A 55,160-nucleotide genomic window follows, 5' to 3' on the forward strand; every position below is an offset into this window, starting at 1 on the left:
GGTGATGGTCAGGCCCCGGAGACCGAGGGCCAAACCTCAGAGTCAACTGAGGCGCAGAATGCTTCTGGCAACGACGCATCAGGCGACGCTGAAGCAGGCGATGACGATGCCAGCAGCGATGACGGCGCTGAAGACACGAAATCGCAGGGCTCGACGACAACCAGCTCCTCGGGGTTGGCCGCTGATGCCGATCTGAGCAAGGAATCACCATCAGTGGCACCCAAGGACGCCATTGCCACGGCGAAGAAGGAAGCGAAGGACGGCACCGTACACGGCGTCGAACTCGACTTCGACGAACGCGACAAGGCGTGGCAGTACGAGGTCAAGGTCATCGATGGCTCCACTGACTTCGACGTCGAGATCGATGCTGAGACCGGTGAAGTCGTCGACACGGAGAAGGACTCCTCGGACGACAAGGAAAAGGCCATCGACCTGACCGACCCGATGACCTTCGACGAGGCGCTCAAACTCGCCCGGGGCAAGGCCTCAGGCCGACTCGACGGATGGAAGCTCGAATCCGACGACAACCGTATCGAATACCAGTTCGATTTCGATGACAAGAGTGAAGAGATCGAGGTATCCGTCGACGTCGAATCGAAGGAGGTCACCGTCGACGACTGACCAATGCCGCATCCGGAGCATCATTGGGACAGATGGGCGCTGTCAGGACGGAACAGCGCGGCGTAGGCTGGTGCTATGCCCTTGAACCCAGTTGCTTCGCCTCGGCCGGCCGGGCGTCTCAACGTCATTGCCGGCCCTATGTTCTCAGGCAAGTCCGAGGAACTCATGCGCCGCGTCCGACGAGCGAAGATCGCCGGGGTCAACGTGCTCGTCCTCAGCCACTCTCTCGACACACGTTCCGACCTGTCGGCGATCACCTCTCACGATGGGATCAATATTCCCGCGATACCCGTCGGTGACGTCGAGTCCCTCGCCGAGCTCGCCCGCGTCGAGGACTATGAACTGGTGGCCATCGATGAGGCCCAATTCTTCGGGCCTGATCTGGTGCCGACCGTATTCGACCTCGTGGAACGTGGTGCTGCCGTCATCGTCGAAGGACTGTGCGTGACGTTCGACGGCGGCCCCTTCGAACCGATGCCGACATTCATGGCCGTGGCCGAGGACGTGCTCAAACTCACGGCAGTGTGCACGATCTGCGGCAGGGATGCCGTCTTCCACCAAAGGGTGGGCACCCCCGGGCTCAGTGTCGAAGCCTCGGAACCGAGCGCCACAGACATCGATGCCAGCCATGTCGGGGGCCTCGAATCCTACGTCGCACGTTGCCGCGAGCATTTCGCTCCACCGCACTAGCAGCAATCGGTCACGACCGCACCAGAGCAGGTGCTCAGTCCTCGATGCTCTCCCACACATCACGCCAGATCCGGGCCAAGTCCGGAACCTGATAATGGGCATTGAGGCCGCTGGGCTGAGGTACGACGTGAAGGTCGATATCCTCGGGCCAGCCATCGATGACAGACGTGTCCTGCTCGCCGAGGTGGGCCTTGGGCAGCGAATATCCGATCCGGAACGACGTGATCCCAGCGACTGCGACTACCTTGGGGCGGATGCCGTCGAGTCGGCGGACAAGCCTGGCCGCACCCTCGCGCAGTTCCTGCTTGTCCAGCTCATCGGCCCGAGCCGTGGCCCGTCCCACGAGGTTGGTGATGCCGATTCCGCGTGCCAGCAGCTGTGCCTCGTCCTCGACGGCCAGGCCCAGGGAAGCGTCGACGAGGTGATCGGTCAGACCTGCCTGATGCAGAGACGGCCAGAAGCGGTTGCCCGGTCGGGCGAAGGGTGCATTGACCGCGGCCGTCCACAGGCCCGGGTTGATTCCGACGATGAGCATCGAGAGTTCACCCGAGCGTCCAGGGAGAACGTCATCGATGGCGTCGGGATTGTCAGTGGCGAACTCAGTGAGGTCCTCCTTCGTCGGCTTTCGTCCAGCTAAGGGCGATGGTCGGCGGGAGCTGATGAAACTTTCCTCAATCACGCTGTCCACACTACCGTCGAGTCAGTACGGACGAATCAGCGCCCGTCGCCTCAGAAACATCGGGAGATCCATGACGCACGAACACGGGCAGCAGGCTCATCAGCACGTGCGACCGCACGCCGGTGAGTCAGCCCCTTTCCACTTCGAGAACATATGGAGGGTCGATGCCAGCCCGATTCAGGTATGGTCCGTGCTCTCCGATGTCGAATCGTGGCCGCAGTGGTGGCCGGGCCTGCCCGTGGCGGTCCCCGTCGATGACAGGATCGTGCCCGGCAGCCGCGCCGACATTCAGGTGGAGAGCCCGATCGGCGTCACCCTGAGCTTCGGAATCGAACTTCAGGACACAGACCCGCCGCGCTTCGTCTCGTTCACCGCCACCGGTGATCTGAGGGGGACCGGTGTGTGGGCGCTGGAGCAGACAGGCCCGATCACCACGATCAGCTCCGTGTGGTGTGTGACGACATCGGGCTTGTCGATCCGCATGCTGCGTCCCGTGGCAACGTGGATGCACTCACGTGTGATGAGCGCCGGGCACCGCGGTCTGGCCAGACGACTGAACAGTCTCATGCCCTGAGGCCGACCACGCATCGATGCCACCTGCCAAGGACCGCAGACGCACGGAATCCGGCGCCGCATCCTGCAGAAGCTGCAGGGCCTGAGCGGAACGGGCGCCTGACTTGCAGTGGATGACGACCTTGCGAGGCGGCTGCGTGATGAGAGTTTCCACCGCCGGCCAGCCCTCGACCTGCAGCACACTCAGCGGCAGGTGGACGGATCCGGGTATCGATGCCAACTGGCGCTCCCAATCGGCCCGCACATCGATGAGGAGTGCGGAGGAAGAATCAGCCAGATACTCATCGACACTGATCTCGTGCTCCCGATCTGCACCGTCACCGTCTGCTTCTGCACGGGCAGCTGCACAGGCCACAGCCACCTCGGCGAGGTCGGTGACAGGTTCGCGATCAGGATCCGGTGAGAACCTCAGCGTGGAGTAGTCGGACTCCAGCGCGTCATAGCGCATCAGGCGACCGATCAGAGGAGCGCCGATGCCGCAGATGAGTTTCACCGCCTCCGTGGCCATTGCCGAACCGATGGTGCCGCACAGCACCCCGAGGACACCGCCTTCGGCGCAGTTGGGCACGGAATCGGCCTCGGGGATGTCGGGAAACAGGTCGCGCAGCATAGGCCCATGCCCGGGAACGAAGGTGCTCACCTGACCGGCGAAGCGAAAGATCGTTCCCCAGATCAGTGGGGTGCCGGTGAGTTCGGCCGCATCATTGGACAGATACCGGGTCGCGAAGTTGTCTGCGCCGTCGAGCACCAGATCATGGGACGCGAAGAGTTCGAGCACATTGTCGGGGCTCAAACGCTTGGCAACTGTGTGAACCTCGAGCAGCGGATCGAGGCGCAGCAGGGCGTCACGGGCGGAATCGACCTTGGCTCGGCCGATATCGGCATCGCGGTGAAGGACCTGACGCTGCAGGTTCGAGGCGTCGACCACATCGTCGTCGATGATCGTGATCGATCCGATCCCGGCCGCAGCCAGGTAGTGCAGAACCGGGGCACCTAAGCCTCCCGCACCGATGACCAGCGCCGAGGCGGCCCGTAACCGGCGTTGTCCTTCGACCCCGATACCCGGCAGGCTCAGATGCCTGGCGTAGCGTTCGAGTTCTCGTGGGGTCAGAGAATCGAGCGGTTCGACCAGCGGGCCCGGATTGTTCGCCGCGCTCATCTCGGGGTCACCATCCCGTCGAAGGTCGATGAGGCCAGGGCCAGCGGTCTCTTTGGGATGCGCCCGGCATGGGCAGCCAGATGACCGGACTCCACGGCGAGGGACATTGCCCGAGCCATGGCGCTGGCATCATGTGCCCGGGTCACCGCAGAGGCCAACAGGACGGCGGTGCAGCCGAGCTCCATCGCCAAAGCCGCATCAGAGGCGGTGCCGATTCCGGCATCGAGGATCACAGGCACCCGGGCGCGGCTGACGATCGTCTCGATGTTGTGAGGATTGAGGATGCCCAGTCCGCTGCCGATCGGAGCACCGGCAGGCATGACCACAGCAACCCCGGCATCCTCGAGCCTCTTGGCCAGGGCCGGATCGTCGTTCGTGTAGGCGAAGACCGTGAAGCCGTCGAGCACGAGCTCCTCCGCCGCCCGGAACAGCTCCACCGGATCGGGCAGCAAGGTCTCCTCATCGGCGATGACCTCGAGCTTCACCCAGTTCGTCTCGAGAGCTTCCCTGGCCAACCGGGCAGTCAGCACAGCATCCCTGGCTGTGTAACATCCGGCCGTGTTGGGCAGGATACGGATACCCAGGCGTTGCAGCAGGGCGAACACCGAGTCCCGGGCAGTGCCGTCATAGCGGCGCAGTGCGACGGTCGTGAGCTCAGTGCCTGATGCTTCCAGCGCCTGTTCGAGGATGCTCAGCGAACTTGCCCCGCCGGTGCCCATGACGAGCCGGGAATTCATCGTCACTTCGTCGACGTTCCAGGTCATTTCAGCCTCCCTGCACTGCTGTGACGATGTCGACGCTGTGGCCTTGGGCCAGAGTGACGCCCGACCACTGCCCGCGCCTGATGACCTCACCGTCGACGGCGAGCGCGATGCCCAGGCGGCTGCCGTCGACGGGGGTGCCGTCGGGGCCGATCTCCTTGTCGACGATGCCGGAGATGAGGTCCGTGGCTGTGGTGGGACCGGCGAGTGCGTGGCGCTCGCCGTTGAGCGTGATGGTGATGGTGTCGGTCACGGATGACTCCCTGCTGGTTGCTGAATCGAAATGGTGTGCTGCTGTGCGTTTTGTGTTTCCGCCGGTGGGTGCTCTGCCTCGAAACGTTCCGGTCCCACTGCTGCCAGTGACCCCGGTGGCGCCCATGCTGTGTCGGCTCTGGTGGCAAGGTCGGCGGTGAGGCCTGCACCCAGCGGGGCGAGGAGGATGCCGTGCCGGAAGAAGCCGGTGGACACCACACAGCCGGGATCGATGCGTCCGATGATCGGCACGTCATCGGGTGAGCCCGGTCTGGCGCGGGTGGTGATGTCTGTGATCTCGCAGTCGAGGATGGCCGGGACGAGGCGCTCTGCGTCACGAAGCAGCTGGTGGACGCCGCCGGCGTTGGTTCCCGACCGGCCGTCCTCACGGCTCGTGGCGCCGAGGACGAGCTCGCCGTCGGTGCGAGGCACGATGTAGACGGGCCGAGCATTGACCAGACCGCGGATCGTGCGTGTCAGCAGCGGGGCCAGTGCCTGTGGTGCCCGGAGTCTGATCACCTCACCCCATACTTGGCGCAGAGGCAGCGTCGGCAGCCCCGCGATGTCATTGCACGAAGCGCCAGCGGCGACGATGACCTGATCAGCGCTCAACCTCGTCCCATTGTCGAGCTCGACGCCCACGGTGCGCCCGGATGTCTTGAGCAGACTCGTGACGCAGGCCCGGACGAGGTCATCACCGAGGACCGATATCAGTGCACCGGTGATCCGGCGGGGATCGATCGAATGATCCCCGGGGATCGTGACGGCTCCGCACACCCCGGGTGCCAGGGACGGCTCCAGGTCACGGGCCCGGGATACCGAGATGAGGGAGACGTCGAAACCGGCTGAGGACTGCAGGATCATGAGTTCACGCAGGGAGGCGAGGTCGGCCCGGTCGCCGGCACACACGAGAGTCTCGGCGCTCGTGTGTCCCAGGTCATGCCCCGAGACGGCAGTCAGCTCGGCGGCGAAGTCCGGATAGAGGTCCGCCGAGGCACGCATGAGCGGATACAGGGGAGACTGCCCCCACACCACCTCGGCGGCAGGGGCCAGCATTCCCGCAGCCGCATGGGAGGCACCCATGGCGGGGGCAGGATCGACGATAGTGACGCCGATGCCGCGACGGCGCAGATTCCAGGCAGTGGACAAGCCGATGATTCCAGCTCCCACAACGATGACGTGCACGTGCTACTCCCTCCGGCGGCATGATCCGCATCAGGTTGAACGGTCGGCACGAAGCCCTCTCAGCCCCTTTATGAGGCTCCCGCGAACTCCTCTACTCTAGGAGCATGGCCGCAGATATGACAATGGACGCCGCAGTCCACGACACGGACAGAGCTGCAGACAGAGACACACGACTTGACCGGCTGCGCGCGGCCAGGCTCTATGTCTGCACCGATTCCCGCAGCGTGCAGGACGATCTCCCCGAGTTCCTCGATGCCGCCTACGCCGGTGGCGTCGACATCATCCAGCTGCGCGACAAGGGCCTCGAAGCCCGGGCCGAGATCGAGGCACTCGAGGTGCTCAGAGATGCAGCCCACCGGCACGGGAAGCTCTTCTCCGTCAATGACCGCGCGGATGTGGCGCTGCTCGTCGGCGCCGATGTCTTCCACGTCGGCCAGGGCGACCTCACCAGCCAACAGGCCCGCGCGGTCCTCGGCCCTGATGTGATACTGGGCCGTTCGACCCATTCGATCGCACAGGCCGATGCCGCCGAGGCGGACCCCGAGATCGACTATTTCTGCTTGGGTCCCGTGTGGGAGACCCCGACCAAACCCGGCAGACCAGCCATCAGCACCGACCCCCTGCGCGCGCTCGCCTCCAGCGCATCCAAGCCCTGGTTCGCGATCGGCGGGATCTCGGCAGGCGAGCGCCTCGCCGAGGTGAGAGCCGCCGGTGCGCAGCGCATCGTCGTCGTCCGTGCAGTGACCGCAGCAGAAGACCCCGCGGCCGCGGCTGCGGAACTCAAACAGGCGTTATGACAGCGCGCGGCGCAACTGCAAAGGAATCAATCTGATATGGGAGAGCACACAGTGAAGATACTCATCGCCGGAGCCGGAGCGACCGGCGGGGCGTTCGGCACCCGCCTGTTCGAAGCCGATCGCGATGTCACGTTCCTCGTCCGCGAGGCACGAGCGCAGACGATGCGTGCCAACGGCCTGCGATTCGTCGCTCCCGGTGAGGACCGGACGAACCACATCCCCGTCCTCACCGCTGCCGAGCTGGCCCAGGCCGATCCGGCAGCTGCCGACTCCGCCGCTGCCGATCGCCAGGATTCGACTCCGTTCGATCTCGTGATCGTCGCGGTCAAGGCCAACGGCTTGGAGTCGAGCATCGACGACATCAGACCCGCCGTGGACGCGCACACCCTCATCATCCCGTTCCTCAACGGCATGGCTCAGATCGAGCGATTGGTCGAGGAATTCCCAGGCCAGGTTCTGGGCGGTCTGGTCAAGATCGTCGGAACGATCACGGACGGAGCCATCCACCAGATGACCGACCTGGCGATCATGACCATCGGCGACCTCGACGGGGGAGCCGTCCCCGATCCCATCGTCGAGGCTCTTGACGTTCCCGGCTACAGGCTGCAGATCCTTCAGAACATCACGGACGCCCTGTGGGAGAAGTGGATCTTCATCGCCGCGGCTGGAGTCGTGACCTGCCTGTTCCGGGCCCCGGTCGGAGCGATCATGGCAGCTGGCGGACAATCGCACATCGTGGGAATCGTCGACGAGCTCGAAGCCGTTGCGAGCGCCGGGGGACACCCGGTCTCGGCTCAGGCCAGGGATATGACTCTGGCCATGCTCACCGCCGAGGGCTCGTCCTTCACCTCTTCGCTCTATCGCGATGTGACCTCGGGTCTGCCCAGCGAAACCGAGCACATCCTCGGTCACCTCGGGCGAACAGCCGCTGACCTCGGTGTGCAGACACCCCTGCTCGACCTCACACTTGTGCAGCTGCGGGCTGGGGAGTCGCTGCGACAGAGTTGAGCGTCGAGACTGAACCGACAGTCGAGACAGAACTGACCTCCTCGACGCCGAGGCGCAGCATCGTCAGATACGGCTCCCCGGGGATGGTGTGGGTGACTGCGTCCGATCCGTGCGGAGCCGTGAACGTCACCATCGGGATCGAATCTGCGCGGTCGAGAACCAGAAGGGTCTCGTACCCGCCTGGCCCCACCGAGTGGGCGGAGCCGACGGGAAGTTCGCAGGCCAGTGTCTCCAGCGGGTTGTCCGATGAAGGCGGCCGGTTCATCTCCTGATCGGCGACATCGGCGAACTGCTGGGCAGTGATGAGATAAGCCTTTGCCGGTGTGGGGCCTGGCACATGATGGTCATAGAAGGCCATTCCTCCACCGCCCCACACGGTGGAGCTGCCGGCGAAGTAGATGGATCCGGGAAGTTCGATGCCCATCTCTGCCAAGGGCGGAGCGGAGTTCCGTGCGCCGGGATAGGTGACGAATGCGCCTGGGGGACGGCCGCCCTGCAGGTAACAGGCGAGCCTGTCACGATGCATGTTCGACCCATAGCTGACATACCACACGAGACCTTGAGACATCCCATTCATGATGCCACGTCAACGGCTGGGACTGTCCAATCTGCGGAGTCTCGGTGTGCCGTCCGATCACCATCTGATCGGGCTTTCCTCCTGGCCAGAAGTGTGCGCGTGAGTTCAGCAACACCGGTGATGACGAGTGCGATGCCGATGCCCAATCCCACCCCGAGCAGCGGCTGATCCTCGAACAGCACACCGCCGAGCAGGCCGATGCCCGTCGAATACAGCGCCCAGGCCAGGCACCCTGCCGCATCGAAGGCGAGAAACCGAGGGACCGGATACTTCAGCATCCCCGAGGTCACGGTGGTGGCCGTGCGCCCGCCGGGAACGAAACGGCCCGCGATGAGCACAGCGCCGCCTCGGCGGGCGAATATCTCCTTGGTGCGTTCGAGGAGCCGACGTGCACGCGGTCGTCGGGTCCACCGAGACGCCAACGAGCCACACCCGCGCCCTACAAAGTGGGCGGCGAAGTCACCGGTGAGGGCACCGACTGCTCCCGCCAGCAGGAGTCCGACGGGGTTCGGCGTTCCGGTCGCCGCATAGGCCGCCGCGGTGATGAGAATCGTTTCGGAGGGCACGATCGGGAACAGGGAGTCGAGGCCGGCGATGACGAAGACGAGGAGGTACAGCCACGGCGATTCGAGTGTTGCGGCGAGGATGTCGAAAGCGAGGTCCATACTCATTCACGCTATTGACCGACGGGTGAGCTCGGAACGCGGCGAAGAGCAGTATCGCCTGCAGGAGCCCGGAGCGAAGATGCGGAAAACCGGAAACGGAGACTGCGGTCGGGCCCATGGGACCAGGCGCCCGGCGTTGCTACGATCGACCTATGCCCTGGCCGACGTCGCTGACCGCGCGGATTCCCCGAGAATCCCGCATGTTCGTCACACGCTGGAGTGCCTCGGTGCTGGGAATCCTGTGGGGCGTGCTGCTGTGCCTTCCGCTGCTGCTCGCTGCGATCCCCGCCTCGACCTCGCGACTGAGCCGGAGGGTCCTGGCTTGGGAGCGCACCCGGCAGGAGCGGGGCTTCGGCGTCATCATGGGTTCGGGCCCGATGACGCGCGGCTTCTTCGTCCTCAACGGTGTGGTTGCGGGCCTCATCGCCATTCCGGTGCTCAATCTGCTCATGGGTTTCCTGCTCGTCACGATCGGATCGCTCATCCAGGGACTGTTCATCGGCGGCAGCATCACCATCGGCTTCGACTTCTGGACCATCAGCCAGCCGACTCTGTTCGTCGGAGTGCTCTATGGAGCCGCGAACCTCATCGGCGTCATCGTCCTCGCCGAGTTCGCGAATTGGCTGCACGGCAGAATCGACTCCAGGTTCACCGAGACCAGCCGTCCCAACGCGCCCCACACCCGCATCACTCAACTTCTCATGACCCGTCACGGTGTGGTCATGGCCATCGACGAGGAGCGGCGCCGGATCGAGCGGGACCTCCACGACGGAGTCCAGCAGAATGTCGTGTCCCTGTCCGTGCTCGTCGCACGTGCCCAGCGAGCGAAGGATCAGGACAAGGTCAGCGCTCTCCTCGATGACGCCCTCGTGCAGTCCCAGGACCTCATCGATGAGATGCGCGAGGTCGCCTGGCGGGTCTATCCCACAGCACTGGACGAACACGGCCTGGGCACCGTCCTCCACCGGGTAGCCGATCACTGTCCGATCCCGGTCACCCTCACCGACGTTCCCGCCCGGCGGGTATCGCAGGCCAGTGAATCTGCTGCGTACTTCGTTGTCCGGGAGGCGGTGACCAATGTGGTCAAGCACGCGAATGCGTCGACTATTCGAATCAGCGTGATCGCCGAGGAACAGAAGCTCATCGCCGAGGTGATCGATGACGGCACAGGGGGAGCCGACCCTGCTGGCAGCGGGCTGAAAGGACTGTCGCGCCGGGTTGGAGCATTGGACGGGACGATGACGATCGAGAGCACAGAGAATGTCGGAACCACAGTGAGAGCGGAGATCCCCTATGTCTGAACCTGGCATGCCTGAATCCAGCGCCGAAACCCCGAACGCCGACCCGATGAGAGTCGCCTTGGCCGATGACTCGGTGCTGCTGCGCGAAGGGGTGCGCAGCCTGCTCGAAGACGAGGGCATCGCGGTTGTGGCCTCTGTCGATGACGGGCAGCAGCTCCTCACTGCGGTCGCAGCTCATCGCCCGAACTTGGCGATCGTCGACGTCAGGATGCCGCCGACCCACACCACAGAAGGACTCGAAGCCGCGCTGGAGATCAAGCGCCGCTTCCCGGACATCGGAGTCCTCGTGCTCAGCCAATACGTTCTGCGCGAATACGCGACCGAGCTGCTGAGCACCGAGACTGTGGGAGTCGGCTACCTGCTGAAGAACCGGGTCACCGACATCGACCGCTTCCTCGAGTCCGTCAATCGGATAGCGGAGGGCGGAACCGTCATCGACCCCGAGGTTGTCCGGCAGCTGCTGAGCTCGTCCGAGAAACAGAACTCCCTGTCGGCGCTCACCTCTCGTGAGAACGAGGTCCTTCAGGCTATGGCTGAGGGACTGTCGAATCGCGGTATCGCCGAACGACTCTACGTGTCCATCAGTTCGGTGGAGAAGGCCATCAGCTCGATCTTCGACAAGTTCAGGCTGCACGCGGGGGAGACCACGAGCCGAAGGGTCGCAGCGGTTCTGCACTACCTCGATCAGTCCTGAGCCGACGGAGAGCAACCAGGTGACTCACGACCTCGAGAGCGCGAGCATCGTGAAGGGGCAGGTTCTCAGAGTTCGGAACGGGCACGGGCACCGATGCGCAGATTGAGGTCTTCGAGCTCGGCCAGCACATCGCCGGCACCCCAGATCTGATTGCGCTTGCGACTGGTCAGACCGCGCAGGACCCCGGCTTCCATCAGTGCGGAGACCGCCCTGCTCGCCGAGGAGCTGGACAGTTTCAATGAGTCCTCAATGTCGTCGATCGTGAACACCGGGTCCGATGCGAGGTAGGTCAGGATCCTGGCTGCGGCGCTGTTCTCACGTGGATGGCCGAGAAGATCGGCCCACTCGTCAGGCAGTCGGGCCAGCCGATGCGCGGTCAGCTGAGCTTCCTCCGCCGCGATCACCGATGACGTCGACCACAGCGATATGACCGGTCCGGCGTCGCCGGAGTGATAGGAATTCAGAGCGGCGAAGTAGCGGTCTCGAACCTCGACCAAGGCAGCAGCCAGGGGAACGGTGATCCCTGTCGTGACGCCGCGTGAGTGGAGGATCCTAGCCGCCAAGGCTCGTCCGATCCGACCGTTGCCGTCGGTGAAGGGGTGGATCGCTTCGAACTGCGAATGGGCGACGGCCGCCTGCGCGATCGTGGGAATGTCAACGCGGCGGGCGAAGGCCAGCAGATCGTCCATGAGCTCAGGGACGAGCTCCGGGGGAGGGGGAACGTAGAGCGCACCTCGGGGCGAATGATCGGAGCCGCCGATCCAGTTCTGCATCGGCCGATGCCGGCCCGCCAGATGAGCCTCTCCGGCATCGTCCTTGAGCAGCAGCCGATGGGCGCGAGAGACCGCATCGGCACTGATCGCTCCCGATGTCAGCAGATCCAACGCACCCGTTGCAGCGGCCATCGCAGTTGCCGAAGAATTGGACTTCGCACCGTGGAGGGCACGGACGAAGTCGTCGATGGGCGCCTCCTCGGCTTCGATCTTCGATGAGGCGATCGATTCGCTGCGCAGCAGCAGATAGGACAGTGGGATCAGAGTGCGACCGTGCTCGGCATCGAGCCGGGAGATCGCGCGGACCGCGGTTTCTGAGCGTGCGGCGAGCTCGGAGGGCAGGCGCAGGTCGACCGAGCCGATGCGGGACGGAATCGAGACGGACACTTCGGCGAATTTCCTGTCGTCGATCGTGCCGCCGCGGAACTCCTGGCGCCACGGTCTGGTCTCTGCCCGGGCTGCGGGCACGGGAACGGCAGAATCGGGCACGGGGTCGGCAGAGTCGGACATGGGAATAGTCTAGACGATACGCCCACATGAAGAAATAAATGGGAATATCTCTTATGGTGATCCCAGTTCCAGGGAGCACGCCCGTCTCGCTACACTCACAGCTCAGGGATGCCGAGGATACTGGGAGCGCCAGAGGTTCACAGTGCTCGCAGGCGACTCGAACCCGACGAGATTCAGTGTCGACGATGAGGAGAACGATGAAACGGCAGCTGCCCGACATGAAGGAACTCGCCCTTCTCCTGCAGTTCAGTCTGCCCAGGCTCGACAGGGTGGGTGCTCGACTCGACTCCGCTGCCGATGTCTGGGACCTGCGTCGCATTGCGAAGCGGGTCACCCCCACGGCACCCTTCGACTACGTCGACGGCGGCGCGCTCGATGAGCACACACTGCGTAAGAACCGTCAGATCTTCGCCGACGTCGAACTCCTCCCACGGATCCTGCACGGAGTCGACGCCCCGAACACATCGACGACGATCGCCGGTCAGCACACAGCACTGCCATTCGGCATCGCCCCGACAGGCTACACACGGATGATGCACTCCGAAGGTGAGATCGGGGGAGTCCGCGCTGCGACAAAGGCAGGCATTCCCTTCTCGCTGTCAACGATGGGCACACGGTCCATCGAAGAGGTCGCCCAGGCGGCACCGGGATCCACTCGTTGGTTCCAGCTCTATCTGTGGAAGGACCGTGAGCGCAGTCTCGACCTGCTTCAGCGAGCCCAAGCCAGCGGGTACGAGACCCTGCTCGTCACAGTCGACACTCCGATCACCGGCCAGCGCCTGCGAGATAACCGCAATGGGCTCTCGATCCCACCGAAGCTGACCCTGAAGACGATTCTCGATGCCTCCTACCGGCCCGGCTGGTGGTTCAACTTCCTCACCACCGAACCGCCGAAATATGCCTCCTTGTCGAACACCTCGCAGTCCTTGGCCGAGATGACGCGGACCATGTTCGATCCGACACTTGACCTCGATGACCTCAGGTGGATCCGTTCGCAGTGGAAGGGCAAGCTCTTCGTCAAGGGAGTCCTCACCGCCGAAGACGCCGACAGGGCCCGGTCCATCGGCGCCGACGGCCTGGTCGTGTCCAACCACGGCGGGCGCCAACTCGATCGTGCACCTGACTCCCTGACCGCGCTGGCGGAGGTGCGAGCGGCCGTCGGCGAGGACATGGAACTCATCCTCGACTCCGGAATCATGTCAGGCACCGACGTCGTGGCCGCTCTGTGTGCCGGGGCGGACTTCGTGCTCGTCGGCCGGGCCTACCTCTACGGACTGATGGCCGGCGGGCAGCGCGGCGTGGAGAAGGCCATCGACCTGATCCGGGCAGAGATACTGACTGCCATGGGCCTGATGGGCGCCCGGAACATCTCCGACCTCGGACCGCAGCTGGCCAGGGGGCTGCCAACCTCTGCCACTGCGAACCGCGACATCTGAATGTGGTAAGAATGGCCGGGGCCCGAACGGGACACCGGTCGCACGACAGTCAAGGGACACGATGAACGAAACAGCCGCCTCGGCGAGGGAGAACCGCGAACTCAAACGGGGGCTGAAGTCACGTCACCTGCAGATGATCGCCATCGGCGGTGCCATCGGCACCGGACTCTTCCTCGGCTCCGGCGGCACGATCTCCCAGGCCGGACCCGGTGGTGCACTCCTGGCCTATGCTGCGATCGGCATCATGGTCCTCTTCGTCATGCAGTCCCTGGGCGAGATGTCGACGCACCTGCCCGTGGCCGGATCGTTCCACACCTACGGCTCGAAGTACGTCAGCCCCTCGTTCGGATTCGCCATGGGGTGGAACTACTGGTTCAACTGGGCGATCACGCTCGCCGCGGAGCTCGTCGCAGCCGGAGTCATCATGTCCTTCTGGCTGCCGGACGTGCCGTCCTGGGTCTGGGCCGCGATCTTCCTCGCCCTGCTCACCGGGCTCAACTTCCTCTCGGCCAAGGCATTCGGGGAAGGTGAATTCTGGTTCGCAGCCATCAAGGTCACCGCTGTTCTCGCGTTCCTCCTTCTCGGGGTGCTCATGATCGCAGGCATCATCGGCGGCGAATCTCCGGGGATGAGCAACTGGACGGCAGGAGAAGCTCCATTCGTGGGTGGCTGGGTCTCGATCATCAGCGTGTTCATGATCGCCGGCTTCTCCTTCCAGGGCACGGAGCTCGTCGGTGTGACCGCAGGCGAGTCAGCCAACCCGCGCCGCGATATGCCCCGGGCCATCCGCACCGTGTTCTGGCGCATCATGCTCTTCTACATCGGCGCAATCATCATCATCGGCTTCCTCCTGCCCTATTCGGACCCCTCGCTGCTGGCCTCCGCCAACAACGAGGACGTCACGGCCTCGCCCTTCACTCTTGTCTTCGAGCGCGCCGGCATCGCCGTGGCCGCATCCGTGATGAACGCCGTCATCCTCACCGCAATCCTCTCAGCCGGCAACTCCGGTCTCTACGCCTCGACCCGCATGCTCTATGCAATGGCCAAAGAGGGGACCGCGCCGAGGCTGTTCGCCCGACTCAACGAACGCGGAGTTCCCGTCATGGCACTCCTGGCCACCGCGGTCATCGGTCTGTTCGGATTCCTCTCCGAGGTGATGGGTGACGGTGGGGCCTACACGTGGCTGATCAACGTCTCCGGGCTCTCCGGGTTCATCGTCTGGGTCGGGATCGCCTGGTGTCACTTCCGGTTCCGCCGTGCCTACGTTCAGCAGGGCCGAGATCTTGCGGACCTGCCGTATCGGGCTCCGCTGTTCCCCATCGGACCGATCATCGCACTGGTCATGCTGGTCATCGTCATCATCGGCCAGAACGTCCAAGCAATCGTCGAGGGACGGGTCCTCGAAGTTGCCTCCGCCTACATCGGACTGCCCGCTTTCCTGCTGCTGTGGCTCATCCACCGACTGGTCACTGGACGTCGCTCACGCACGGTGGGTCTGGGGGAGATGGACGTCGACGGACTGTCGATCACACCGCAAACTGGGCCAGCATGACCCTGCGCGGATCGAAATGATCCCGTAGGGAACGCAACCGTGTCAGATCGTCGGGCTCGAACGCTGACGTGATCTCTTCGGCGGTCAAGGACCGGAAGGTGAAATTGAGCGAGCGGCCCAGGGGCGCGTCGCCTGTCCCGGGTGCACCCAGCTCGCTGGCAATGGTGAGGTGATGGGCTAGTGGAGTCTCCTCGAACTCGTTCAAGGGCGACAATAGCGAAAACAGCCAAGTGGCATCGCGATGTCCGAGGGCGTTTGCAATCTCGGGTGCTTCGGCCATGGCGCCACCGAGCAGGCGCAGACCGATGACGGTGAAGCAGGGAACCCGGTCCGGGGAACTCGCTGCAATGAGGTTCGCTGTCGTCTGCTCGCCGAGCTCGGGCAGGAAGAATGCGTCACTGCCGTATGAATGGGGCTCATCAGGTTCGGCAAATATCTCGCCGGTCCTCGCGAAGGGCACGACATCAATGCTCGAGGCGAATTCTGCCCCGGCAGCCACCAGTGCCCTCTCCAGGAGTGCCACCTGCGCTCGACCGAGTTCAGTCTCGCCCGACCATGCGATCTGAATCCGCAATTGATGGATTCCGCGCAGGAAGGCAGGCAGGTCAGCGGCAGTGGTCGGAGCCGAGTAGATGGCAGCGGCAGTCATCATGTCCCGACCTTGCCTCAGCGCCCATTCCCGCCACACCTGGCCGGCCTGGGGAGATGCTCGCAGGTCGATCTCGATGGAGCCACCGAGCACCTCTGCAATGGGGAAGACCCTCATCGTCAAAGAGGTCACGATGCCGAAATTCGAACCTGCCCCGCGCAGTGCCCAGAACAACTCCGGGTTCTCCTGCGCGGATGCCATCCTGATCTCGCCATCCGGGGTGACGATTTCGGCGCTGAGAACATTGTCGGCAGCGAACCCGTACTTTCGTGACAGAAGGCCAACGCCGCCGCTCAGGCTGTACCCGGCAATGCCGACGCCGGGGAAGCTTCCCGACAACGGGGCCAGCCCATGGGGCGCGGCGGCTGCCATCACTTCCGAGAATCGGGCTCCGGCTCCGGCGGTCACTGTGCGTGCCGAGGGGTCGATGGCGACATCATTCATTCTCGAGGTGTCGATGAGTGTCCCCGAACGCATCCCCGAAGTTCGGCCGTGTCCGGTCGACTGCACGGCGATCCGCGGTGAACGAGAGCTCAGCTCGGAGCGTACGGCAGCAGCCACTTCGGTAGCGGTCAGGGGGCTGACGATGTGGTTGGGGGAGTGCGGATGGTCGAGTTGGAATCCTGTGATCGAGGTCATGCCTTCACAGTAGAATCCATTGTGGCCCGAACGTGACCACAATAGAATTGATCTGTGACCAGTCGAACTCCGAGCAGCGAAATGCCAGGCAGGCTGCTGCGCCTCCTCTCGCTCCTCCAGTCGCGAGGTTGGTGGCAGGCCGGGGAGCTGAGCGAACGCTTGGGTGTGCAGCCTCGTACTCTGCGCAGAGACATCGAGAGGTTGAAGTCTCTCGACTATCCGGTTCGCAGTCGGACCGGCCGTGATGGGGGATACAACCTGGGGGAGTCGTCGAATCTGCCACCCCTGCAATTCGATGACGAGGAAGCCGTGGCGATTGCAGTGAGTCTGTCGACCGCCAGTCGTCAGGTGCGCGGACAATCCGTTTCGGACGGTGTGCGGGTGGCGACCGACAGTGCGAGGATCAAGCTCGAACGAATGCTGCCCGCGCGCCTCCGCCGTCGATATCACCGACTGGTCCAATCGATTGAGGCCGGACCTGACCCCGACGTCGATGGCGCGGCCATGCTTCCGGATACCGATGTGCTGCTCGAACTCTCCGATGCGTGCGCTGATCATCAGGCGTTGTCATTCATTCACGTCAAGCGCGACGGTGCCCGCACCCTGCGGCGCGTGAGACCGCACAAACTCGTTACGATGTCAGGGTATTGGTATCTGGTCGCCTTCGACTCCGATCGCCGCGATTGGCGGTCGTTCCGAGTCGAACGCATCAGTTCGGTCAAGTACAGACACGAACGTTTTGAGCCTCAAGTGCTCGACGCCTTCTCCTTTGTGGCCCGGTCCTTCGCCGAGGCGCACTATCGATTCAACGCCACCGTGACTTTCGAGATCTCCGCCCAGCGGCTGAGGTCGAAATACCACGGCACCATCTTCGGGGTCGTGAAGGAACTGGCATGCCAGCGCTGCGAGGTGAGTCTCAGCGCCGATTCGCTCGATCTCATCGTCGAGTACCTGTGTGCATTGCTGAGCGTTGATGCCGATTTCGACATTGCCGCCGACCACGAAGTGCTCAATCGGCTCCAAACCATTCGTGCGCGACTGGGAACTGTGGGTTAAGCTAGGCTCGCCTAACTACCTAAGAAGGAACTCATGCGCCGAATTCTCGCTCCACTGATTGCCTCTGTCCTTGTGCTCGCCGGCTGCGGCGGTGGGGGAGACACTGGTGACACGACCTCCGGCATCAGCGTCGACACCAAATTCGGCTCCGTCGAGGTCCCGAAGGACCCTCAGAAGGTCGTGGCGCTGGGATGGGGCGATGCGGAAACCGCGCTGGCGCTCGACGTGCAGCCGGTCGGCGCCTCCGACTGGGTGGAGTTCGGCGGCAAAGGCGTCGGCCCCTGGGCCGAGGACCTCTATGACCAGGCCCCGGAGATCATCGCGACGATGGAGCCAGACTACGAGAAGATCGCGGCGCTCGAGCCCGACCTCATCCTCGACACGAAGAGCTCCGGTGAACAGGAACGCTATGACCGTCTCTCGGAGATCGCTCCGACTGTGGGTGCGCCCGAAGGCGGCGACAACTACCTGACCACGATGGACCAGCAGGTCGACCTGGTGTCCCAGTCCCTGGGCAAAGAGGACGAGGGGCAGGAGCTCCTCGCGGACCTCGACAAGGAGTTCGGGGCCGCTCGTGAGGCCCATCCGGAGTTCGACGGGAAGTCCGTGAGCGTGGCCGCGAAGACCTCCGAGGGCTGGGGAGCCTACGTCGAAGGGTCGGAGCGGGTCCAGTTCATGGAAAATCTCGGGTTCAAGCAGTCGGAGAAGGTCGCGGCCCTCAAACCCTCGGGCTTCACCGCCACGGTGTCGGAGGAGAAGCTCGACGATCTCGACGCGGACCTGCTCGTTGCCTTCCCGATCTACATCCCCGATTCCGAAGTCACCGACGACCCCGGCTTCAAGCGCATCCCGGCAGTCGAGGACGGGCACAGTCTGGTGCTGACTGAGGATCTCAACGACGTCCGGCAGGCATTTGCGTTGAACTCGGTCCTCTCCGCGTCATATGCGGCAGAGAAGATGCCCGAGCTCGTCGCGGATGCTCTGAAGTAGCAGCCACACTCAAGCAGCTATCGCACACACAAAGCCGTCACGCTTCCTCACACTGCGGCACGCCACGCGTCAAGACCGATGTCGATGATGCGGGCGTGCCGCACGTCTGCCAGAGAGTCGATGGCCAGCCATTCGGCGCGGTCCGTGGTGCCGTCGACCTCGAGAGTCCCCAGCATGCCTCCGGTGATGTCGGCCTCATAGACGACGCGGACTCCCTTGAACGGACGCGAGACCGATCTGCGGCGTGCGGAATTGCTGCGATTCTCAGTGAAGGTGTGTGTCGTCAGCGGACGGATCAGTTCGGCGTCGAAGCCCGTCTCCTCCTTGATCTCCCGGATCGTGCCTGCCTCGATGCTCTCGTGGAACTCGATTCCACCGCCGGGCAGAGTCCACAGCGCATGGGCTGGTTCGCTGCCGCCGTTGAACCAGCTGAGAAGGATTTCCCGGTCCTGGTTGACGATCACCGCGTACCCGGCCAGTCGTGTGTCGTAATCGGAGAAGTGCATGGACTCAGCCTACCTGTGAGTATCTCTTCCCATGCCGCAGCCCGGTGAATAGGCTGATCAGATGACTGAAGGACCGAAAGACCCGAACGAGCACATCGTCGCCACCCGCACGATCGACGCCCCTGCCCATACGATCTTCACCGTGCTTGCAGATCCGGCTCGGCACCGGGACACCGAACCCACGGACTGGGTGCGAGACGCCATCGATCCGACCCCGATCACGGCCACCGGCCAGATCTTTTCCATGAATATGCACTTCGATGGAGCCAACGGTGACTACCGGATGGACAACACCGTGACAACGTTCGAACCTGATCACGCGATCGCTTGGGATCCCGGTCAAGCCGATGAGAGCGGTCACGTGGCCCCCGGTGGCTGGCGCTGGCGCTACGACCTCGAAGAGAAGGACACCGGCACCGAGGTGAAACTGACCTACGACTGGTCACGCACAACACAAGAGATCCGAGATGCATTCGGCGGCTTCCCCGTCGTCAGCCCCGACTATCTCGACCGGTCGCTGCAGGCCTTGGAGCAGGCGGCTTTTGAGCACAGATGACCTGGTGAGACCTGCCGGGTAGGCTGGAAGCGTGACTGATATCGCCAGCAGACTCATCGGCAGCACCGGTGAGCGCATCGTGTTCCTCCACGGACTCTTCGGCCGCGGCAAGAACTTCACCTCCATCGCCAAAGGCCTCGAGTCCGACTACTCGAGCCTCCTCGTCGACCTGCCCAACCACGGTGATTCGAATTGGACCGAGGACTTCAGCTACGTGGGCATGGCCGACTCCGTGGCCGCGATGATCACCGAGGTGACCGATCCCGATGATCTGCCGGTGCACCTGGTCGGTCATTCCCTGGGCGGCAAGGTCGCCATGATCCTGGCCCTGCGCCACCCGGAACTCATCGACCACCTCGTCGTCGTCGACATCGCTCCCACGGCAGGCGGGTCCCTCGGCGTCTTCGAACATCTGCTCTCGAGCCTCGCCGAACTCGATCTCAACGAGATCGAGTCGCGCACCGCTGCGGATGAAGCCCTGCAGGAGAAGATCCCAGAGGACACGATCAGGGGATTCCTCCTGCAGAACCTGCGCCCCACCTCGGCGGGGTACGCCTGGCAACCCAACCTCACCCTGCTCAATGAGAGCCTGCCCGCGATCGGAGACTTCCCCGAGATGGGGGAGGCGACCTTCGACGGTCCGATGCTCTGGATTGCCGGTGAGACATCGGACTACGTCTCCCGCGAGGATCTGCCCCTCATGCGCTCCCTCTTCCCCCGCACGACCCTGCTCACCGTCAAGGGATCAGGCCACTGGGTCCACTCAGAGAAGCCGCAGACGTTCATCTCGTCCCTGCAGGCATTCCTCGCACGCAGGTGACGCCGCAAGCTCACCTGGTGTGCCCCGATCTCATCTGCAACACCCCGGGATCGGAGCACCCTTGCTAAGGAATATGCTGGTGGGCAGTGGCGTTGAGCCACACAGAGGTCCAAAGAGCCACACCATCACAATCTTCACGAGGAGGAACGAGTGAGCACAGCGAGCCCGGCCGATACCACGGCCAAATTCGCCGAGTACGCAGACGGATCACGACTGGTCAGCACCGAATGGGTGGCCGAGCATGCCGGTGAACCCGGACTGGTTATCGTCGAAAGCGACGAGGACGTCCTGCTCTACGAGACCGGGCACATCCCCGGCGCGGTGAAGGTCGACTGGCACACCGAACTCAACGACACCGTGACACGTGACTACGTCGACGGTGAAGGCTTTGCCGCCCTCATGTCCGCGAAGGGCATCTCACGCGAGGACACGATCGTCTTCTACGGCGACAAATCCAACTGGTGGGCCGCCTACGCTCTGTGGGTCTTCTCGCTGTTCGGACACGTTGACGTCCGACTCATGGATGGCGGCCGTTCCAAGTGGCAGGCCGAGGAACGCGAACTGTCCACCGAGAAGCCGCGCCGGGAACCGACCGAATACCCGGTCATCGACCGTGACGACTCAACTCTGCGTGCCTTCCTGCCCGAGGTCAGAGACAGCCTGGGCACGCGTCCCCTCATCGATGTGCGCAGCCCCGAGGAATACAGCGGAGAGCGCACCCATATGCCCGCTTACCCCGAAGAGGGCGCACTGCGCGGAGGACACATCCCCACTGCAGCGTCGGTGCCATGGGCGAAGGCCGCAAACGAAGACGGCACCTTCAAATCAGCCGAGGAGCTCAAGGCCATCTACGCCGACGAAGCCGGGCTCGGCACCGCCGATGAAGTCATCGCCTACTGCCGCATCGGCGAGCGTTCCAGCCACACCTGGTTCGTGCTTCAGCATCTGCTGGGCTACAGCAACGTCCGCAACTACGACGGTTCCTGGACCGAATGGGGCAATGTCGTCGGCGTTCCCATCGTCACCGGGTCAGAGGCCGGCGAGGTGCCCAGCCGCTGATGACTGCCGACACAGACGTCGCGATGGCCGACAATTCCGATCTGCCGGAGAGCTTGGTCGAGATCGTCGAGGACTTCGCCGAGACCGAATCCGGTGATCGGCTGCAGCTGCTGCTCGAATTCGCCTCGGAGCTGCCTGAGCTGCCGCAGCGCTACACCGATCATCCCGAACTGCTCGAGCCGGTGCCCGAATGCCAGTCTCCGATCTTCCTCGTCACCGAGGTCGAGAACCCCGAACAGGGCGATGACGCTATCGTGAAGCTTCATTTCTCTGCGCCCCCTGAGGCGCCGACGACCCGTGGCTTCGCCGGGATCCTCCACGAAGGTCTCAATGGCCAGACCGCCGAGGTGGTCCTGTCCATTCCGTCCGACCTGCCTCTGCGGCTGTCGATGACGGAGATCGTGAGCCCGTTGCGACTGCGGGGGATGAGCGGGATGCTGTCTCGGATTCAACGTCAGACGTCCGAGAGGATCGGCAAGATCACAGGTCAGTGATCGGAAAATTGTTTGGACGAGCCGAAGTTATCGACTAGATTGTGGTTAGCCTGCCCTTAATTAGTCGATGCTAAGGAACCCTCCGATGACCGGTCTCGCCACCACCGCCTCGGCGAATCCGTCTGAGGCGAACGGTCAGAAGGCGAACCGGGCGCTGAAGGTCAAAAGGACCGTCGGCCTCGTCGTCGCGATTCTGGCGTTGATCGTCGTGGTGCTGGCATCGCTGGCCATCGGTACCCGGGACATGCCGATCTCGGAGGTTCTCGGAGCGTTCTTCAACCCCAGCGGCAGCGATGACCAGCTGGTCGTCCTCGAACTGCGCTACCCGCGGACCGTGCTCGGCATCCTCGTCGGCATGGGGCTGGGATTGGCCGGCGGGCTCATCCAGGCGCTGACCCGCAACCCTCTTGCCGATCCGGGCATCCTCGGCGTCAACGCCGGGGCCTCCTTCGCAGTGGCCGTCGGCATCGGGTTCTTCGGAATCACGTCGATCAACGGCTACATCTGGTTCGCCTTCCTCGGTGCCCTCTTGGCCACGACCGGCGTGTACATCATCGGTTCCTCGGGCAGGAACCACAGCGTCGATCCGATCCGCCTGACCTTGGCCGGAGTCGCGGTCGCCGCAGTGCTGACCGGGCTGACCAAGGGAATCCTGCTCACGAACGAACGAGCCTTCGACGCCTTCCGCGCCTGGGACGTCGGAGCCATCGCCGGCCGCGGGTTCGACACGGTCTCCGCAGTCGCCCCATTCATCATCGTCGGCATCGTACTCGCCTTGTTCTTGGCCCACTCGCTCAACGCGGTGGCACTCGGCGACGATCTGGCCGCCAGCCTCGGCACCTCGGTCAACCGCACCCGCATCATCACCATTCTCGCCGTCACCCTCCTCGCAGGCGGTGCCACCGCTGCCGCCGGGCCCATCGGCTTCATCGGACTCATGATTCCCCACATTGCCCGCTGGATCGTCGGCCCCGACCAGCGATGGATCTTAAGCTACTCCGTCATCCTCTCGCCCATCCTGCTCCTCGTCTCCGATGTGCTCGGACGCGTGGTGATGAAACCGGGCGAACTCCAGGTCGGTGTCGTCACCGCCTTCGTCGGCGCACCGGTGCTCATCGCTCTCGTTCGCAGAAAGAAGGCGAGCGGACTGTGAAGACATCGAACTCATCGATCGGTGACGCCCCCGTACTCGTTCCAGGACACCGCGTTCTGCCGGGGGAGCGGATCAACTTCGGTCGCCCCATGCTGCGAGCCTTCGGCTTCCGCATCGATCTGCGCGTCGTCGTCACAGCCGGCAGCGTCATTCTCCTGGCCCTGGGCTGTGGATTCCTGGGGCTGCTGCTCGGCGAGTTCTCATTGACACCCGGCGAAGTCTTCCAGGGGCTGTTCGGCCAGGCCGACAGGCGCATCGTCAACACCGTCGTCGCCGAATGGCGGGCACCGCGCATCATCGCCGGAATCGTCCTCGGCGCCGGTCTGGGCATCTCTGGCGCGGTGTTCCAATCACTGACCCGCAATCCGCTGGGCAGCCCCGACATCATCGGCTTCTCCACCGGTGCATACACCGGCGGCATCGTCACCATCATCGTCTTCGGCTCCAGCTTCATCTCCACAGCCTTCGGCGCGATCATCGGTGGGCTGCTCACCGCCATCGTGGTCTACCTTCTGACCTGGAAGGGCGGCGTCCAAGGCTTCCGACTCATCATCGTCGGCATCGCCCTGACCGCTATGCTCAACGCCTTCAACACCTGGCTGATCATGCGCGCTGACCTCGACCTCGCCATGGCCGCAGCCACGTGGGGTGCTGGAACACTCAACGGCATGGGCTGGTCGACCCTGCTTCCGGCCGCCATCGGCACGGTGCTGTTGGGGCTGGGCTGCGGGCTCTTCTCACGTGGTCTGGGAACCTTGGAGCTCGGTGATGACACCGCCAAGGCGCTCGGCGTGCGCAATGAACCGGTCCGCGCTGGTCTCATTCTGGTGGCCGTGGCCCTCGTCGCCGTCGTCACCGCCGCCGCGGGACCGATAGCCTTCGTCGCACTGGCCGCCCCGCAGATCGGGCGCAGAATCGCGAAGTCCCAGGGCACCAGCCTGCTCTCAGCTGCGGCAGTCGGAGCGCTTCTGCTCGTCGCTGCGGACCTCATCGCCCAACACGCCCTGGGTGAGACCCAACTTCCCGTCGGAGTCGTCACCGTGTGCATCGGCGGCATCTACCTGATCTGGCTCCTCATCCAAGAAGCTCGGAAGGCACAATGAGCATCACACCTGATACGACTGATACGACGCCGGACACGACCGACACGACGTCGACGGACACAGCAGCTTCGGCCCCGGCTCCGCTGGCAGCCCGCGATCTCGATCTCGCCTACGACCAGCGGCACGTCATCGCCGACCTCGACGTGGAGATCGCACCGGGCAAGTTCACCGTCATCGTCGGCCCCAACGCCTGCGGCAAGTCGACCCTGCTGCGGGCACTGGCCAGGCTGATGGCTCCGACGAAGGGCACGGTGCTTCTCGACGGCGGAAACATCGCCAAGCTGAAGACGAAGCAGATCGCCAAGCGCTTGGGGCTCCTCCCACAGACCTCGATCGCACCCGACGGCATCACTGTGGCAGAGCTCGTGGCTCGCGGACGTCACCCGCATCAGTCGTTCCTCAAGCAGTGGACCGAACAGGATGAGGTCGCCGTGCTGACAGCACTGCGTGCAACGAATACAGAAGAACTCTCCTCCCGCCAGGTCGACGAGCTCTCCGGGGGCCAGCGGCAACGGGTCTGGGTCGCGATGGTCCTGGCCCAGGAGACGCCGCTGATGCTCCTCGACGAGCCCACGACGTTCCTTGATCTGGCCTTCCAGATCGACCTTCTCGACCTGTTCGCTCAACTGAATCACGAACACGGCCACACCTTTGTCGCCGTCCTCCATGACCTCAACCAGGCCTGCCGCTACGCCGATGAGATCATCGCGATGAAGAACGGCACGATCGTGGCCCAGGGCGCACCAGCAGAGATCATCACGACAGAGCTCGTTCACCAGGTCTTCGGCATCGACTGCACCGTCGTCGATGATCCTGTCACCGGTGCACCCATGATCGTTCCCGGCAAACCGAAGAAGACCTTCGCAGACCGCTGAGCCGCAACACCTGTCGAAGCCGCTGTCCGACACACGCTCGGTCCGACCGAAAGTTCGTCGAGGTTGACCTCACGGCCTCTGCCTATGGGGCAAGTTCAGCCTCTCGCGACTGGCTCATCAACGACAGCGGCTTTCAGGACGTGCTGAGGAAAGACGTGCTGAGGAAATAGGACTCAGCTTTCGAACGGACCTTTGCTCTGTCCCGGTGCGTAGTTCGGCTTAGGGCCTGCTCCGTGATCGGGCGTTGAGGACGTGTCCGCGATCGAGGATGGGTCTGCTGAGTCATCTGCAGGAGCCTTCTCAACAGGCATCTCGTCGTCCTTCTGGACAGTGTCGGTGTCCTTGCCGTTCTTGTTCCCCGACTTGAGCAAAGCGGTGAAGCCGATGGCGATACCGGCCACGATTCCTCCCCAGACGGCGCCGAGGATGAGTGAGAAGAACGTGTTGACCAACCACCCGAGAATTCCGCCGACTCCGGCGATCGCGGCCACTGGCTCCTCGAGGTGGTGGACGAAATCGTAGAGGGCATGGAATCCGAGCTCGTCTGTGCCGACGAGGATGATATGTCCGCCGACCCACAGCATGGCGAAGGTGCCGATGACTGACAGGCCACCGAGGAGCTTGGGCATCGCCTTGACGAGGAACCGGCCGAACTTCTGCGTGCTCGCCTTCTCCTTCTGTGCCATGTGCAGGCCGATGTCGTCCATCTTGACGATGAGGGCCACAGAACCGTAGACACCGACGGTGATCGCCAGGGCCACGACGACGAGGATGATGGCTCGAGGGAGCAGGTCCTCGCTGGCCACCTCGTTGAGGGCGATGACCATGATTTCGCAGCTGAGCACGAAGTCAGTGGTGATGGCCGAACGCACGATCTTCTTCTCGGCGTCGCCGTCACCCTTCTTACCGTGCTTGGATTCCTTCTTCGGCTCTTCATGGTGCTCGACCCACCCGAACTTCTCGAAGATCTTCTCCGCACCCTCGAAGCACAGGTAGGTACCGCCCACCATCAGTAGGGGAGTCAGCAGCCAGGGGAGGAATTCGCTGAGCAGCAGGATGATCGGCAGGATGATGAGCATCTTGTTGATCAGCGAACCGAAGGCGATGCGCTTGATGATCGGCAGTTCCCGTTTAGGATTGACCCCTTCAACGAATTTCGGAGTCACCGCAGCATCGTCGACGACTACGCCGGCGGCCTTCATTCCCGCCCGGGATGCACCTGCTGCGACATCGTCGAGGCTCGCTGCCGAGAGTTTGACGAGTGCCGCTACGTCATCGAGGAGTGCGAACAGACCGCCGGCCATTTAACGTCCTTCGTCGGGTTCGTCTGAAGCGGCGACTCGAGTCATCGCGCCGAGGTGGTTGCCTTTTTGGTCGAAGACATTGAGTTGGTCGCCGTCGGCTTCGACCCGTCGGGCGCGAGCCACCCATGTCTCCATTCCCTGCATCGCGCGTTGGGTCGTGAGGAACGATTCGACCTTCGCGCCGGAACCATCGCTGGTCCACGTCGTTGAAATACGATTGGCGCCATCGCTGCCGCTCAGGGAGCCGTCAGCTGCAATATCCAGAAACGCTGACGACCCTGGCTTCGAGCTGATCCACTTACCATTGACTGAATTGGTCATTTGTCCTCTTTCTCCAGTCCTCCGACGACCTTCCCGCTGGCGTCGGCGATCTTCATGACGTTGCCTTCGACAGTTGCCGACGATGCTTTGGACAACCACGTGTCCACGCCGGCACATGCTTTCTGGGTCGTGGTGAATGAGGAGATGAGGATTTTGTCCCCATCGACTTCCCACGTTGTCTTGATTGCATTGCAGCCATCGGTTCCCTCTACCTGTCCGTCGTCGGAGAACTCGAGATACGGATCTCCGGCTTCAGGAGAGGTCCATTTTCCGGAGGGATCAAGGGCCCCAGAGTCGGCCGAATCCGAGGGTGTGTTGGATTCTGTGGGTGCGGAGCTGGTCGGTTCGCTGGGATCGGAGCCTGTCCCGCACGCGGCAAGGGGCAGGATGAGGCCGAGAACAGCAACTCCGATCACACGTCTGAACGCAGCTGAAGGTCTGTTGTCAGTGAGGTTGAGCATGCACCGATCATAACGGCCAGCTTTGAGCGCATCATGGAGAATATGGCGAGTTGGGTGTCAATTCAGGTTTTGTAAGTTGTGTTCACCATCAACACGCATGGTGCTTGCGTCTCATCGTTGCCAAACCGTAATCTTTCATGTGGTTGAAAGACTGTTCTCAGAAACGTCCGCGCGATTGTTGAGCTGCGGGTCGAAGAGGGCACAGGCAAACGCAACAGTGAATCCGATCAAGGGAACCAAAGAGTATGCAGAAGAAACTCGTGCAGAGTTCGCTGGCACTGACCGCCGCAGCGGCGCTCGGTCTCGGCAGTGCGTTCGTCGCATCCCCTGCCATGGCCGACAACGCCCCGCAGAAGCTGGATGTGCAGAACGACGCGCAGGTGCAGAAGGCACTGTCCGGCCTTTCGGGCGTCAACGCCTACGGTGAGGCCGACGGCCAGCTCAACCTCGGCGTTGAGAAGAAGACCGACGAAATCAAGGACCTTGAGAAGAAGTTCAACAACATCAACGTTGTGGACGGCATCAAGGAACTGAAGCCTTACGCAAAGAAGGACCTCGTCGGCGGCGCCGGCTACCTGGCCAACTCGCCTGCAGGCAACGGCGTTTGCTCCACCGGATTCTCCGGCTGGGACGGCGAGGGCAACCCCGTCGTGCTGACCGCAGGACACTGCTCGAAGGTCATCGAAAGCACCGGCGAGATCAACGGCGACACCAAGGTCGGCGACACTGAGAAGCCTTCAATCGCAGAAGCCAATGGCGGCGAAGGATTCCAGCCTTCCGGAATCGGCACCGTGGGCGAGTGGGGCTACCACAGCTACGGCAGCGGCGACCTGCTTGAGGGGCCCAGCGATGACTGGACCGAGCCGAAGCCCACCGACATTGACTTCGCCGTCATCAACGTTGACGAGGAAAAGTACAACGTTAAGAACGGCGTCACCGACTGGACGAGCGCAGACTCCGACGATCTGTCGACGAGCCTCGCCACAGACATCACCGGCGTTGGTGCACACGAAGAGACCACCGTTGAGAAGTCGGGCCGTACGACCGGTCTGACCGAAGGCGACGTCATTCCGTTCGAAGAGTACCCATTTGAGTACTCGAACGTGGGCGGACGTTGGGTTCACGGCTTCGGTGTGACTTCACCAGAGTCCGATCCGTTCTCGCAGCCGGGTGACTCCGGTGGCGCCGTCTTCCAGGGCGACACTGCAGTCGGCGTCATCTCCGGTGGCGGACCTGCAGCTGATGGTTCCCAGTTCGGTTGGGTGGCCGACCTCGACTACTCGCTCGAGCAGTCCGGTGTCGACTTCCAGGTCGAGAAGCCAGGCGAAGAGACACCTGAGGCTCCAGCAGCCCCAGAGGTCAAGGACCAGACGATCGAGCCCAACGGCGACGTTAAGGGCAAGGCCGCGGCCGGTGCCGAGGTCAAGCTCGACTGGGCGCCCGCCAAGGGCACCCAGGCCGCCAAAGAAGGTTCCGAAACAGTGAAGGCCGACGAAGACGGCAACTTCACAGTTGAAGGTCCTGAGGCTGCAGGCGACTACGACTACACCGCTGTTGCTACGGTTGACGGACAGGAATCCAAGCCTGCCGAATTCCAGGTCACAGTTGAAGAGGAAGAGACCGAGACTCCTGCTCCAGTCGAGCGCGAGATCAACGTTGACCCCAAGGAAATCGTCGCTTCTGACTTCGTGAAGGAAGACAAAGGCGTGACAGTCACGGTCAAGGGCTTCGACGAGGGCGAGAAGGTGACACTGAAAGTCGCTTCCGGTCCTGAGAACGTCGAAGGCATCACTCTCGATGAGACCGCGAATGAGAACGGTGCAGCTGCCTTCTCGATCTACGGCACAAGCGAAGCCGACCCTTCGGTCTACCTCGGCAAGTACGACGTGAACGTTACCGGAGCCAACGACACCGATGAAGAGAAGGCTCTTGCCGGTTCCTTCAACGTTGTCGAAGATGAAGAAGGCAACGGCGGCGGAAACGACGGCGGCGATGACGGCAACAAGGATGACGACGGCAATGGTGACGGTGGATCTGATCTGCCTCGCACCGGCGCTGAACTGACCGGCCTTGCTGCCGGTGCCGGACTCCTCGTTGTTGGTGGAGCTGCAGTTGTTCTGACGATGCGTCGGAACAAGAAGAACTGATTATGACTCACACGGTCAGCACATGATCGTCTGAGAGTTCACTCGAGCGCCCCCGGTCTGCGGACCGGGGGCGCTCTTGTGTCTGTGACCAAACCGAGGAATTTCTGGGAAGAACGAGCCGCTCAGTGGCTCAGCAAGTCATTTCAGCAACATCTGTTGTTTCGTTCATTTAGTTCACAGTTTGTGGTCTACTTTCTTGGTAGTCGCTGTATGCAGGTCGTAACCTTATCGTGACCAAGGTCATCAAGCTGTGATATTGCAAGCTCCTGATAAGAGAAACGGAAACGTATGCAGAAGAAATTCGTGCAGAGTTCGCTGGCACTGACCGCCGCGGCGGCGCTCGGTCTCGGCAGTGCGTTCGTCGCGTCCCCTGCGCTGGCCGACAGCCCGCAGAAACTGGATGTGCAGAACGAGAAGCAGGTTCAGAGGGCTCTGAACAGCGTCGGAGGCGTCAACGCCTATGGCGTGCGAGGTACTGAGCTGAACATCGGAGTCGCCGAACCTGAGTCGGACGGAGCCCAAGCGTTCGCCGACAAGTACGAGAATGTCAATATTCTCGAGGCTGCTGGAGACATCAAACCCCATGCGAACAACGACGTTGTCGGTGGAACCGGATACCTCTCGGACATTCCAAGTCAACCCGGTTATTCTGGTTCCTGCTCCACCGGAATTGCCGGCTGGGACGCCTCGGGTAATCAGATTATTCTGACAGCAGGTCACTGCGCTGAGGATATCGACAAGGACAGCAATGAAACCACCGGCAAGGTGGTGCTCAAGGACACTGAAAAGCCCTCAAGCGCTCCCGCCAATGGTGGAGAACGGGGTTACGAGCCCAAGGGAATTGGACCGCTCGGCGACTGGGGTTACACCAAGTTCGGCAGCGACGTTCTGGAAGCGCCAACTCCCGGCGAAGAACCCAATTGGCCCGAGCCAAAGTCAGATGACATTGACTTTGCTGTGATCAATGTCGACGAATCTAAGTACAATGTTAAGAATGGCGTCGCCGATTGGTCAAAGGAGGCGGCTGACGCTGACGACCTTTCGACTAGCGTTTCAGCCATCAAGGGCGTAGGCGCTCACACTGAAGGCACCGTCTCGAAGTCCGGACGTACGACTGGGCTGACTGAGGGTGACGTTTTTGGTGAATACAACGAACAGTTTGATTTCCAGAGCGTCGGTGGCCGGTGGGTTCACGGTTTCGCTGTGCTTTCAGAGCAGTCTGATCCGTTCTCGCAGCCAGGTGACTCCGGTGGAGGCGTGTTCCAGGGGGACACTGCAGTTGGTGTGATCTCCGGTGGCGGTCCTTACGAGGGCCAGCAGCTCGGCTGGGTTGCCGACCTCGACTACTCGCTTGAGACCTCTGGCGTCGACTTCCAGCTGACTGATCCGAACGAAGAGCCTCCAGGCGACGACGATGCGAACGCAGACGCTGGTGCTGACGCGAAGGATGCTGACGCTGACGCAGGTGCCGATGCGAAGGATGCTGACGCTGACGCAGGTGCCGACGCGAAGGATGCCGACGCTGACGCAGGTGCCGAAGGTGACGACGCAAACGCCGACGCCGATGGCTCGGACACTCCTGAAGCCCCGAAGGTTGGAGATCAGACCGTCGAAGAAGGCGGACAGATCACGGGTAAGACTGAGGCCAATGCCAAGGTCAAGCTGGACTGGAAGCCAGCTTCTGCCACCGGTGAACAGTCCGCTGTCAAGGCTCAGGCCGAAGCACAGGATTCGGTTACCGTCACAGCTGATGCCGAGGGCAATTTCACGGCAGAAGCTCCTTCAGAGGCCGGTACGTACACCTACACCGCTACCGCCACCACTGACGCAGGAACTTCGGATCCAACCGAGTTCACCGTCACCGTGGAAGAAGCTGCAGACGAAGCAGATGCCGCTGCTGCTGCCGATGGCGACAACGCAGACGCTGACTCTGCCTCTGAAGGCGACGACGCTAACGCTGACTCCGCCGCCGATGGCGCGGAAGCAGACGCTGGTGCAGCTGCAGACGCTAAGAATGCAGAATCCAACGCTGATTCCGACGGATCGAAGGACGGCGAGGCTCCGGCCGAGCGCAAGATCTCCATCGAGCCTAAGGAAGTTGCTGCCTCTGACTTCGTGAAGAAGGACAAGGGCGTGCAGATCACGGTCGAGGGCTTCGAAGAGGGCGAAAACGTCTCTCTCGAGGTCGTTGCCGGTCCAGAGAACGTTGAGGGCATCACTCTCGACGAGACCGCGAACGAGGACGGCGTCGCCGCCTTCTCGATCTACGGAACCAACGCATCCGATCCTTCGGCCTACCTGGGCAAGTACGACGTGCAGGTGACCGGAGCAAATGACACGGATGATGAGAAGGCACTTGCCGGCTCGTTCAGCGTTGTTGCCGACGAAGACGGCAACGGCGGCGGAAGCGACGACGGTGACGGTGGAGACGGTGGATCCGATCTGCCTCGCACCGGTGCTGAACTGACCGGCCTCGCTGCCGGTGCCGGACTCCTCGTTGTTGGTGGAGCTGCAGTCGTTCTGACTATGCGTCGGAACAAGAAGAACTGAACATAGCTCACTCGATCAGCCAATGATCGTCTGAGAGTTCATAAGAGTGCCCCTGGTCTTCCGATCAGGGGCACTCTTTCCATGCTCAGAACTACGGTGTAAAGGTTACGCATAGCGATATTGTCATCGCGAGTATTGTCGTCGAGCCGCACTATGCCGAGGTTGCCCAACTGTTCATGGTGGAGCCAGAAAGTGTCGTAGTCATCACTGCGAAGAGTACTCGAATCAATGCGCTCTTCGACCCCGGCAGCAGTCCATGGCAGCGGGCGAACGTGGGAGGGAAAATCATTGTTGGTGAAGCAATCGATGAGTCCGGAACGATCGGCACCGTTGGGATCGAGGCGTGACAAGGTTATGCTCATGGTTACCAGGCTGACCGGATGCACGATGACGGGGGAGTGGGAGCGTTGAGCCTCGATGATGACCCATTCGACTACCGGATCACGAAATCGGGCATGCTCATCATTGCGCGCAACGGTCGAACCGTGATGGAGCTTGGCGGCAAGAAGGCGTCTGCATTGATACCCAAGCTTGGTGCCAGCGACGAGTCCGACCAGCAGCTGCTTGCGCGTGTCACCGGGAACTACCGCCGCGGCAATGAACGACAGGTCAACAAACGGCACTGACCGGACGATTGTTCAGTCCTTGGTAATGTGTGTCACATGAGTCAAAAGAATCCGGGTGAATCTCCCCTGGGCGAGTTCGCCTCCGCCATTGCAGTCAAACGCGAGTCGGACACCAGCTTCAGCGCTGAGCTCGACGGAGAGTGGAGTGTCGCCGGCGCGGTCAACGGAGGATATCTCCTCAGCATCGTCGCGCAGGCACTGCGGAACAACAGCCCGAAGGCTCCTGACTCATTGGTGCTCTCGACCTATTACCTGGGCCCGAGCCAGGGTGGCCGAGCCGACATCGCGACGCGACTCATCCGCGAGGGCCGATCCAGTGCCACCTTCGCCGTCGATCTGTCCCAGAATGACGCACCGACGATCACCGCCCTGGCGACGATGGGCAACCTCGCTGCTCTGCCCGACGACGTCGCGACCACAGCTAGCCCGCCAGAGCTGCCGGACCCGGATCAGTGCATCAGAGTCGCCGAGGCGCCCGGAGACTTCATCAAGTCAGCTCCTTTAGTCAAACGCTACGATATGAGACTCGATCCAGAGACCGCCGGCTTCGCAGCTGGTCGACCCAGTGGCCGCGGTCTGCTCCAGGGTTGGATCCGCTTGGCTGACGGAGCCGAACCAGACTCACTGGCGCTATTGGCATTCCTTGATGCGTTCCCACCGGTGATGTTCGATCTGGGCCGCTTCAACTGGGCTCCGACCATGGAGCTCACGGCCCATCTGCGTGCCGTTCCAGCACCAGGCTGGATCAGAGCGAAGCTGTACACGCGCAATATCGCCGGCGGCATGTTCGAAGAGGATTGTGAGCTCTGGGACTCCGCTGGCCGATTGGTCGCACAGTCCCGGCAACTGGCACGACAGCCGCGAGGTTGAGAGCTGAAGTATGTCGGGAGTCCCGCGCCGAGTCAGAGCCTGCGTCTAGAGTGTGAGGTCAAATAGACATCATTATGAAAGGACCACCAGCCATGGCGTCACTGTCCTCGCTGAGCATCACCTTCGACTGCAAAGACGTCGAGGCCCAGTCGGTGTTCTGGGCCGAACTTCTCAACGCCGAACTCGATGACGGCGCGAACGAATTCGTCGCCAGCATCGGCGGCGTCCACAGTGGCGAATCGACGACTCCCGGCATGCTCTTTCTCAAGGTCAAGGAACGCGGCGAGGGAAAGAACCCCCTGCACATCGATCTCGATGACCCGAACTATCCCGCCGATGTCGACCGTGCGGTGGCATTGGGGGCCGAGAAGGTTGCCTCATTTGCCGAGTTCGGCATCGAATGGACCACGCTGAAAGACCCCGAAGGAAATGTCTTCGACATCGGGCGGAAGGCACCGAATGAAGAAGGTGAAATATGACCATGAGCCCGTCACCAACAGACCCGACCGCAGCGCCGAACGAGCGTCAGGGGTTGGAAGAGTTCCTCGACTACTATCGTGCGGTGCTGCGTAGAAAGGTCGAAGGACTGGCCTCGGCTGACCTCAACCGTCATGTCGGTGCATCGCCGCTGACCCTGGGCGGCATCATCAAGCACCTCAGCTTGGTCGAAGAACAATGGTTCGTCGAGGATATCCTGGACCAGGAACTGTCTGAACCGTGGGCGAGCATTGACTGGAAAGCCGATCCTGACTGGGACTTCGAGAGCGCAGCCGAGGACACGCCCGACTACCTGCTGAGGCTGCATGCCAAGGCCTGTGAACAGTCGCGGGAGATCCTCGCCGGCATCGATGACTTGGATACCTTCGTGGCACACGAGCGGTCCTCTGGAGATCGATTCAACGTGCGGTGGGTGCTCATCCATATGATCGAGGAATACGCTCGACACGTAGGCCACGCCGATCTCATCCGCGAAAGCATCGATGGAGCCACCGGCGACTAGGACGCCACGACGGTGACATAGAGCCTATTGTTGGCACCGGAGAGTGTGAGTCTCGTAGGCTGAAGGAACTATGACTAACTCCAGCTCCGAGGCGGCCGCTTCCGTGAAGACCACCCGTTCCAAAGCTCTGATTCCCCTCGATCTGCTCCGCGGTTTCCTGATCGGCTCTGCCGAGCTCGTCCCTGGGGTCTCCGGCGGAACGATTGCACTCGTGACCGGAGTCTACGACCAGCTCATCGACTCGGCTGCCCATGTGGTCAGGGCGGCGAAGACTGTGATCACCGGCCCTGACCGTTGGAGCGGCGCCGTCGCAGAACTGCGCCGCACAGACTGGTTCCTCGTGATCCCGGTCCTCCTAGGCATGGCGACAGCAGTCCTCAGCATCGCTGGAGTGATGGAAGGCTTTGTCACAGCCAACCCAGAACTTGCCAGGGGCCTGTTCTTCGGACTCGTCGCGGCCAGCATCTCCGTCCCATTGCGGATGCTGCCGGCGCGCAGCGGGCAACCTCTGCTGTTGGGTATCCTCGTCTTTCTCGCCGCTGCAGCTCTCGCCTTCTGGATGACCGGACTGGCCGGTGGATCCGACGTCGAGAACCCTCCACTCATTGCGGTCTTCTTTGTCGCCTCAATCGCCATCTGCGCTCTGGTCGTCCCCGGCGTATCCGGATCGTTCTTCCTCCTCGCAGTCGGCCTCTACGCCACCACGCTGCGCGCAGTCAACGATCGCGACCTCGCCTACATCGCTGTATTCGGACTCGGCGCGATCCTCGGCCTGGCACTGTTCGTCAACATCCTGCGCTATTTGCTGCACAATCACCGCTGGTGGACTCTGGTCGCGATGGCTGGCCTGATGCTCGGCTCTTTGAGAGCCTTGTGGCCGTGGCAATCCGATGCAGAAGCCGGAGGTCTGCTCGCGCCCTTCGACCCGATCGGTGCCCCGATCATTCTCGCCGTCATCGGTGCGGCAATCGTGGTTGTCCTCATCGTCATCGAGTCGATGTTCGAGTCAAGGACTGCCAAGGACAACTTCGTCGAACAGTAGAGACAACATAGTTTGTGCAGATTTCGCTCAGGATTTGCTCAGGGTCGCCGGGATTCGGATTAGAGTGGGAGATCTGAACCACAACTACATCTGGAGACTTATGCGCTTGCGAAGCTTGGCCTCGTCCACTTTGGCACTGACACTCATCGTTGCAGGCCCAGCAGCGGCCTCGGCGACAGGGCTGGGCAGCGGGCCTCCGGATGAGGAACAGGCAGCGGCCACGGGCGAACTCACCCTACTGGCGACGACCGATGTCCACGGTCACGTCCTCAACTGGGACTACTTCGCCAATGCTCCCTACCCCGACGGGGAAGAACTCGGCATGTCGCGTGCCTCCACCCTGATCAAGGGTGTCAAAGTGGCCAAGGGCGAGGACTCGGTGCTCCTCGTCGACAACGGTGACACGATCCAGGGCACCCCGTTGACGTATTACTACGCGCAGCAGGAACGCATCACCGAAACCGGTGAGACGCACCCGATGGCCAAAACCTACAACCATGTCGGCTATGACGCACAGGTCGCGGGCAACCACGAGTTCAACTATGGACTTGACCTGCTCGCCAAATACAAGGAGCAGGTCAACTTCCCCGTCCTGGGCGCGAACGTCATCAATGACGACGACGACAAGCCCCACCTCGATCCCTACACGCTCGTGGAGAAGAACGTCGCCGGTCAGGAGATCACCATCGGTGTGCTGGGTGTGACGACCCCAGGCAGTCGGATCTGGGATAAGAACAAACTCTCCGGCAAGGTCCACTTCGATGACCCCGTCGAGACTGCGAAGAAGTACGTCCCGGAGATGAAGGACGCAGGGGCAGACATCGTCGTCGTACTCTCACACTCCGGCAAGGACCCAGAAGGCCAGACTTGGGACCCCTCGAAGCTGCAGGAGAACGTCAGCATCTCTGTCGCGAAGGTCCCCGGAGTCGATGTGCTCGTCGCCGGACACACTCACCAGGATGAGCCGAGCCAGGTCGTGTCACGCGAGGACGGGACGAAGGCGCTCATCACTCAGCCCAACTACTGGGCACGGTCCGTCTCCGAGGTGGACCTGCCCATCAATCTCGAAGACATGGGGATCGACTGGGGGAGTACCGAACCCGAAGCCACACCACTTGCCACGCAGGGTGATGTCGCTGAGGATCCGGAGATCAACGATCTCATCGATTCCCAGCATAAGAAGACCGTCGCCTACGTCAACACGAAGATCGGCTCAGTGACCGAGACCATGAGCGCAGAGACCTCTTACTATGAGGACACTGCGATCCTCGACTTCATCTCAAAGGTGCAGTCCGAGACGGTGGAGACCGCGTTGGCAGACACCGAATACAAAGACGTGCCCGTCATCTCGCAGGCTTCACCATTCAGCCGCACAGCCGAATTCCCTGCCGGAGACATCACCATCCGCGACGTCGCCGGACTCTACGTCTTCGACAACACCCTCGGCGGAGTCGAAATCAACGGTTCACAGCTGCGCGAATACCTCGAGTACTCCGCCCGTTACTTCAAACAGACAGAAGAAGGCGCCGACTTCGACCCGATCAATGGAACCAACGCCATCGACGAAGGCCTCGATCGCCCGATTCCTGACTATAACTACGACGCGCTCTCGGGCATCGACTACGACATCAACGTGTCCAAACCGGTCGGCGAACGCATCGAGAACCTCACCGACAAAGAGGGAAATACGGTCGACGATGATGACACCTTCATCCTCGCGATCAACAACTACCGCCAGTCAGGAGGGGGCGACTACCCGGTCGGTGACCTGAAAGAGGTCTACAACGAACAGGTCGAGGTCCGTCAGAGCCTCATCGACTGGGTCAAAGACAACGAGGTTGTCGATCCCACGGACTTCTACGATGAGAACTGGCAGGTTGTCACGACCTCGCAGGACCCAGGCGACGATGACGAGGCGTCATCCGAGGCCGCGGCAGAAACCGAAGCCGATTCACAGGCAGAAGCGGACGGGACCTCCGACGGCGGCAACGCCGATGGAGCAGACGGCACGGACAGTGCCAACGGCGACGAAGACGCTGCCGCCAACGACGGTGCGAATTCCACAGTCGACGCTGACGCCACGGTCGATGCCGACGATGGGACCACCTCGGCGAACGGAACGGATTCTGACAATGGCATGGACAATGCCAAGGGATCCGATTCATCCGACAGCAGCGGGAATGCGAATGCCGGCGGCGATCTGCCACGCACGGGCGCGGAACTGGGGGCGTCGATCGGGATTGCGGCAGCCATCATTGGACTCGGAGCGGGATTGGTCTGGTTCGCCCGCCGTCGTCGGATCTGAAAGGGCGATTCTCGTGTCGGTGAACTCACGTAGGGTGGGAACCGACAGCAGTGATCACGATAGAAAGCGAGCGAGAAACATGGCGAAAACAGCATTCCAAGGCACACCGGTCAAGACTGTAGGCGAGCTCCCGGAGAAGGGCACACAGGCACCGGCATTCAGCCTCGTGGGCAACGACCTCGGCGAATTCAACTCTGCCGACACTACGGGCAAGCGCGTTGTACTCAACATCTTCCCGAGCGTGGACACCGGTGTCTGTGCGGCCTCGGTGCGCAAGTTCAACGAACTCGCCGCGAGCCTGGAGAACACCACAGTGCTGTGTGTGTCCAATGACCTGCCCTTCGCACAGGCGCGCTTCTGCGGGAGCGAAGGCATTGAGAACGTCGTCGCCGCATCCGGATTCCGCAGCGCCTTCGGCAAGGAATTCGGCGTGACCATGGTCGACGGCCCCCTGGCCGGACTGCTGGCCCGCTCAGTCGTCGTCCTCGACGAAAAGGGAACCGTCATCCACAAGCAGCTGGTCGACGAGATCGGCACCGAACCGGATTACGACTCGGCGGTCGCCGCACTCAGCGCCTGAATGTGTCGGATCCGGTCACCGCTTCGGTGTGCCGGGTGCTACATGTCGAATACCTGCACGGGCAGCGCGTATTTCACGCCTGCCCGTGTTCCGGCTTCCGAGGTGATTTCGGGGATCATGTCTGAGGGCATTGGATGGTCGGGCAAGGCCTCGAGATAGACGGCATGAGCCTCCAAAGAGCGTACGGCCCGGTCGACGTGTTCCTCGTCGAGGACCACAGCATGGGTGGGATCAGCCCCGTTGACCAACAGCTTGTCGGCCTTCCACACTTCGAGTCCATCGTCCTTGAGGTCGGTGAAGACCCACGGATTGTCGGCATCACGGATGGCATCGATCGTGGCGATGCCGGCCGCGCGATGGTCGACATGGTTCAGGCCCCACGGCATCTTGAGTTCCCAGTTGGTCACCATCACGGCATCAGGTTTGAATTGGCGGATCTTCTTCGCGATCGCATGCCGGAGCTCGATGCTGGGCTCGAGAAGACCGTCTGGGAAGTCGAGGATCTCAAGATCCACAACTCCGACGATCGTGCACGCCTGTCGCTGCTCACCTTCTCGTAGGGTAATAACCTTCTCAGGGGACATTTCACGGATTCCGGCTTCACCGCGAGTCAGAAGCAGATAGGACACGGACTTTCCCTGGTCGGTCCACTTGGCCACAGCCGCGGACGCACCATATTCCATGTCATCGGGGTGGGCAACTATGCACAGGAGGCGATTGACATCATCGTCATCGAAGATCGGAAGCTCGGTCATAGTCCAAGGCTAAGCCCCGCGCGACACTTGTGCCAGAGCAGCCGGGGGTTGCGATGGGTACGATATGAGTGGCGCTGTGGAAACAGCGACGCTCCACCATTCGAAAGCGGGCCCATGTATCGGAGTCTCCTCCTGGCAAGTGTGATGGTGCTGGGCCTGGCCCTCTCCGGGTGCTCAGCCCTTCGTGTGAGCACCGACGAGGGCGCTTCGCGACCGGTCAGCGTCGGCATCGATGATGGATCCGAAGAAGAGACGCCCCCGGAATCCGCTAGCCCTGTAATTCCTGCGGGAATGGATCAGGTGACGGTCGGTTTGGGGCCCGAATGCCCGGTCAAGGTGCAGATGGCCATGGACAGCGAATGGAACGGCGACCTTGCCTACGACAGTTATCAGCTCTACAGCCGCGACAACGGCGCCATCATCACCGTCAACTGCTATGAAGCCGACGACGAAACGGCACAGAGCATCATCGATACAGCACAGGAACAGACCTTCGGGGAATCGCGATCAAGCATTATGGAAGAGAACTCCGGGACTGTGGCCGGTGGCGCGTACTGGACCGTCCACGGGCTGCTCGGCCGCCAGGAGATCCGGGCCATCGACGAAACCGAGTCCGTGCTCTATGGAGCCATTGCCGGGATCTCGGACAACGGTCGACTGTACAAGGTCACCGTCGAGATGGTCACGGTGTCAAGTGACCAAGCCACTGCCGCGCTCTTCGCGCAGATGTTGCCGACCGTCAGCTTCGCCGATCAGGTCCTGGAATCGCCAGCACTCTCATAAGAGCGTGTGCGCAGTGCTCCTTGGCGGCGTTTGAGCAGCTCTCTGGCCGCGATCCGTCCCGCACGGGTGGCACCGACCGTTGAACTGGCCGAGCCGTATCCGACGAGGAAGATTCGTCGGTCGTTCTTGACCGAGACTTCGGTTTCCATGGAGATTCCTCCATCTGGTGTGCGCAGGCGCAGCGGCGCCAAATGGTTGAGAGCGGCCCGAAAACCGGTGTTCCAGAAGATGACATCGATGTTTTCGGCACGTTCGTGTTCGAAGGGCTGCCATGACTCAGGCATCGCCAAGTGATCGCTTGCAGAAGGCCCGAGGCCTTCCGAGGTCGTCTCTACCTCGGTTGCTCGCCCGGGGAAGTGGACACCGTGAGGCAGGACCGCATCAAACATTCCGCGTGAGACGAGGACCCCAGATTCGACGCCGTATTGGAAATCCTTTCGTATCGGCAGGCCCGTGGTGCGCACGACACTGGCCGGGGCTAGACCGGCCAAGGTCCGGGAGCGCACGGCGCGTTCGACTTCGAGGCCCCAGTTGCCGTCGAATTCGCGTGAGGTGAAGTTCGGGGGCCGACGCGTGGCCCACAGCGTATCGGTGACTTTCGCGAGTTCGAGCAGGAACTGTGTTGCCGAGATGCCACCGCCGACGACCAAAGTCCTCAAGCCCCGGAAGTCTTCGACGTCGCGGAAGTTTGCGGTGTGAAGTTGGCGACCTTCGAACTCGGCGATGCCGGGGACGAACGGAACATAGGGATGCGTCCACGTGCCGGTCGCATTGATCAGATACCGGCTCGTGAGCTGAACACGTTCACCGTCGATCTTCGATGTGATCTCCAGAGGCCCGGAACCGGGGGTGGGTGACTTTACGGTGACCACTTCAGCGGGTCGGACGACGCAGAGTTCAAGCTCGCGTTCGAAACGCGAGTAATAGTCGGAGACCACCGCCGAGGCGGGTATTGAGGGATCCGGTGTGCCCAGTGGGAACCCCGGGAGGTCCGCCACATGGTTCGTCGCCCCCAGTGTCAGGGAATCCCACCGTTCACGCCACGCGCCGCCAGGGCCGGCTCCGGCGTCGAGGACGATGAAGTCCTTGCCGGGCACCAGTCCGTCGCGCCAGAGATAGTGGGCAGCCGAAAGGCCAGCCTGACCTGCGCCGATGATGACGATCGGCCAATGGGAGTCGACCAGCAACTCCGAAATACGGCACACCATGTGGCCATTGTTTCAGGTTCCTGCCGTTCTTGCCTTCGGGCCAGTGCCGCGGATGATGATTCCGAGTCGTAAAGAATTCGATGCCACTGTGAGCGGAGGGTCAATTGCAGTCAGGTCCCCGCGGGTTCATGTAGCAGTCCTCATCAACGAGGTAGCGGTGGAAGCGATAGACATCAATGGAGATGTCGTTGCTTGCCACGTGTGCGAAACCGTCGATGGGCAGCCATGGGCCACCGTCGACAGAGAATTCGCCACTGAACGTCGCGGTCATGCCGACAGTCTTCGTTCCGGTCTTCTGATAGTCGTGACCAATCTGCGGTTCGTCGCCTGGCCGTGGCTTCGACCCTGTCTTCGATGTGGTGCCACCGGTGTCATCGCCGAAGTCCCAGTAGTACTTTTCAGGGGTGACCTTCACCGTGACTGCGTACGTCAGCAGGGTCATGTCGATGTAGCTGGTATCTGCATCCGTCCAGAAGGCAGCTGGCTTGCCGATGACGGCCCAATCCTTGGGCCAGGCATGAATCGTCGGGGCCGGAATGTCGAAGGTCTGGAACTGAGACTCAGGAATACGGGTGGGTGGCTCGGGCCTCACAGGAGCACCGCCTCCACCGCCGCCGGGGCCAGGGCCGGGACCTGGAAGATTCGCACAAATATGACCGACTTCCTCGAGGACGCAGTCGGGCAGCCCGCCGCCACCGTCGTTCCCGCCTCCGCCGCCGGAGCCGCCGCCCCCACCGCCGGAACCGTTGCCGCCGCCAGCGCCCCCGCCGGGGCCAGGTGGGCTTGCCGGAGGCGGAGCAGGATTACCGCCGCCCCCTCCCGGAGTATCAGCCGAGCAATTGTTTATATCCCTCATATCGCAATTCGGTCCGGCGAGCGCAGGCGATGGGACCAAAATCGCAGCAACTAAGGCTACGAAAATTATGATTGCGATATTGCTCTGTAGCCTCAGCATCGCTTCTCTATTAGGGATTGTTCCGCGACTCGCCAACCATCTGAAGTCTTCTTAATGGTGTGTTCCATCGTGACGAGGTCCGATTCCAGAGGTGTGTCTGCATTGCTTTTTGGGTGAAGAGACCACTTCGTCAAGTCGAAGCAAAAATTCACAGAGACCATGTTTACGTCTTCGGAGTCATCTGTATTTTTGACATCATCGATTGCGACTTTGCTTGGGGAGATCTTTCCGGTGAATTGATATGAGCCGTTCTCGACGACTTGGACGTCGCCTCTGATGGACTCCAAAGCGTCCCCACTTGCGAATTTCGGAAAATCGACGGCAGACTCAAAGTCGCCCGAATAGGCAGAATTCACCGATCGAAAATACCCTTCGAACGCAATCAACGCCCCTTCAACGGCTTCCGTTTCTTCGGGGCTCAAGTCGAGTTCGGTCTCATAGGCGGGGATTGTCGGCTGCGGATCAGTTGCAGGGGTTGCCGCGGAAGAATCCTTGGCGGGCAGTGTCGATGTCGGCGCGGCGACAGGGGAATGGTCTTCGCACCCTGAGAGCACGAGGGGCAGGGCAAGTGCCGCTGCCAACGTCAGTGCTGTCGTCGTTCGATAGCGGATACGTCCGCCAGGTCCAGTCTTCATTCCACGCCTCTGTGGTCGAGAACTCCGGCGCAGATATACGAATCTCGCCTGGAATCTCTACATTATGCGAGAACTGCGACTTTGAGAACAGGCGAAGTTGAATCTGTGGATAACTTGCCCGTGAGTGAGTGGACCTACTTCTTCGCTGCTTTCGCAGCGGCCTTCTGCTGCTTTTTGAAGGCGCGGACTTCCAGCAAGGTGTCCTCATTGACCACATCGGCGATTGAACGACGGCTGTCTTCATCACCGTAGTCACCAGCTGCCTCACGCCATCCGTCGGCGTTGAATTCGAACTGCTTGCCGAGTAGCGCCAGGAAGATCTTCGCTTTCTGATCGCCGAAGCCAGGCAGCTTCTTCAATCGTTTGAGAACCTCGGGACCAGTCGGGTCTCCGGACGTCCAGATGGCTGAAGTGTCGCCATCGTATCCGTCGACGATCTCCGCTGCGAGCTTCTGAACCCTTGTCGCCATTGACTTCGGGAAACGATGCACCGCAGGTTTGATCGAGAACTTCTCCAGGAACTCATCCGGGTTCATCTCAGCAATCTCGACCACATCGAGCTTGCCCAGACGCTCAGCAAGCTTCGCAGGCCCAGCGAACGCCACTTCCATCGGCACCTGCTGATCCAACAGCATTCCCATCAGCAGGGCGAATGGGTCATCGGCAAGTAGGGCATCGGCCTCGGAGTTGCCGGAGAGGAAAACTGAACTCATGCGTCCATAGTGGCATGTAACCAGGCCGCAAGCACCTCAGAGATACCATCGAGTCATGATCTGCCCTTGTTCTGGAATGCCGCCCGGCGCCGACTACGACGATTGCTGCCGTCCCGCCTTGGACGGACAGGCATGGCCAACGACTGCTGAGACGCTCATGCGCTCCCGCTACACCGCATTCGCCCGCGAAAACGAGGACCACCTGTTCCGCACCTGGCATGCCAAGACCAGGCCAGCCGACATCGGTCTCGACACCGACACCACCTGGCTGGGTCTGGAGATTCTAGGCACGACAGGTGGATCGGAAGCCGACGAAACGGGAACGGTGCACTTTCGTGCCACCTGCAGGGACCACCTCGGCGAACACACACTTGAGGAGAACTCCTCATTCGTTCGCAGGGCCGGTCGCTGGGTCTACCTCGACGCCATCGACTGATCGGCATCACTGACGAACTGTGTCTATACTGTTGGCAGCGGCGCATCCATCGCCCAACCTCGGTCGTGATCCCAGCTCACTGACCATTCGGTGAAGGGGAGAGAATCCTCGGACGAACCTGTCACGGTGATCTCTTGACCAGGTTTCGTGCTGGGGGAGACTTGGTTGTTGAGGATCAGGCGCCATGACCAAGCACAAAGACTTCAAACATCTCGTTCGCCAGCGCATGAGTTCAACTGGGGAGAACTTCACCTCCGCCCGCGCTGCAGTGCTACAAGGCCGAGTTCACGAGCATCAGAGCCACAACGCATCACGGCCGATGGATCCCAAAGCAGATGCCTTCAGGGCCAAAACGTTGAGAACGTTCATGAGCGATGGCCGTCTGGTGTCCATCCCTTCGAAGCGTAGGGCCCTCGTCGTCATCCTGTTGGAGATCCTCCGAGTATTCGAAACCGACCGGATCTACCGCGAGAAGGACGTCAACACGATCCTCGAAGCCTTCCACCCGGATTTCGCACGACTGCGTCGGGAACTCATCGATTACAGATACCTGAACCGCGATGCGCACACCGGTCAGTACTGGGTGAACAATCCGCTGCCTGAGCGCAGTGGACACCTCGGCCAGGAAACGGCGGCCTTCGAGACGTTTCTGCGCTGAGTCGGCGACCACGTATCCTTGAAGCTCGGGTAAACAACGGGCATTCACTAGGAGTCTTCATGGGCCAGGCATACCACGCCGATTCGACCGATCTCAACGACAAAGAGATCCTGACATGGGACACATTCGGTACGTCGGCCAGGGAGATGGCGCAGACCATCGCCGACTCCGAATACGACCCTGAGATCGTCATCGCAATCGCCCGTGGCGGCCTGCTGCCGGCTGGTGCACTGGCCTACGCACTCGGCCTCAAGCTCTCTGACGCCATCAACGTCGAGTTCTACACCGACGTCTATGAGACTCTGCCCGATCCGATTCTCCTGGCACCGATGCTCGACATCGAGGCCATCAAAGGAAAGAAGCTGCTCGTCGTCGACGACGTCGCAGACTCAGGGCGCACCCTCGCCCTGGTCCTCGAACTGCTGAAGAAGCACGGCGCCGAAGCCCAGTCCGCAGTGATCTACGCAAAGTCAGCATCCATCATCGACCCGGACTTCGTCTGGAAGCGCACGGATCAGTGGATCGTCTTCCCCTGGTCGGCCGAGCCCCCGGTCGTCGCCTCCAAGTAAGCTGCCGGCCATGATGGATGCCTGGCGGGACGTCGAGGCCCCGTGCGGTCGGGTCCGAGCCTACGTCGACGGCAACGTGATCCGCGCTCGGGGCATCCGCTATGCCCGCGCGCTGCGTTTCGCCCGTCCCGTCGATGAGCCGCCTGCAGACGTCGTCGATGGCAGAGAGCCCGGTCCCGGAAGTCCGCAGTACCGACGCGACCCGAACGCGGGAATGACCTTCGACCAGCTCGGCGGCCTGCCCACCAGTGAAGACTGTCTGCGGGTGAGCGTGACAACTCCCGTGGACGCAGGCGAAGACCACTCGACGCTGCCTGTGCTCGTGTGGATCCACGGCGGTGCCTATGTCGCTGGCGCCGGGGATGCGGAGATCTACGATCCGCATACCCTCGTCGAGGAACAGAACATCATTGTCGTCTCGGTCACCTACCGCCTCGGCGTCCTGGGGTTCTTGGGAACGGGCAAACCTGAGCATTCCAATCTCGGCCTCCTCGACCAGATCTCGGCTCTGCGCTGGGTCCAGCGCAACATCGCGGCATTCGGGGGAGACCCGCACAATGTCACGATCGCGGGGCAGAGCGCCGGTGCTGACGCATGCGCGCACCTGATGATCGCCGAGGGAGCCGATGACCTCTTCCACCGAGCGATCCTGGCCTCGGCGCCGCTGGGACTCGCCGGTGGCACCGAACCGATGAACTGGGCCATGGCGAAGGTCGCTGAGAAGATCGACCCCGACGCCAGTGTCGACGACATCCTCGCCGCACAAGACGAAGTGCACAGGGCGGCATTGGTCGGTGGACTGCACGCCGGCATGTGCTTCGGCGTCCATTACGGCGACCACCCGCTGCCGGCGAAAGCCGACGCCGACGCAGCATGGGCTGAGGCCGCACGCAAATACGACGTGCTCATGACCCGCACCGAACGCGAGATCGCCTTCTTCGCCGGTTTCGTACCGGCTTTCCGTCGGCTCCACAATCGGCACCTGACCTCACCGATGCTCGAATCGCTGATCTCAGGCATCACCTCGGCGGTCTACACTCGTGCAGCCAAAGAATTCTACGATCGACACCGCATGGCGGGCGGCCAAGGCACACGCCTCCTCATCGTCTCTCGCGGTGATGGCAGCTTCTTCGACGCAGCACACTCCGGTGACCTCCCACTGCTGTTCCCCGGCGACGTCTGGCATGACAGTTTCCTCGACTACGGAGTATCGGCACAGATCGCCGGTCCGGAACTGCGCAGAATCTGGGGACGGTTCACGGCCTCCGGCGCACTGCCGCGGGTGCCTGTGCCCGGACTCATCGACATCCTCGGCTGATCCAGCGACGCGGAAGCTCAAGGTTGCGTCAGTGCCGTGGACTATCGTGGGCACATGGACTCACAGCAGGTCTCAGCCGCCCGTCTGATCTCCCAGGGACTCATCGGTTCTGCGCAATCGGGAACCGTCACAGCGCTCTCGGCTGTCCGACATCTCGGGTGTGTCCAGGCTCAGGCGCTGGGTGGTGCCTTGGTCTCGGTCGCTCTTCGCACAGGGTCCTCGGTGGCTGCCATTCGCGAGGCGATGGATTCTGGGGACATCATCCGGACGTGGACGCAGCGAGGCACGATCCACCTGGCTGCGGCTGAGGACCTTGGCTGGATCCTCGGGCTGACCGGACAACGAACCTTGAAAGCTGTGGCGAAGCGGCGTGAGGTCTTCGGCATCGACGATGCCATGGTCGACGACGCCGCACAGCTGGCCGAAGAAACGATCCGTGCCCACGGACCCCTGACCCGCCAGGAACTGCTCGACGCCTTCGAACCGCTGCAGGCGGGCGAGGAATACGGGCACGAACGCTACCTCATCACCACCCTGGCATTGCGCAACATCATCGCCCAGGGGCCGATGGTCGACGGCAGAGACGATATGAGATACGTCCTCACCGCGGACTGGATCCCGAACCCCGTGGAACTCGATGCAGAAGCCGCTCTCCACGAATGGATGCGACGTTACGTCCTCAGCCACGGGCCCGTGACGATCGACGACGCCGCACGGTGGACGGGACTGCCCAAGACACCGGTGCGCACAGCCATCGCCGCAGCCGTCTCCGACGGAGAGATCGTCGAAATCAGCATCGACGGCCGTGAGCACTACCAAGCACCCGAGCTCGAAGACCGCCTGCAAGAGAGCCAGTCACAGGCGAACGAACTGCTGCTGCTTCCGGGATTCGATGAGATCATCCTCGGGTACAAGGACCGCAGCGCCACCTTGGATCCGACACACGAGAAGCTGGTCGTCCCCGGCAGCAACGGCATGTTCAAGAACACCCTCATCGAAGGCACCAAGGCACGGGCAACATGGAAGCGCTCACCGCGCAAGACCGGACCACGCCTGATCATCGAACCCTTCGACAACAATGCTGTCGACCATGACCGCGCCGAGGCTGTCGCCGCCTCTCACCCCGCCTTCGCTTGAGGCTGCGATGAAGGTCGGAATCCTCGCGAACCCGAAGCACGCACGGACCATGCGCGCCTATGCCCGACTCGTCGAGATCCTCAACCGGGACCGGATCACGTATCGCAGCGCAACAACGACACAGCACTGGCCAGGGACCGAGCAGACCTCGCGACTGCTTGACTGGGGTGCAGAGCTCATCGTTGTCCTTGGAGGCGATGGAACGCTGCGCGTCTGCGCTCCGGTGCTAGCGGCAGCGCAGATGCCTGTGCTCATCATTCCGACCGGAACTGCGAATGTCCTGGCCCGGCACCTTGGAATCCGCTCGACTGCGTCTGCGCTGGGATTGGCCGAAGCGCATCTGGGATCTCAGCCGGTGCTGAGCTGCGATGTCCCCGTGAACGAAGCAGACTGCTTCACCGCGACTGGTCCACGCCGTGAGCACTTCGTGTCATTGGCAGGAGTCGGGGGAGATGCGAGAGCAATATCCGGGCGCACACAATTGCCGGCAGCGTTGAGACTGGGAATCCTCGGCTACGCCTACGGCGCCAGCCAGGCTCTCTTCGCGCCACTGCTCAAGGCCCGACTCGACGACCCACACGTGGCCAGCCCACAGTTCGACGGCACGACCGGCACTGAAGTGTGGTCGGTGATGGCATCGAAGACCGCACGACCTGCCGGACCTATTCCGGTGTTCGCCCACGCCGAGGTCGGTGCAGGAGAGTTCGAATTCCTCGCTGTGGAGCTGAGAACGACACAAGCTGGTGGCCGCCTCTGCGAATGGGCACAGATCGGCTGGGACTGTGCGAACCGACGTCCAACAGCTCACTCCTCGATGCACTACTGGCGAGGAACCGAACTCAGCATCAGCGTTGAGGCTCCCGCGCCGGTCCAGCTCGACGGTGACCTCATCGGTGACTGCCGCCGGCTGGACCTGCGGGCCGGAACGACCGCGCTGACGGTCTTAACGCCGAACTAGCGCAGAAGCAGCGCCGGATTGGCGCAGAAGTAGCGCTGGACTAATGGCGAATCAACGCCGACGACGGGAGGTGCCGAAGATTCCGCGTGTGATCTCCCGGACCGCAGTGCGAGTGAACTGCTTGAACGCCGAGGACTGCACGACCTTGGAGAACATGCTGTCGTCCTCCTTCTGCTTCGCCCCCGTAGACGACCGCGAGCCTGATCCCGACCGGGAGTCCTGTGCCGAGTCCTCCGGGAACGCAATTTTGTCCTTGGCTGCCTGCTCCTCGTCGTGGGCCTCGGAACCTGCTTCCAGGCGTTTCGTGAGGATCTCTCGAGCAGACTCGTTGTCGATGGCAGTGCCGTATTTCTCCTGCTGCGGAGATGCCGCAACGGCGGCCTTGATGTCGTCCTCGGACATCGGTCCCATCTGCGATTCGGGCGCACGCATCCTCGTCGGAGCCACGGGCGTGGGAGCCCCCTCTGGGTCCATCACCGTCACGATCGCCTCGCCGATACCCAGCGAAGTGAGCAGTTCCTCGAGATCGTAGTCGGACTTCGGGAACGTCTGCACTGTCGACTTCAGCGCTTTGGCATCGTTGGGAGTATGCGCGCGCAGCTGATGCTGAATGCGCGAACCCAGCTGGGCCAGCACATCATCGGGCACGTCCTTCGGAGTCTGTGTGACGAAGAAGACGCCGACGCCCTTCGAACGGATGAGACGCACGGTCTGCGTCACCGACTGCAGAAACGCCTTCGAAGCATCGGCGAAGAGCAGGTGCGCCTCGTCGAAGAAGAACACAAGTGAGGGCTTGTCGGCATCGCCGACCTCCGGCAGATCCTGGAACAGGTCGGCCAACAGCCACATCAGGAACGTGGAGAAGAGCGCAGGGGACTGATTGAGCTTCTGGAGCTCGAGCACAGAGACGATTCCGGCCCCGTTGTCGTCAAGGCGCAGCAGATCGGCGGTGTCGAATTCCGGTTCGCCGAAGAACACATCGCCGCCCTGCGCAGAGAGCTCGGAGATCTTTCGCAGGATGACACCCACGGTGGCCTTCGAGGCTCCACCGATGTCTACCAAGTCGGCCTTGCCCTCATCGGAGGTGAGGAAGTTCAGCACCGCGCGCAGGTCGGAGAGATCGAGGAGCGCGAGGCCGGCAGTGTCGGCATAGTGGAAGACCAGTGAGAGCACCGATTCCTGGGTGTCATTGAGCTCGAGGACCTTGGAGAGCAGGATCGGTCCGAACGAGGTGACGGTGGCCCGCAGCGGGGTTCCCAGTCCCGAATCTCCCAAAGTGTAGAACTCGGTGGGGTTGGCCGATGACTTCCACTCCTGACCCGAAGCCTCGAGTCGTGTGCTCAGCTTGTCAGACGCCTTGCCCGCCGCGCCGATTCCCGACAGGTCGCCCTTGATGTCGGACGCGAAGACGGGAACACCAGCGCGAGAGAGTTGCTCGGCCAGGACCTGGAGGGTCACTGTCTTGCCGGTGCCGGTGGCGCCAGCAACAAGTCCGTGCCGGTTGAGCATCGACAGAGGGATCGAGATGGGCGTGTCCTTGTCGGGTACGTCCTCGTTCAGCGCCACCCCCAAATGCAAGGTCTGCGCATCGAAGGTGTATCCGGACTTGAGTTTCTGCAGCGTCTCATTCGTCATGGTTCAATCTTTACACGGTCGCGCCGAGGCTGTGCAGGAATTCTTCGTGGATCCTCATATCCGACCCGAGCTCCGGATGGAAACTGCCGCCCCAAATATTGCCCTGCCGCACCAACACGGGTACTGCGGCGTATTTGCTGAGCACCTCAACACCGGTACCCAGATCCAGAATCTGCGGGGCCCGGATGAATGTTGCGTCGAATGCGCCGTCGAGGCCGGTGACCTGTACTGGTGCACAGAAAGATTCCCGCTGCCTGCCGTAGGCGTTGCGGGCCACGGTCACATCAAGTCCGCCGAGGCGGTCGAAACCGTCCAACGAAGCATCCGTGAGTCGATCCGCAAGAAGAATGAGCCCGGCGCACGTGCCGAAGACCGGCAGTCCAGCGCTGATCTTCTCCCCGAGTACGGGGAAGAGCTCAGTCGTGGCGGCGATGCGAACCATGGCCGATGACTCACCGCCGGGCAGGATGATGGAATCGATGTTCTCGAGGTGCTCCGGCCTGGTGACCTTGCGGGTGGCGACCCCCAGGGAGTCGAGGACAGCGAGGTGTTCTCGGAAGGCTCCCTGGAGGCTGAGGACGCCGACTCTCACCAGCCGCGCTCCGCCAGACGGTGGGGTGCTGGAACGTCTGCGACATTGATGCCGACCATCGCATCGCCGAGCCCACGTGAGGCCTTGGCCACGGCGATCGGATCGTCGAAGTGGGTGGTCGCCTCGACGATGGCTTTGGCACGGGCCTCGGGGTTGCCGGACTTGAAGATGCCGGATCCGACGAAGACGCCGTCGGCGCCCAGCTGCATCATCATCGCAGCGTCCGCCGGAGTGGCGATGCCGCCGGCGACGAAGGTCACGACGGGCAATCGGCCCAGGCCGGCGACCTGCTTGATCAGGTGGTACGGGGCCGCGTGCTCCTTGGCCGCGACATAGAGCTCGTCCTCGCTCTTGGCACCCAGGGCTCTGATTTCGGAGTTGATGGTCCGCAGATGGCGCATCGCCTCGGAGACGTCACCGGTGCCTGCCTCACCCTTGGAACGGATCATCGACGCGCCCTCTGTGATGCGCCGCAGAGCCTCGCCGAGGTTGGTCGCACCACAGACGAAGGGAACCTTGAACACGGACTTGTCGATGTGATTGACGAAGTCTGCGGGGGACAGGACCTCGGATTCGTCGATGTAGTCCACACCGAGAGTCTCGAGGATCTGCGCCTCCACGAAATGCCCGATACGGGCCTTGGCCATGACCGGGATCGACACGGCAGCGGTGATTCCGTCGATGAGGTCGGGGTCGCTCATCCGGGCCACTCCGCCCTGAGCGCGGATGTCGGCGGGCACACGTTCGAGTGCCATGACCGCCGAGGCTCCGGCCGCCTCCGCGATGCGGGCCTGCTCTTCGTTGACGACGTCCATGATGACGCCGCCCTTGAGCATCTGGGCCAGGCCGGTGTTGAGCAGGGTCTGTGTCTGTGTCATTGTCGTGCCTTCAGTTTGTGGTGCGCCCGACGGAATGGGCGAGCTGGTCGGTGAGAACGGCCGTTCACCACAACACTAGATCTCGAAGTGGCTCACCAGGAGTGCCAGAAAACATGAAAAGTTTTAGGCCAGTATGATCGATACATGCCTCCAGCTCAGCCGACGCACACCGATGCTGCCCAATCAGACATAGTTCTGCCCCGGGCCGACGGGATCGCACTGCCCATCGACATCGACCGGAATTTGCCGACGCCGCTGCCCGATCAGCTGGTGGCGGAGATCAGGCGGCTCATCGCCGCCGGAGCGGTTCGCCCCGGAGAGCCGGTGCCTGCCAGCAGGCGCCTGGCCGCCCACCTCGACGTCTCGCGTGGGACGGTCGAAACCGCGTATGCCCAACTCGTCGTCGAAGGGTTTCTCACCACGGCTGAACGCTCATCCACACGGGTGAACCCGGAGCTGCCGAACACCGCACGCACACGCAATCCGCGCATGCGCCAACCACAGGTTCCACGACGCAGACTGCGCAGCTTCGTCGACCTGCGTCCCGGCTTCGGCGGAGACAACCCGCTGCAGGAACCCGCGTTTCGCAGAGCCTGGCGTGATTCGCTCGACATCGATCCTGGTCCGATCGATCCGTTGGGACAGCCGCAGACCAGATGGGCGATCGCCGACCACCTGCGCCTGACGCGGGGGATGAGCGTCGACCCCGATGACATCATCCTCACCAGCGGATCCCGTGATGGGCTCCGCCTGCTCCTCACGACGGGAGTCGAGGGTGCGATCGGCGTCGAGAACCCCGGATTTCCGGGACTGCGTCAAGCCATGTCGGATCGTGATCTCAAGCCGATCGACACCACGCGTCTGCCCGCTGTCTCCGCTGACCACCTCGGCGCGGTCGTCGTGACTCCCAACCACCAGTTCCCGCATGGGACCACCATGCCCATCGACCGGCGGGTCAGACTCCTGGAATGGGCACAGGCGACCGGCGTCATCGTCATCGAAGACGACTACGACAGCGAAGCCCGCTACGCCCGGACAGTGGTGCCCACCCTCTACGATCTCGCGGTGTCCACCGATGCCCCGGCACAGGTGGTCCACATCGGCACGTTCTCAACGTTGCTGACCTCTGCCGTGTCCACCGGGTACATCATCGCCCACGGGGAGCTCGGCCGCCGATTGAGCGGCATGCGCACCGCTTTGGGCCCGGCGTTCTCACCGGTCATGCAGACAGCGATCGCATCCTATCTGAGCTCGGGAGGGCTGCGTCGCAGAATCTCGCGTGGCCGGCGCAGGCTCAGAGCCGCCGAGGCGGTCCTTGCTCAGGTCGGTGCGATTCCCGGTCTCGTCCACGACGGTCGAACCCTCGTCATCGAGACACGAGAGGCCACCGCAGCACAGCTGCGCACCGACCTGGCAGAGCGAGGGATCCTTGTGGCCTCGCTGGCGGCCGGATGGAGTGCGGACAGCGACGTCAGACACGGTATCGTCATCGCCCACTCGAACGTCGAAGCCGCCGTGCTGCATCAGGCGTTGGAGACGGTGCAGGAGCGGTTGAGTAGGATCGGGGAATGATGAAATTCGGGTTCGTCGCCGATGGCGTCTTCAAACTGCTCGTCGCGGTCGCACTCTGCGCGTTTCTTCCCGCGGTCGAGGCATTCCTGCTTGCGCCCAGGTGGCTGGCGATCACGGCGATCGTCCTGCTCTTCCTCAGCGCCGCCACGGAGATCTCCTACGGCGCCCGCAAGAGTGAGAAGAGCTATGTGAAGTACCTGGCGATATTCGATTCGCTCTGGGTGGTCTCGACGATCATCGCCGTGATCCTCGCCCTCGCCGGAAGCTCGGCGGCAGGCTTCGTCTGGCTCGGCTACACGGCACTCGGCTCGTTGGCCATTGCAGTCGTGTTCACCACCGGGGCCAATGGCCCCGATTTCGCCGAGGACGAAGCTTCCGGCGGGGCCACAACACGCAGCGACTGACCGAGACCGTCTGGGACTGAGGACCCGAGTGACCGAGAGCGACCGTCAGCGGTTGAACGCGATGGCGGCGTGGTAGCCCGCTGGCAGTCCTGACTCCAGGTCGAAGATCTCGACGTCGGGGTGCGGAGAGCTGGGTGACGCGGCTGCGCCGATGTAGTCCATCCCAGGGTCACGTGCCAGGCCAGTGCTCAGAGCCTTGAGGAAGGCTTCCTTCCGGGCCCACACGCGCACGAAATCTGTTGCCAGATCGGAAGCAGGGACCTGGTCGAGTTCGGCTTGCTCCTTCGGGTGAAGCAACGCCATCGCCTCGGCGGCAACCGCATGCTCGGGTACAGCTTCGAGGTCAACACCGATGGGATCGTCGGCGACGGCGACGAGAACCAAACGCCTGGCTCGAGTCACGGAGAATTCGCACTCCTCTACTCGCGGTTTGCCGGCCGAATCGAGGCGAATCTCGATGTCTGCAGGGTCGCGGTCCAGGTGTGCGCCGAGGACGTGACGGAGGATGACTCGACCCGCAGCCCACGTAGCCGCGGCATCGGGTTCGAATTCCGTCGCATAGTTCATCTCCTGCTTCGTCAGCGAAGAGAGATCGATGCGGGCCCATTCGGCTTCGGCGTCAGTGTCGGCGAGGACGATGGTCGAATCGAGTTGGGTGGGCAGGAGTGTGAAACCAGGGTGGGACTCCATGTATCAGCTGCCCAGAGCCTTCGAGATCTTCTTCAGCTTGCGGTTGAGCACGAAGATGCGCACGGATCCGATGATGCCGGCGATGAAGATTCCGCCGATCGCGGCGAAGAGCATGGCAACGCCGAGGGGCAGCTGGAACTGCCAGCCGAAGTACTGGAACTCGGCGGGGACGTTGTTCTGCAGGATGAAGATGAGCAGGAGCACGACGATGACGGCGCCGAGGATGAGGGATGCCCACATTCCCGCCGACATGCCGGAGCCGCCCTTGAGCCGTGCCAGTTCGGCATCCTTGCCTGCAGGAGTCGGTTCCTGGCGCTGTGTCGGTTCGGTCTGCTGCTCGGATTCGATGCGCTGCGTCGGATCAACCTGCTGAGTCGGTGCGACCTCGCGGGTGCTGCCGGTCGCCGGGTCCTCGTCGCCGAGCACGGACTGCGTCTCGGCCAGCAGCTCGTCGGGCGTCTGTGATTCGCCACGTGGGTCTTGAGTACTCATGCGCCCATCATAGTCGCTGATGGGCGCATGAGTGAGGTGTTGCGGTGTCTGAACTGAAGAAGTCAGATCAGACCTTCGCACTCAGGGTGGAGATGATCTCATTGAGCGTAGCCGAAGGCCGCATGACCGAGTCGAGCTTGGTCTCCTCCGGGTAGTAGTAGCCACCCAGGTCGGCAGGGCTTCCCTGGATTTCGAGAAGTTCGGCCGAGATCTTATCGGCGTTGGACTCGAGAGCTTCGGCAACAGGCTTGATGGCCTCGGCCAGCGGCTCGTCCGTGGTCTGCTGGGCCAGGTTCTGCGCCCAGTAGAGGGTGAGGTAGAAGTGGCTGCCGCGGTTGTCGATCTCGCCGACCTTGCGTGAAGGCGACTTGTTCTCTTCGAGGAACTTGCCGGTTGCAGCATCGAGCGTGTCGGCGAGAACTCCGGCACGGGC

61 protein-coding genes and 1 riboswitch (2 of these 62 only partly in view) are annotated in these 55,160 nt (G+C 62.4%); of the genes, 36 read left to right on the forward strand and 25 right to left on the reverse strand.

All coding sequences use genetic code 11. The features are described from left to right. On the forward strand, positions 1–621 hold the 3' portion of the coding sequence (locus tag FO013_RS04270) for a PepSY domain-containing protein (protein ID WP_143921312.1). Its footprint begins 87 nt before the window's first position; 621 of the gene's 708 nt are visible here — the last part of the coding sequence; the start codon falls outside the window, past its left edge; it ends in the stop codon at positions 619–621. 75 nt (positions 622–696) lie between these two features. Beyond that, entirely contained in the window at positions 697–1,311 is a 615-nt protein-coding gene (locus FO013_RS04275; protein WP_186292980.1) for a thymidine kinase, read from the forward strand. Positions 1,312–1,345: 34 nt separating this feature from the next. Here the strand turns inward: FO013_RS04275 and FO013_RS04280 are convergent, their stop codons facing one another. Continuing rightward, positions 1,346–1,990 (reverse strand): mismatch-specific DNA-glycosylase, encoded by a 645-nt coding sequence (locus FO013_RS04280; RefSeq protein ID WP_222103576.1) that lies wholly within the window; start codon positions 1,988–1,990, stop codon positions 1,346–1,348. Between the two features lie 70 nt (positions 1,991–2,060). Between FO013_RS04280 and FO013_RS04285 the strand changes: the two genes are divergently transcribed. Next, positions 2,061–2,564: an SRPBCC family protein gene (locus FO013_RS04285; protein WP_143921313.1), complete on the forward strand. Its 504-nt coding sequence runs from the start codon at positions 2,061–2,063 to the stop codon at positions 2,562–2,564. On the opposite strand, the gene moeB is transcribed toward FO013_RS04285, so the two are convergent. The 4 genes from moeB to thiO all read right to left on the reverse strand — a co-directional run bounded on the left by moeB (position 2,502) and on the right by thiO (position 5,920). Further along, positions 2,502–3,722 (reverse strand): molybdopterin-synthase adenylyltransferase MoeB, encoded by a 1,221-nt coding sequence (gene moeB, locus FO013_RS04290; RefSeq protein WP_143921314.1) that lies wholly within the window; start codon positions 3,720–3,722, stop codon positions 2,502–2,504. The two genes, FO013_RS04285 and moeB, sit on opposite strands and share 63 nt — an antisense overlap. Then, entirely contained in the window at positions 3,719–4,486 is a 768-nt protein-coding gene (locus FO013_RS04295; protein WP_143921315.1) for a thiazole synthase, read from the reverse strand. The genes moeB and FO013_RS04295 overlap by 4 nt, the downstream gene beginning before the upstream one ends. Before the next feature lies 1 nt (position 4,487). Then, a complete protein-coding gene (thiS, locus tag FO013_RS04300) occupies positions 4,488–4,736 on the reverse strand; it encodes a sulfur carrier protein ThiS (RefSeq protein WP_143921316.1) in 249 nt (82 codons plus the stop codon). Further along, positions 4,733–5,920 (reverse strand): glycine oxidase ThiO, encoded by a 1,188-nt coding sequence (gene thiO, locus FO013_RS04305; protein ID WP_143921317.1) that lies wholly within the window; start codon positions 5,918–5,920, stop codon positions 4,733–4,735. Before thiO ends, thiS begins: the two co-directional genes overlap by 4 nt. Continuing rightward, positions 5,910–6,013: riboswitch (TPP riboswitch) on the reverse strand. (Overlaps the previous gene by 11 nt.) 11 nt (positions 6,014–6,024) lie before the next feature. Between thiO and thiE the strand changes: the two genes are divergently transcribed. Further along, the gene (thiE, locus tag FO013_RS04310; protein ID WP_395949349.1) at positions 6,025–6,717 is read left to right on the forward strand and encodes a thiamine phosphate synthase; all 693 of its coding nucleotides are present in this window, start codon (positions 6,025–6,027) and stop codon (positions 6,715–6,717) included. 36 nt (positions 6,718–6,753) lie between these two features. Continuing rightward, positions 6,754–7,725 carry a 2-dehydropantoate 2-reductase gene (locus FO013_RS04315; RefSeq protein WP_143921318.1) on the forward strand — a complete coding sequence of 324 codons (972 nt, stop codon included), beginning with the start codon at positions 6,754–6,756 and terminating at the stop codon, positions 7,723–7,725. On the opposite strand, the gene FO013_RS04320 is transcribed toward FO013_RS04315, so the two are convergent. Next, positions 7,679–8,293 carry a histone deacetylase gene (locus FO013_RS04320; protein WP_143921319.1) on the reverse strand — a complete coding sequence of 205 codons (615 nt, stop codon included), beginning with the start codon at positions 8,291–8,293 and terminating at the stop codon, positions 7,679–7,681. The two genes, FO013_RS04315 and FO013_RS04320, sit on opposite strands and share 47 nt — an antisense overlap. A gap of 5 nt (positions 8,294–8,298) precedes the next feature. Then, positions 8,299–8,967, reverse strand: coding sequence for a DedA family protein (locus tag FO013_RS04325; protein ID WP_143921320.1), 669 nt, complete (start codon positions 8,965–8,967; stop codon positions 8,299–8,301). Between the two features lie 152 nt (positions 8,968–9,119). On the opposite strand from FO013_RS04325, the gene FO013_RS04330 reads away from it, so the two are divergent. Continuing rightward, the gene (locus FO013_RS04330) at positions 9,120–10,268 is read left to right on the forward strand and encodes a sensor histidine kinase (RefSeq protein WP_186292981.1); all 1,149 of its coding nucleotides are present in this window, start codon (positions 9,120–9,122) and stop codon (positions 10,266–10,268) included. Between the two features lie 7 nt (positions 10,269–10,275). Then, positions 10,276–10,962, forward strand: coding sequence for a response regulator transcription factor (locus FO013_RS04335; protein ID WP_260847989.1), 687 nt, complete (start codon positions 10,276–10,278; stop codon positions 10,960–10,962). Positions 10,963–11,027: 65 nt separating this feature from the next. On the opposite strand, the gene FO013_RS04340 is transcribed toward FO013_RS04335, so the two are convergent. Beyond that, positions 11,028–12,245: a Fic family protein gene (locus tag FO013_RS04340; protein ID WP_143921322.1), complete on the reverse strand. Its 1,218-nt coding sequence runs from the start codon at positions 12,243–12,245 to the stop codon at positions 11,028–11,030. Between the two features lie 197 nt (positions 12,246–12,442). Between FO013_RS04340 and FO013_RS04345 the strand changes: the two genes are divergently transcribed. After that, complete coding sequence (locus tag FO013_RS04345; protein WP_143921323.1) at positions 12,443–13,681, forward strand: alpha-hydroxy acid oxidase; 1,239 nt, start codon at positions 12,443–12,445, stop codon at positions 13,679–13,681. Positions 13,682–13,742: 61 nt separating this feature from the next. Next, positions 13,743–15,233: an amino acid permease gene (locus FO013_RS04350; protein ID WP_143921324.1), complete on the forward strand. Its 1,491-nt coding sequence runs from the start codon at positions 13,743–13,745 to the stop codon at positions 15,231–15,233. Here the strand turns inward: FO013_RS04350 and FO013_RS04355 are convergent. Continuing rightward, entirely contained in the window at positions 15,208–16,521 is a 1,314-nt protein-coding gene (locus tag FO013_RS04355; RefSeq protein ID WP_143921325.1) for an FAD-binding oxidoreductase, read from the reverse strand. The genes FO013_RS04350 and FO013_RS04355 overlap by 26 nt on opposite strands. 54 nt (positions 16,522–16,575) lie before the next feature. Here FO013_RS04355 and FO013_RS04360 point away from each other — a divergent pair, with 54 nt between their 5' ends. Both FO013_RS04360 and FO013_RS04365 read left to right on the forward strand, forming a co-directional pair. Beyond that, positions 16,576–17,577, forward strand: a complete 1,002-nt coding sequence (locus tag FO013_RS04360) for a helix-turn-helix transcriptional regulator (RefSeq protein WP_143921326.1) — start codon at positions 16,576–16,578, stop codon at positions 17,575–17,577. Positions 17,578–17,610: 33 nt separating this feature from the next. After that, a complete protein-coding gene (locus tag FO013_RS04365; protein ID WP_143921327.1) occupies positions 17,611–18,567 on the forward strand; it encodes an iron-siderophore ABC transporter substrate-binding protein in 957 nt (318 codons plus the stop codon). Between the two features lie 47 nt (positions 18,568–18,614). Here FO013_RS04365 and FO013_RS04370 read toward each other — a convergent pair whose 3' ends face one another. Beyond that, the gene (locus FO013_RS04370) at positions 18,615–19,073 is read right to left on the reverse strand and encodes an NUDIX hydrolase (protein WP_143921328.1); all 459 of its coding nucleotides are present in this window, start codon (positions 19,071–19,073) and stop codon (positions 18,615–18,617) included. Positions 19,074–19,134: 61 nt separating this feature from the next. Here FO013_RS04370 and FO013_RS04375 point away from each other — a divergent pair, with 61 nt between their 5' ends. The 7 genes from FO013_RS04375 to FO013_RS04405 all read left to right on the forward strand — a co-directional run bounded on the left by FO013_RS04375 (position 19,135) and on the right by FO013_RS04405 (position 25,133). Then, positions 19,135–19,629 (forward strand): SRPBCC domain-containing protein, encoded by a 495-nt coding sequence (locus tag FO013_RS04375; RefSeq protein ID WP_143921329.1) that lies wholly within the window; start codon positions 19,135–19,137, stop codon positions 19,627–19,629. 31 nt (positions 19,630–19,660) lie between these two features. Further along, complete coding sequence (locus tag FO013_RS04380) at positions 19,661–20,449, forward strand: alpha/beta fold hydrolase (protein ID WP_143921330.1); 789 nt, start codon at positions 19,661–19,663, stop codon at positions 20,447–20,449. A 150-nt stretch (positions 20,450–20,599) separates the two neighbouring features. Beyond that, positions 20,600–21,508 (forward strand): sulfurtransferase, encoded by a 909-nt coding sequence (locus tag FO013_RS04385; protein WP_143921331.1) that lies wholly within the window; start codon positions 20,600–20,602, stop codon positions 21,506–21,508. After that, on the forward strand, positions 21,508–22,002 hold the full coding sequence (locus tag FO013_RS04390) for a SufE family protein (protein WP_143921332.1): 495 nt from the start codon (positions 21,508–21,510) through the stop codon (positions 22,000–22,002). Before FO013_RS04385 ends, FO013_RS04390 begins: the two co-directional genes overlap by 1 nt. Positions 22,003–22,087: 85 nt before the next feature. Further along, positions 22,088–23,155 carry an iron chelate uptake ABC transporter family permease subunit gene (locus FO013_RS04395; RefSeq protein ID WP_186292982.1) on the forward strand — a complete coding sequence of 356 codons (1,068 nt, stop codon included), beginning with the start codon at positions 22,088–22,090 and terminating at the stop codon, positions 23,153–23,155. Further along, positions 23,152–24,258 carry a FecCD family ABC transporter permease gene (locus tag FO013_RS04400; protein ID WP_143921333.1) on the forward strand — a complete coding sequence of 369 codons (1,107 nt, stop codon included), beginning with the start codon at positions 23,152–23,154 and terminating at the stop codon, positions 24,256–24,258. Before FO013_RS04395 ends, FO013_RS04400 begins: the two co-directional genes overlap by 4 nt. Further along, positions 24,255–25,133: an ABC transporter ATP-binding protein gene (locus tag FO013_RS04405; protein ID WP_143921334.1), complete on the forward strand. Its 879-nt coding sequence runs from the start codon at positions 24,255–24,257 to the stop codon at positions 25,131–25,133. Before FO013_RS04400 ends, FO013_RS04405 begins: the two co-directional genes overlap by 4 nt. Before the next feature lie 173 nt (positions 25,134–25,306). Here the strand turns inward: FO013_RS04405 and FO013_RS04410 are convergent, their stop codons facing one another. Genes FO013_RS04410 through FO013_RS04420 form a run of 3 tightly spaced genes read right to left on the reverse strand, consistent with a single transcriptional unit; the run spans position 25,307 to position 27,219 of the window. Further along, entirely contained in the window at positions 25,307–26,437 is a 1,131-nt protein-coding gene (locus FO013_RS04410; protein WP_260847990.1) for a DUF808 domain-containing protein, read from the reverse strand. Then, positions 26,438–26,758, reverse strand: coding sequence for an META domain-containing protein (locus FO013_RS04415; protein ID WP_143921335.1), 321 nt, complete (start codon positions 26,756–26,758; stop codon positions 26,438–26,440). Then, positions 26,755–27,219, reverse strand: coding sequence for an META domain-containing protein (locus FO013_RS04420; RefSeq protein ID WP_143921336.1), 465 nt, complete (start codon positions 27,217–27,219; stop codon positions 26,755–26,757). The genes FO013_RS04415 and FO013_RS04420 overlap by 4 nt, the downstream gene beginning before the upstream one ends. A 245-nt stretch (positions 27,220–27,464) precedes the next feature. On the opposite strand from FO013_RS04420, the gene FO013_RS04425 reads away from it, so the two are divergent. Continuing rightward, positions 27,465–29,366 (forward strand): LPXTG cell wall anchor domain-containing protein, encoded by a 1,902-nt coding sequence (locus FO013_RS04425; RefSeq protein WP_143921337.1) that lies wholly within the window; start codon positions 27,465–27,467, stop codon positions 29,364–29,366. Between the two features lie 288 nt (positions 29,367–29,654). Then, a complete protein-coding gene (locus FO013_RS04430) occupies positions 29,655–31,916 on the forward strand; it encodes an LPXTG cell wall anchor domain-containing protein (protein ID WP_143921338.1) in 2,262 nt (753 codons plus the stop codon). A gap of 38 nt (positions 31,917–31,954) precedes the next feature. Here the strand turns inward: FO013_RS04430 and FO013_RS04435 are convergent, their stop codons facing one another. Beyond that, complete coding sequence (locus tag FO013_RS04435) at positions 31,955–32,278, reverse strand: hypothetical protein (RefSeq protein WP_143921339.1); 324 nt, start codon at positions 32,276–32,278, stop codon at positions 31,955–31,957. Between the two features lie 18 nt (positions 32,279–32,296). Between FO013_RS04435 and FO013_RS04440 the strand changes: the two genes are divergently transcribed. From FO013_RS04440 to tpx, 7 genes are all read left to right on the forward strand, one after another. Continuing rightward, a complete protein-coding gene (locus FO013_RS04440; protein ID WP_260847991.1) occupies positions 32,297–32,542 on the forward strand; it encodes a hypothetical protein in 246 nt (81 codons plus the stop codon). 36 nt (positions 32,543–32,578) lie between these two features. Continuing rightward, on the forward strand, positions 32,579–33,412 hold the full coding sequence (locus tag FO013_RS04445; protein WP_143921340.1) for a thioesterase family protein: 834 nt from the start codon (positions 32,579–32,581) through the stop codon (positions 33,410–33,412). A 92-nt stretch (positions 33,413–33,504) separates the two neighbouring features. Then, a complete protein-coding gene (locus tag FO013_RS04450; RefSeq protein ID WP_143921341.1) occupies positions 33,505–33,891 on the forward strand; it encodes a VOC family protein in 387 nt (128 codons plus the stop codon). Between the two features lie 2 nt (positions 33,892–33,893). Next, complete coding sequence (locus FO013_RS04455; RefSeq protein WP_260847992.1) at positions 33,894–34,412, forward strand: DinB family protein; 519 nt, start codon at positions 33,894–33,896, stop codon at positions 34,410–34,412. 70 nt (positions 34,413–34,482) lie between these two features. Further along, complete coding sequence (locus FO013_RS04460; RefSeq protein ID WP_143921343.1) at positions 34,483–35,454, forward strand: DUF368 domain-containing protein; 972 nt, start codon at positions 34,483–34,485, stop codon at positions 35,452–35,454. A gap of 100 nt (positions 35,455–35,554) precedes the next feature. After that, positions 35,555–37,759, forward strand: a complete 2,205-nt coding sequence (locus FO013_RS04465) for a bifunctional metallophosphatase/5'-nucleotidase (protein ID WP_143921344.1) — start codon at positions 35,555–35,557, stop codon at positions 37,757–37,759. A 79-nt stretch (positions 37,760–37,838) separates the two neighbouring features. After that, positions 37,839–38,339, forward strand: a complete 501-nt coding sequence (tpx, locus tag FO013_RS04470) for a thiol peroxidase (RefSeq protein ID WP_143921345.1) — start codon at positions 37,839–37,841, stop codon at positions 38,337–38,339. A gap of 38 nt (positions 38,340–38,377) precedes the next feature. Here tpx and FO013_RS04475 read toward each other — a convergent pair whose 3' ends face one another. Next, positions 38,378–39,094 (reverse strand): PIG-L deacetylase family protein, encoded by a 717-nt coding sequence (locus tag FO013_RS04475; RefSeq protein WP_143921346.1) that lies wholly within the window; start codon positions 39,092–39,094, stop codon positions 38,378–38,380. 114 nt (positions 39,095–39,208) lie between these two features. On the opposite strand from FO013_RS04475, the gene FO013_RS04480 reads away from it, so the two are divergent. Then, positions 39,209–39,877, forward strand: coding sequence for a hypothetical protein (locus FO013_RS04480; RefSeq protein WP_260847993.1), 669 nt, complete (start codon positions 39,209–39,211; stop codon positions 39,875–39,877). Here the strand turns inward: FO013_RS04480 and FO013_RS04485 are convergent. The 4 genes from FO013_RS04485 to FO013_RS04500 form a co-directional block, all read right to left on the reverse strand. Next, positions 39,847–41,085: an NAD(P)-binding domain-containing protein gene (locus FO013_RS04485; protein ID WP_143921347.1), complete on the reverse strand. Its 1,239-nt coding sequence runs from the start codon at positions 41,083–41,085 to the stop codon at positions 39,847–39,849. The two genes, FO013_RS04480 and FO013_RS04485, sit on opposite strands and share 31 nt — an antisense overlap. A gap of 100 nt (positions 41,086–41,185) precedes the next feature. After that, positions 41,186–41,941 (reverse strand): hypothetical protein, encoded by a 756-nt coding sequence (locus FO013_RS23145; protein ID WP_186292992.1) that lies wholly within the window; start codon positions 41,939–41,941, stop codon positions 41,186–41,188. Positions 41,942–42,033: 92 nt separating this feature from the next. Beyond that, entirely contained in the window at positions 42,034–42,675 is a 642-nt protein-coding gene (locus FO013_RS04495) for a hypothetical protein (RefSeq protein ID WP_143921348.1), read from the reverse strand. Between the two features lie 134 nt (positions 42,676–42,809). Continuing rightward, on the reverse strand, positions 42,810–43,388 hold the full coding sequence (locus FO013_RS04500) for an HhH-GPD-type base excision DNA repair protein (RefSeq protein WP_143921349.1): 579 nt from the start codon (positions 43,386–43,388) through the stop codon (positions 42,810–42,812). Between the two features lie 76 nt (positions 43,389–43,464). On the opposite strand from FO013_RS04500, the gene FO013_RS04505 reads away from it, so the two are divergent. The 6 genes from FO013_RS04505 to FO013_RS04530 all read left to right on the forward strand — a co-directional run bounded on the left by FO013_RS04505 (position 43,465) and on the right by FO013_RS04530 (position 48,464). Beyond that, the gene (locus FO013_RS04505) at positions 43,465–43,824 is read left to right on the forward strand and encodes a YchJ family protein (RefSeq protein WP_143921350.1); all 360 of its coding nucleotides are present in this window, start codon (positions 43,465–43,467) and stop codon (positions 43,822–43,824) included. Positions 43,825–44,008: 184 nt separating this feature from the next. Next, complete coding sequence (locus tag FO013_RS04510) at positions 44,009–44,482, forward strand: DUF2087 domain-containing protein (protein WP_143921351.1); 474 nt, start codon at positions 44,009–44,011, stop codon at positions 44,480–44,482. A gap of 59 nt (positions 44,483–44,541) precedes the next feature. Further along, positions 44,542–45,051: a phosphoribosyltransferase gene (locus FO013_RS04515; protein WP_143921352.1), complete on the forward strand. Its 510-nt coding sequence runs from the start codon at positions 44,542–44,544 to the stop codon at positions 45,049–45,051. A gap of 10 nt (positions 45,052–45,061) precedes the next feature. Next, positions 45,062–46,369 (forward strand): carboxylesterase family protein, encoded by a 1,308-nt coding sequence (locus FO013_RS04520; protein WP_260847994.1) that lies wholly within the window; start codon positions 45,062–45,064, stop codon positions 46,367–46,369. Positions 46,370–46,423: 54 nt separating this feature from the next. Further along, the gene (locus tag FO013_RS04525; RefSeq protein WP_143921353.1) at positions 46,424–47,506 is read left to right on the forward strand and encodes a winged helix DNA-binding domain-containing protein; all 1,083 of its coding nucleotides are present in this window, start codon (positions 46,424–46,426) and stop codon (positions 47,504–47,506) included. Continuing rightward, entirely contained in the window at positions 47,460–48,464 is a 1,005-nt protein-coding gene (locus tag FO013_RS04530) for a diacylglycerol/lipid kinase family protein (protein ID WP_186292983.1), read from the forward strand. The genes FO013_RS04525 and FO013_RS04530 overlap by 47 nt, the downstream gene beginning before the upstream one ends. A 51-nt stretch (positions 48,465–48,515) precedes the next feature. On the opposite strand, the gene FO013_RS04535 is transcribed toward FO013_RS04530, so the two are convergent. The 3 genes from FO013_RS04535 to pdxS are packed head-to-tail and all read right to left on the reverse strand — an operon-like array spanning position 48,516 to position 51,569. Beyond that, positions 48,516–50,099, reverse strand: coding sequence for a helicase HerA-like domain-containing protein (locus FO013_RS04535; protein WP_143921355.1), 1,584 nt, complete (start codon positions 50,097–50,099; stop codon positions 48,516–48,518). A gap of 10 nt (positions 50,100–50,109) precedes the next feature. Further along, positions 50,110–50,691, reverse strand: coding sequence for a pyridoxal 5'-phosphate synthase glutaminase subunit PdxT (pdxT, locus tag FO013_RS04540; protein WP_143921356.1), 582 nt, complete (start codon positions 50,689–50,691; stop codon positions 50,110–50,112). Next, positions 50,688–51,569 carry a pyridoxal 5'-phosphate synthase lyase subunit PdxS gene (gene pdxS / locus FO013_RS04545; protein ID WP_101620309.1) on the reverse strand — a complete coding sequence of 294 codons (882 nt, stop codon included), beginning with the start codon at positions 51,567–51,569 and terminating at the stop codon, positions 50,688–50,690. Before pdxS ends, pdxT begins: the two co-directional genes overlap by 4 nt. Before the next feature lie 144 nt (positions 51,570–51,713). Between pdxS and pdxR the strand changes: the two genes are divergently transcribed. Then, a complete protein-coding gene (gene pdxR / locus FO013_RS04550; protein WP_143921357.1) occupies positions 51,714–53,141 on the forward strand; it encodes a MocR-like pyridoxine biosynthesis transcription factor PdxR in 1,428 nt (475 codons plus the stop codon). Beyond that, a complete protein-coding gene (locus tag FO013_RS04555) occupies positions 53,138–53,545 on the forward strand; it encodes a hypothetical protein (protein WP_143921358.1) in 408 nt (135 codons plus the stop codon). Before pdxR ends, FO013_RS04555 begins: the two co-directional genes overlap by 4 nt. A gap of 45 nt (positions 53,546–53,590) precedes the next feature. Here the strand turns inward: FO013_RS04555 and FO013_RS04560 are convergent, their stop codons facing one another. The 3 genes from FO013_RS04560 to FO013_RS04570 all read right to left on the reverse strand — a co-directional run. Further along, complete coding sequence (locus tag FO013_RS04560; protein WP_143921359.1) at positions 53,591–54,235, reverse strand: 4'-phosphopantetheinyl transferase family protein; 645 nt, start codon at positions 54,233–54,235, stop codon at positions 53,591–53,593. Between the two features lie 3 nt (positions 54,236–54,238). Beyond that, a complete protein-coding gene (locus FO013_RS04565; protein ID WP_143921360.1) occupies positions 54,239–54,727 on the reverse strand; it encodes a LapA family protein in 489 nt (162 codons plus the stop codon). A 67-nt stretch (positions 54,728–54,794) separates the two neighbouring features. Next, positions 54,795–55,160 carry the 3' end of an NADP-dependent isocitrate dehydrogenase gene (locus FO013_RS04570; RefSeq protein ID WP_143921361.1) on the reverse strand. The gene runs 1,863 nt beyond the window's last position, so 366 of the gene's 2,229 nt are visible here — the last part of the coding sequence; its start codon lies beyond the right edge, outside the window; it ends in the stop codon at positions 54,795–54,797.

It is taken from the genome of Brevibacterium aurantiacum (assembly GCF_007558825.1).
Taxonomy (GTDB): Bacteria; Actinomycetota; Actinomycetes; order Actinomycetales; family Brevibacteriaceae; genus Brevibacterium; species Brevibacterium aurantiacum_A.

What these genes read in the sequence shown, in the direction of transcription:
- FO013_RS04450 (WP_143921341.1), top strand. Translation starts at nt 33,505, where the DNA reads ATGGCGTCACTGTCCTCGCTGAGCATCACCTTCGACTGCAAAGACGTC.
- FO013_RS04520 (WP_260847994.1), top strand. Translation starts at nt 45,062, where the DNA reads ATGATGGATGCCTGGCGGGACGTCGAGGCCCCGTGCGGTCGGGTCCGA.
- pdxS (WP_101620309.1), bottom strand. Translation starts at nt 51,569, where the DNA reads ATGACACAGACACAGACCCTGCTCAACACCGGCCTGGCCCAGATGCTC.
- FO013_RS04330 (WP_186292981.1), top strand. Translation starts at nt 9,120, where the DNA reads ATGCCCTGGCCGACGTCGCTGACCGCGCGGATTCCCCGAGAATCCCGC.
- FO013_RS04350 (WP_143921324.1), top strand. Translation starts at nt 13,743, where the DNA reads ATGAACGAAACAGCCGCCTCGGCGAGGGAGAACCGCGAACTCAAACGG.
- FO013_RS04480 (WP_260847993.1), top strand. Translation starts at nt 39,209, where the DNA reads ATGTATCGGAGTCTCCTCCTGGCAAGTGTGATGGTGCTGGGCCTGGCC.
- FO013_RS04345 (WP_143921323.1), top strand. Translation starts at nt 12,443, where the DNA reads ATGAAACGGCAGCTGCCCGACATGAAGGAACTCGCCCTTCTCCTGCAG.
- FO013_RS04530 (WP_186292983.1), top strand. Translation starts at nt 47,460, where the DNA reads ATGACCGCGCCGAGGCTGTCGCCGCCTCTCACCCCGCCTTCGCTTGAG.
- FO013_RS04510 (WP_143921351.1), top strand. Translation starts at nt 44,009, where the DNA reads ATGACCAAGCACAAAGACTTCAAACATCTCGTTCGCCAGCGCATGAGT.
- FO013_RS04275 (WP_186292980.1), top strand. Translation starts at nt 697, where the DNA reads ATGCCCTTGAACCCAGTTGCTTCGCCTCGGCCGGCCGGGCGTCTCAAC.
- FO013_RS04515 (WP_143921352.1), top strand. Translation starts at nt 44,542, where the DNA reads ATGGGCCAGGCATACCACGCCGATTCGACCGATCTCAACGACAAAGAG.
- FO013_RS04365 (WP_143921327.1), top strand. Translation starts at nt 17,611, where the DNA reads ATGCGCCGAATTCTCGCTCCACTGATTGCCTCTGTCCTTGTGCTCGCC.
- FO013_RS04465 (WP_143921344.1), top strand. Translation starts at nt 35,555, where the DNA reads ATGCGCTTGCGAAGCTTGGCCTCGTCCACTTTGGCACTGACACTCATC.
- FO013_RS04410 (WP_260847990.1), bottom strand. Translation starts at nt 26,437, where the DNA reads ATGGCCGGCGGTCTGTTCGCACTCCTCGATGACGTAGCGGCACTCGTC.
- FO013_RS04285 (WP_143921313.1), top strand. Translation starts at nt 2,061, where the DNA reads ATGACGCACGAACACGGGCAGCAGGCTCATCAGCACGTGCGACCGCAC.
- FO013_RS04560 (WP_143921359.1), bottom strand. Translation starts at nt 54,235, where the DNA reads ATGGAGTCCCACCCTGGTTTCACACTCCTGCCCACCCAACTCGATTCG.
- FO013_RS04425 (WP_143921337.1), top strand. Translation starts at nt 27,465, where the DNA reads ATGCAGAAGAAACTCGTGCAGAGTTCGCTGGCACTGACCGCCGCAGCG.
- FO013_RS04485 (WP_143921347.1), bottom strand. Translation starts at nt 41,085, where the DNA reads ATGGTGTGCCGTATTTCGGAGTTGCTGGTCGACTCCCATTGGCCGATC.
- FO013_RS04405 (WP_143921334.1), top strand. Translation starts at nt 24,255, where the DNA reads ATGAGCATCACACCTGATACGACTGATACGACGCCGGACACGACCGAC.
- FO013_RS04420 (WP_143921336.1), bottom strand. Translation starts at nt 27,219, where the DNA reads ATGCTCAACCTCACTGACAACAGACCTTCAGCTGCGTTCAGACGTGTG.
- FO013_RS23145 (WP_186292992.1), bottom strand. Translation starts at nt 41,941, where the DNA reads ATGAGGGATATAAACAATTGCTCGGCTGATACTCCGGGAGGGGGCGGC.
- FO013_RS04440 (WP_260847991.1), top strand. Translation starts at nt 32,297, where the DNA reads ATGCACGATGACGGGGGAGTGGGAGCGTTGAGCCTCGATGATGACCCA.
- FO013_RS04325 (WP_143921320.1), bottom strand. Translation starts at nt 8,967, where the DNA reads ATGGACCTCGCTTTCGACATCCTCGCCGCAACACTCGAATCGCCGTGG.
- FO013_RS04535 (WP_143921355.1), bottom strand. Translation starts at nt 50,099, where the DNA reads ATGACGAATGAGACGCTGCAGAAACTCAAGTCCGGATACACCTTCGAT.
- FO013_RS04320 (WP_143921319.1), bottom strand. Translation starts at nt 8,293, where the DNA reads ATGTCTCAAGGTCTCGTGTGGTATGTCAGCTATGGGTCGAACATGCAT.
- FO013_RS04455 (WP_260847992.1), top strand. Translation starts at nt 33,894, where the DNA reads ATGAGCCCGTCACCAACAGACCCGACCGCAGCGCCGAACGAGCGTCAG.
- FO013_RS04295 (WP_143921315.1), bottom strand. Translation starts at nt 4,486, where the DNA reads ATGACCTGGAACGTCGACGAAGTGACGATGAATTCCCGGCTCGTCATG.
- FO013_RS04565 (WP_143921360.1), bottom strand. Translation starts at nt 54,727, where the DNA reads ATGAGTACTCAAGACCCACGTGGCGAATCACAGACGCCCGACGAGCTG.
- FO013_RS04340 (WP_143921322.1), bottom strand. Translation starts at nt 12,245, where the DNA reads ATGTCCGACTCTGCCGACCCCGTGCCCGATTCTGCCGTTCCCGTGCCC.
- FO013_RS04495 (WP_143921348.1), bottom strand. Translation starts at nt 42,675, where the DNA reads ATGAAGACTGGACCTGGCGGACGTATCCGCTATCGAACGACGACAGCA.
- moeB (WP_143921314.1), bottom strand. Translation starts at nt 3,722, where the DNA reads ATGAGCGCGGCGAACAATCCGGGCCCGCTGGTCGAACCGCTCGATTCT.
- FO013_RS04475 (WP_143921346.1), bottom strand. Translation starts at nt 39,094, where the DNA reads ATGACCGAGCTTCCGATCTTCGATGACGATGATGTCAATCGCCTCCTG.
- FO013_RS04460 (WP_143921343.1), top strand. Translation starts at nt 34,483, where the DNA reads ATGACTAACTCCAGCTCCGAGGCGGCCGCTTCCGTGAAGACCACCCGT.
- FO013_RS04445 (WP_143921340.1), top strand. Translation starts at nt 32,579, where the DNA reads ATGAGTCAAAAGAATCCGGGTGAATCTCCCCTGGGCGAGTTCGCCTCC.
- FO013_RS04315 (WP_143921318.1), top strand. Translation starts at nt 6,754, where the DNA reads ATGGGAGAGCACACAGTGAAGATACTCATCGCCGGAGCCGGAGCGACC.
- FO013_RS04390 (WP_143921332.1), top strand. Translation starts at nt 21,508, where the DNA reads ATGACTGCCGACACAGACGTCGCGATGGCCGACAATTCCGATCTGCCG.
- pdxR (WP_143921357.1), top strand. Translation starts at nt 51,714, where the DNA reads ATGCCTCCAGCTCAGCCGACGCACACCGATGCTGCCCAATCAGACATA.
- FO013_RS04525 (WP_143921353.1), top strand. Translation starts at nt 46,424, where the DNA reads ATGGACTCACAGCAGGTCTCAGCCGCCCGTCTGATCTCCCAGGGACTC.
- FO013_RS04370 (WP_143921328.1), bottom strand. Translation starts at nt 19,073, where the DNA reads ATGCACTTCTCCGATTACGACACACGACTGGCCGGGTACGCGGTGATC.
- FO013_RS04375 (WP_143921329.1), top strand. Translation starts at nt 19,135, where the DNA reads ATGACTGAAGGACCGAAAGACCCGAACGAGCACATCGTCGCCACCCGC.
- FO013_RS04555 (WP_143921358.1), top strand. Translation starts at nt 53,138, where the DNA reads ATGATGAAATTCGGGTTCGTCGCCGATGGCGTCTTCAAACTGCTCGTC.
- FO013_RS04415 (WP_143921335.1), bottom strand. Translation starts at nt 26,758, where the DNA reads ATGACCAATTCAGTCAATGGTAAGTGGATCAGCTCGAAGCCAGGGTCG.
- FO013_RS04500 (WP_143921349.1), bottom strand. Translation starts at nt 43,388, where the DNA reads ATGAGTTCAGTTTTCCTCTCCGGCAACTCCGAGGCCGATGCCCTACTT.
- FO013_RS04435 (WP_143921339.1), bottom strand. Translation starts at nt 32,278, where the DNA reads ATGAGCATAACCTTGTCACGCCTCGATCCCAACGGTGCCGATCGTTCC.
- thiE (WP_395949349.1), top strand. Translation starts at nt 6,025, where the DNA reads ATGGCCGCAGATATGACAATGGACGCCGCAGTCCACGACACGGACAGA.
- FO013_RS04355 (WP_143921325.1), bottom strand. Translation starts at nt 16,521, where the DNA reads ATGACCTCGATCACAGGATTCCAACTCGACCATCCGCACTCCCCCAAC.
- FO013_RS04430 (WP_143921338.1), top strand. Translation starts at nt 29,655, where the DNA reads ATGCAGAAGAAATTCGTGCAGAGTTCGCTGGCACTGACCGCCGCGGCG.
- tpx (WP_143921345.1), top strand. Translation starts at nt 37,839, where the DNA reads ATGGCGAAAACAGCATTCCAAGGCACACCGGTCAAGACTGTAGGCGAG.
- FO013_RS04395 (WP_186292982.1), top strand. Translation starts at nt 22,088, where the DNA reads ATGACCGGTCTCGCCACCACCGCCTCGGCGAATCCGTCTGAGGCGAAC.
- FO013_RS04335 (WP_260847989.1), top strand. Translation starts at nt 10,276, where the DNA reads ATGCCTGAATCCAGCGCCGAAACCCCGAACGCCGACCCGATGAGAGTC.
- FO013_RS04505 (WP_143921350.1), top strand. Translation starts at nt 43,465, where the DNA reads ATGCCGCCCGGCGCCGACTACGACGATTGCTGCCGTCCCGCCTTGGAC.